This window comes from Kitasatospora sp. SolWspMP-SS2h (assembly GCF_003259315.1).
Lineage (GTDB): Bacteria > Actinomycetota > Actinomycetes > Streptomycetales > Streptomycetaceae > Kitasatospora > Kitasatospora fiedleri.
Map to the genome: position 1 here is coordinate 1 of NZ_QLLT01000036.1, position 57,671 is coordinate 57,671.

A 57,671-nucleotide genomic window follows, 5' to 3' on the forward strand; every position below is an offset into this window, starting at 1 on the left:
TGCACCAGGCCGAGCACGGCCGCGTGGAACCAGTCGATCACCGGACACCCGCCGCGGATATCCCTCGGAGGCTCAGCATGGGCGGTTTCCTGTTCGCTCGTGGGGTGGTCCGGCGGCTGGGGGCTGTCCGGTGTGGCCAGATGATAAGGGGTCCGGGTGTCCCGAAGATCGCAAAGGGACGGTCCGGACGATTCCGGACCATTGCGGCGGATCGGGCGGCCGGCGGGTCCCCGGCCGCTGGTCGGCGGGTGCTCAGCGGGTGTCGGCCGCTGGTCGCCGGGTGCCGCCCGCCCACTCGGCGCGGGTCAGGGCGTACACCACGTCGCCGTGCTCGCTGCCCGGGATCGGGTCCGGCCAGTCGACGGAGAACGTCCGGACGTGGCGCAGCCCGGCCCGCTCCAGCACCCGGCGGGAGGCCGTGTTCACCGTCATCGTGGTGGCCACCACCCGTTCCGTCCCCGGCCGTTCCCCGAACGCGGCCCCGACCAGGGCCGTCGCCGCCTCGGTGGCGTACCCGAGGCCCCGGGCGGCGGGTCGCAGGCGGTAGCCCAGCTCCAGGTGGTCCGGCCGCCGCTCCGGCTCCAGCCCGACGGAGGACGGCGGGTGCAGCGCCGCCCAGCCGAGGAAGCGGCCGCCGGCCTCCAGCGCCCAGCAGCCCAGCCCGTCCGGCAGGTCGGCGTAGGCGCGCAGCAGGCTGGGCAGCAGCTCGTCCGCGACCCGGTCCGGCGGGACGGGGCGGCCGTCGTCGATGTACCGCATCACCTCCGGGTCGCCGCACAGGGCGGTGACGGCGGGCAGGTCGGCGGGGGTGAAGCGGCGCAGGACCAGCCGGTCGGTGCGCAGGCGGACGTGTCGCGGCGGGAGGGGTTCGCTCACGGGCCGAGCAGAGCACCGGGGGCGGGGGCGCGGCAAGCGGGTTTCGGCGGCCGTGGCGGGTCAGGGGGTGTGGGGTGGGGGTGGGGGGGTGTGGGGATCGGCGGGGAATGCCCCGGGCGGTCACTCTGTTGGCCTGTGGCGTGCACTCTGCTGTACCGTTCCGGTCGTTCCGTCCCACCGATGGGGAAGTGCCATGATCGCCCTGCTGCTCGCCCTCGGCAGTTCCCTCGCCTACGGCTGCGCCGACTTCCTCGGCGGCCTCGGCGCCCGCCGCGCGCACGTGCTGCGCACCGTGCTGGTCGCCGCGCCCGCCAGCCTGGCCGTCGAGGTGCTGCTCTGGCCGCTGCTCGGCGCCCGGTTCGACGCCGGGGCGGTCGGCTGGGGCGCGGCCTCCGGGGCGGCCTCGGCGGCGGCGTTCGCGCTGCTGTACCGGACGCTGGCGATCGGTCCGATGAACGTGCTGTCGCCCGTGACGGCGCTGATCTCCGCGATGCTGCCGGTCGCCGTCGGCCTGTCGCAGGGCGAACACCTGGGCGCCGCCGGGCTGCTGGGCCTGCCGCTGGCGCTGGTCGCGGTGGTGCTGGTGAGCGCGGGGACGGCCGACGGCCGGGCCCGGGTGACCCGCCCCGCGCTGCTGCTGGCGTTCGGCGCGGGCACCGCGATCGCCGTCCAGCTGGTCTGCCTGCACCAGGCCCCGTCCGGCAGCGGCATCGCCCCGCTGATCGTCGGCCGGGCCGTCACCTCCGTCCTCACCCTCGCGGCCGCTGCCCTGTGGCGTCGCCGCCTCGGCCCCGAACGCCCCGCGTACGGCCTGGCGGCCACGGCCGGAGTGCTCGACTCGGCCGCCGGGGTGCTCTTCCTGCTGGCCGCCCGCAGCGGTGACCTCGCGGTGGTCGCCGTGATCACCGCGCTCTACCCCGCCGGCACGGTGCTGCTGGCCCGCGCCGTCCTCGCCGAACGCATCCACCGCGGCCAACTCGCCGGTCTCGGCACCGCCGCCCTCGCGGTCGGCCTGCTCGCCCTGGCCTGACGTCCGCGCTCCGAGGAGTCACCCGAAGGCGCGGGGGTGCTCGACCAGGCGGGCGGAGAGGGCGTTGACCACGAGGACGCCGACGGCGAGGTGGGGGAGGCCGGTCCCGTCCTCGCTCCGGCCCCGGGGCGGCCGCCATGGTCGCGGGGTGGGGGCGCAGGCGTGCGGGGGGCGGTGCGGAGGGCCGGGGAGGGGCCTTTTCGGGGAGGGCGGGGGAGGGGGATCCGAGGAATTTTCCCGGGGTGCCGGTCAGGTGATGGCTCAGGTGAAGGCTTCGACGCGGACGCCCGCGGAGGCGAGTGCGCCGCGGATGCGCCAGGCGAGTTGGGCCGCGCCGGGGGTGTCGCCGTGGACGCAGAGCGAGCGGGCCCGGACGGTGATGGGCTCGCCGCCGACGGCGGTGGCGGTGCCGTCCCGGGCCATGCCGACGGCGCGCGCGATGACGGCCTCGGGGTCGTGCACGACGGCGTCCGGTTCGCGGCGCGGGACGAGGGTGCCGGCCCAGGTGTAGGCGCGGTCGGCGAACGCCTCGGTGACCACGGGCAGTCCGACGCCCTCGGCCACCGCCAGCAGCCGGGAGCCGGGCAGGCCGAGCAGCGGCAGCGGCCCGTCGCAGACCGCGCCGGCCCGCAGGACGCCGGAGACCACCGCCTCCGCCTGCTCGTTGTCCTGCACCACCCGGTTGTAGAGCGCGCCGTGCGGTTTGACGTAGGAGACCCGGGAGCCGGCCGCGCGGGCGAACACCTGGAGCGCGCCGATCTGGTAGGCGATCTCGTCGGCGAGTTCGTCCGGCGGGACGTCCATGGCGCGGCGGCCGAACCCGGCCAGGTCGCGGTAGGAGACCTGGGCGCCGATCCGCACCCCGCGCTCGGCGGCCAGCGAGCAGACCCGGCGCATCGTGGACGGGTCGCCGGCGTGGAAGCCGCAGGCGACGTTGGCGCTGGTGACCACCGAGAGCAGGGCGTCGTCGTCGGTCAGGCTCCAGCGTCCGAAGCCCTCGCCGAGGTCCGCATTGAGGTCGATCACCGCGTCGGCCACTCTCTCCCCGTCCGCCCTTCCGCGCGGGCCGATCCGGGCCCGGGCTCCGCTCCTGGGCCTGATCGTAGGGCCTGATCGTTTCGGCCGGGGCGGCGGTCGCGACCCGGGTGACAGGTTTTACCCGCCGGGTCGCGGCCGGGCGTCGCGACGGCCACCCGCTCGGCGCAACACCCGTCGGGGGGAGCGGCCGTCGCTCCGGGTTGACGCGGCGTCGGGAGCGGGCGAGGGGGAGGGTCAGTGGCGCGGCGTCGGGGAGCGGGCGAGGGGGGAGGGCGAGGGGGGAGGGTCAGTGGCGCGGCCAGGGGCGGCCCTGGAGCTGTTCGATGTCGCGGTTGAAGCGCTCCAGCACCTCGGCGAAGCCGGCCAGCTCCTCGGCCGTCCAGCCGGTGACCACCCGGGACAGCCCCTCGATCGACCAGTCGCGGTCCTGACGCAGGCGGCGCAGGCCCTCCTCGGTGATCCGCAGCTTGCGGGCCACCCCGCCGTCCGGGTCGGGGATGCGGTCGACCAGCCCGGCCCGCAGCATCGCGGCGCTCTGCCGGTTGACGGTGGAGGTGTCCAGCCCGAACGCCTCGGCGAGCTGACCGATGGTCAGCGGGCCCTCGGTCTCGATCCGGCTGAGCAGGGTGTAGGCGCTGCGCTCCAGGGCGTCGGGGCCGCCGCCGGTCCGGGCGGTGGCGAGCACCTGGTGGCGGGCGAGCAGCATCATCTCCCGTTCGATCAGGGCGAGTTCCTTGTCGCGCCGCATGCTCCTCCGTCCCGTGCGTCACTTTTCGGCAGCATATCCCGCGAGCAGGCAATATGTATGGTACACATTGCGTGCATCATGCATATTCAGTCGAAGAGATGGAAGTACCCCATGAGTCAGGCACGCACCGGCCCCGTCGTCGGAGTGCTCGCCGGCGCGGGCATCGTGGTCTCGCTGATGCAGACCCTGGTCGTCCCGCTGATCCCGGACCTGCCGAACCTGCTCCACACCACGGCCGCCAACGCGTCCTGGGCGATCACCGCCACCCTGCTGGCCGGTGCCGTGGCCACCCCGGTGCTCGGCCGACTCGGCGACATGTACGGCAAGCGCCGCATCCTGCTCGCCAGCCTCACCATGCTCGTCATCGGCTCGCTGGTCTGCGGCTCCAGCAACTCGCTCGCCCCGATGGTGGTCGGCCGCGCGCTCCAGGGCATCGGCGCCGGCGTCATCCCGCTCGGCATCAGCATCATGCGCGACGAACTGCCGCCGCAGAAGCTCGGCTCCTCGATGGCGCTGATGAGCTCCTCGCTCGGCATCGGCGGCGCGTTCGGCCTGCCGCTGTCCGCCGTCATCGCCCAGAACACCAGCTGGCACGCGCTGTTCTGGATCTCCGCCGCGCTCGGCGCGGTGGTCGCCGCCGCCGTGTTCCTCCTCGTCCCCGAGTCCCCGGTGCGCTCCGGCGGACGCTTCGACGTCGTCGGCGCGATCGGGCTCACCATCGGACTCGTCGCCCTGCTCCTCGCCATCTCCAAGGGCAGCGACTGGGGCTGGGGCTCCGGCGCCACCCTGGGCATGCTCGCCGCCACCGTCGTGGTGCTCCCGGTCTGGGGCTGGTGGGAGCTGCGCACCGAACAGCCGCTGGTCGACCTGCGCACCAGCGCCCGCCGCCAGGTGCTGATGACCAACCTCGCCTCCGTGGTGATCGGCTTCGCGATGTACGCGATGAGCCTGGTCTCCCCGCAGCTGCTCCAGCTGCCCACCGCCACCGGCTACGGCCTGGGCCGGTCGATGGTCCAGGCGGGTCTGTGGATGGCCCCCGCCGGCCTGGTCATGATGCTGCTCTCGCCGGTCTCCGCCAAGCTCTCCAAGGCCAAGGGCCCCAAGGTCTCGCTGCTGGTCGGTGCCGTCGTGATCACCTGCGGCTACCTCTCCGCCCTGGCCCTGATGGGCCACGCCTGGGGCGTGCTGGTCTTCTCCTGCCTGATCAGCGGCGGCATCGCGTTCGCCTACGCGGCCATGCCCGCCCTGATCATGGGCGCCGTCCCGGTCTCCGAGACCGCCGCCGCCAACGGCCTCAACACCCTGATGCGCTCCATCGGCACCTCCAGCTCCTCCGCCGTCATCGGCGTGGTGCTGGCCCACCTGACCACCGACTTCCACGGCCACGTGCTGCCGTCGGAGAGCGGCTTCCGCACCGCCTTCCTGATCGGCGCGGGCGCGGCCGTGGCGGCGGCCCTGGTCACCCTCGCCATCCCCGGCGTCCGCCGCGCGGTGGCGGGCGGCGGCCCGGCCGGGCCGGCGGACGGCGCGCCGCTGTCCGCCGTCCCCGACGTCCCCGAGGGTGCGCGCACCAAGTAGCACGCTCGACGCCGTGGCGGTGGGCCGTTCGTCCCCGGCGGAGGGACGGCCCGCGCGCGTCCGTCCGTGGCTCTGGCGCGGGCCGCGGCAGTAGGGTGCGCGGATGGCGACCCACGAGCGAGAGATCACCGCCCCCGTCGACCTGTGCCGCCCCGACGGGCGGCTCGACCGCAGGGCCGTCGGCTGGTCGCGCACCCCGCTGCACCGCGCCAACCTGCGCGGCTGGGGGCGCACCAAGCGCTGGGAGTACTGGTGCGTCACCACGCCCACCCACCTGCTCGCGCTCACCGTCGGCGACCTGGACTTCCTCACCCTCGACACCGTGTACTTCCTCGCCTGGGACGGGCACGGCGTCCTGGAGGAGCACGAGCGCACCGCGATCGCCCCCGGCCTGCCGACCCGCCGCACCGCCCTCCCCGAGGGCGTCGCCGGCTCCGGCGGCCCGCACGGCACGGACCTCACCGTCGGCCCGGAGCGGCCCGGCCGCCGCCGGGTCCGGATCTCGATCACCCGCGAACCCGGCGGCACCCGGCTGCGCGCCCGCGCCCTCACCGCCGACCTGCGCCCGCTGGAGGCCGACCTGCTGGTCGCGCTGCCCGCCGGCCACGAGACCCTGTCGGTGGTCGTCCCCTGGGACGACAGGCGCTTCCAGTACACCTCCAAGCACACCGCCCGCCCCGCCACCGGCACCGTCCGGCTCGGCGACCGCAGGTACGACTTCGGGGACGACTCCTGGGGCGTGCTCGACCACGGCCGGGGGCGCTGGCCGCGCTCGCTCGGCTGGAACTGGGGCGCGGCGTCCGGCCGCACCGACGGGCACACCGTCGGCCTCCAGTTCGGCGGGCAGTGGACGGCCGGCACCGGCAGCACCGAGAACGCGCTCTGCGTGGACGGCCGCCTCAGCAAGATCGGCACCGAGCTGGCCTGGCACCACGACCCCGCCGACCCGCTCGCCCCCTGGCGGATCACCACCCCCGACGACGACCGGGTCGACCTCACCTTCACCCCCTTCCACGACCGCCGCACCCGCACCGAGGCCGGCCTGATCGCCAACCGCACCGACCAGTGCTTCGGCCACTACGCGGGCACCGTCCGCACCGACGACGGCCTGCGGGTCGCGGTGGACGGGCTGCTGGGCTGGGCCGAGGACGTCCGGATGCGCTGGTGACCGCGCCCGCCATGTGCCCCGCGCACGGCCCCGGCCCCGACCTCGCCGCCCTGGTCGGCCGCCGGCTGACCGGCGTGGTCGCGTCCTGGTACTCCCACCGGGGCGAGCGCGCGGCCGAGCCCGTGGTGGTCTGGCTGCGCGACGACCGCGGCGGCTGCACCTTCGTCGCCACCGGCAGCGACTGGTGCCTGATCGTCGCCGACGAACGGCCGCACGCCGACCTCGACCTGGGCGAGTGGGGCCGCCTCGACGTCCGCGACGCCCCCACCGGCACCCCCTTCACCCCGCACCTCGGCCACCCCGTCCTCGCCGTCCGCCAGGAGTTCACCCCGCGCACCGGCCGCACCGCCCTCGAACTCGACTTCCCCACCGGCACCGTCCGCTGCGAGTCCCGGGACGGCGACCTGCGGCTGACGGCGGTGCCGCCCCGGCCGCGGGCGCGGGCTGTCGGCGGCCGGAGCTGACGTCCCCGGACGGACCGCACCGGGCCGGACGCGTCGACCGCCGCCTGCGCCGACGTGCTGCCCCACCCCCGGGCGTCGCGGCGGGCGCCGTGCCGGGAGGCCGCCGAGCAGGCCGAGCGGTACGGGGCGGGCGGGGCGGGCGTGACGGCGGCGGAGGCGGCGGAGCCACTGGCGGCGGCGGCGGACGCGAACGCGTACCGGTGCATCGCCGCCGAGGAGCCGGGGTGCGGCACGGGGTGCCGGGCCTCCCCCCCGGAGGCCCGGCACCCCGTGCCCGGTGGAGCGGGGGCGCTCAGGGGCTGGGGACGGCCCGGGCGAAGTCGTGGTGGGCGCTGACGGCCTGCTGCCACTCCAGGGCGCGGATCAGGCGGTGGACGACCAGCAGGGGGACGAGGCCGACGAGGCCGAATGACATGTCGACGCACTGCCAGAACAGCGGGACGCCGCGCAGCGGGCCGCAGATCAGGGCGAGCGGGACGACGCCGCCGCAGGCGAGCATCGCCCAGCGGACCACCCAGACGTTGCGGACCGGGTCGCGCAGCGGGCCCCGGAAGGCGGCGGCGATCACCAGGTGGGCGAAGGCCAGCCAGTCGGTGCCGTAGGCGAGGAAGGGGTGGCGGCCGTAGCCGTCGGCGACGCCCTCGCTGACCCGGTGGACCCAGGTGCCGAGGTCGGGGAGGGCGGAGCCCAGGCCGGTGGCGTCGACCAGGCGGGCCAGCAGCGAGGTCTCGGTCTGGAGCGGGAAGGCGGTCAGGCCGCTGAGCACCAGGCAGGCGATGAACAGCCAGAGCCAGCGCCGGATGCGGCGGCGGACGAGTGCGGTGTCGGTGGCGGACGCGGAATCCGGTCCCGCCGTGGTGGAACCGGCGGGGACGGTGGCGATGTCGGACATGGGGACCCCCCTCATGGCGCGGGTGCCGGAGACGGCACACGGTGTCGCGCCTTGGACTCTAGACCTGAATTTGAACGCGTTCAACACGCCGGGACAGCCCGCCCGAAAGGGACTTTTCGGACCTGTCCGCGGAAAGCCCTAATCTTGTCCACCGTGACCGCCATCGCCGACCAACCCACCCGGCCCGCCCCCGGCCCGGCCGCCGACGAGGGGCTCGCCCGCCGCCTCAAGGCGCTGGCCTGCACCGCCCCGCTGCACGACCTGGACAGCCGGAAGGTCAACCTGGCCGGCGAGTACGCCTCGTACGCGATGGCCGAGGTCGGCCTCGCCGCGATCGACCTGGTCACGCTCAACATGGACTTCGACACCGGCGCCGACCGGGACATAGTGCTCAGCCGCCTGCTCCCCCGGATCGCCGCCCAGAAGCCGCAGCGGGCCGCCGCCGAGCACGAGCGGGTCGCCCGCTGGGTGCTGGAGTCGCTGATCAACGTCGGCAGCGTGGACCGCGGCTTCCGCGCCGTCTACGGCACCTTCGGCCCGGACGGCGAGTACACCCGGCGCGACTACGACTTCAAGCTGATCGAGGAAGTCCCCGGCCAGGACGGCGGGGTGTACCTGCGCACCACCGACGAGGCCGTCAACGTGCTGGTCGGCGCGCTCGACACCGACGTGACCTCGGCCCAGATCGCTGCCGAGGTCAAACTGGAGGTGCTGATCCGCCGCGGCCGCCTCGCCGACGCCCAGCTCGCCGCCGAACAGGCCCGCTACCGCACCGTCCAGTACGCCGAGACGCTGCGCCGCGCCCTGGAGGCCACCCGGCGCAACGTCCGCGCGGTCGACTGGATGGAGGCCGTCCCCGACCTGATCGACGAGGCGCTCGACCACATCGCCGACCGCTACCGGCACGAGAACGCGATCCTCACCAACATCCGCAAGGCCCGCGACGAGAGCGTCGACGGCGAGCACAAGCGCCGCGCCGCCGAGCTGGTCGACATCGTCAAGGACTGCATCCGCCGCCACACCCAGCTCCAGACCCGGCTGCTGGAGGCCGGCCCGCTGTTCCGCGCCGAGCAGGACCGGCAGGCGTTCGCCGCGCCCACCGCCCGCAGCGGCATCGACCTGTACGGCCAACTGCTGGCCCCCGTCCTCACCCTGCCGCTCGCCGACGCCACCCGCCCCACCGACGCGTTCTTCGCCCGCGCCGTCGGCCTGCGCACCCCCGTCGCGGTCCGGGTCACCGACCTGGTCGACCTGCTGCTCACCCCGCCCGTCGAGCGCGAGCACCTCGGCGCCGAACTCCCCGAGCCCGACCTGGTCGCCACCCCCGACGACAGCCGCTTCTCCGAGGCCCAGCTGGAAGCCGCCCTCGACCTGCTCGACCTGCCCGCCGACGCCCCGCGCCGGCTCTCCGGCCTGCTCGCCGACGCCCGCCGCCGCGGCGCCGGACTCGACGGCGACGGCATCGGCGACGAACTCGCCTACCTGGTCGCCCTGCTGGCCGTGCACGCGGCCAGCCCGCCGGTCGGCACCGCCTACCGGCAGGGCGAGGAGCGGCTGCTGTTCGCCGTCGACGACGGCACCCGGCTGGACGACCCCGGCTTCGGCGGCGCCGACCTGATCGTCGGCAGCGCGCTGCTGGACGCGGTGGGCATGGCCGCCGACCGCAAGGACGCGAAGGCCGCCAAGGCCGCCCGGGACGCCCGGGACGCCGGGTGACCGGCGACGCCCGCACCGCCCGTACCGCCCGCACTGTCCGCACCACCCGCACCGCCCGGATCGAAGGAGCCCTCGGATGACCACCACCAGCGAGGCGTGGACACCGCCCGAGGCCGAACCGGCCGCCGCCGCCGCGCCGATCAGCCCGGCGGACGTCACCGAGGCCGCCCGGCTGGTCTCCTTCGGCCTCCAGGCCAAGCTGCTGCCCGCCCGGGACGCCGAGTACGGCGAACTGGTGCGCCGCTACCGGGAGGACCCGCCGTTCGGGCGGCTCGCCGATGCCGTCGCCACCGGCATGGGCCTGGTGGTGCTGGAGGTCTCGGCCCGGGCCGGGATGGCGGTGGCCGCCGCCGAGGACTCGGTGTTCGCCGTCCGGATGGGCGACTACGCGCGGCGGGCCGCCACCGAGTCCACCGACCGCTTCCTGCACGGCCTCGCGCACCTCGCGGTGGCCGCGCTGGCCTTCCCCCGCCCCGAGGACCTCGCCGACGACGGCTACCTCGGCCGGGTCACCGTCAACGGCGTGGACGCCTTCGTCCGGCAGGCGTGCCGCCGGCTGGAGGAGCGCGCCGAGGCCGAGGGCGCCAACACCGACCCGGCCAGCGACGCCCCCGGCCTGGAGGCCGCCTGGCGGGTCTGGGCCCGCCGCTCCGCGACCGGCGCCACCAAGGACGCCCGCCGGCTGTCCGGCTCCACCACCGGCATCGTCTCCAAGGCGGTGTCCTTCCTGGTCGACTCCGGCTTCCTGCAGAAGACCTCCGACGACTCCGGCGGCACCTACCGCACCACCGCCCGCTACCAGTTGCAGGTCCGCGACCTGGCCGGCAGCGCCGCGATGGCCGAACTCCTCGACCTGGGCGTCGTCCCGGTCGGCGACGGCACCCCCACCCTGGCCCCGCCCGACGAGGGCGACGAGCTGGTCGCCGACGCCGGCCTGCCCTTCCACGCCCTCTGACCCCCCCTCCCGCCGTCCGCCCTCGCCCCCGCCGCCACCGCTGAAACCGCTGCCACCGCTCCAGGAGAACCACCGCACATGTACGAGCTGAACCGGGTCCGCCTGTACTCGATCGGACCGGCGGGCGCCCGCTACGCCGACACGGTGCTCGACCTGCGCGGAGTCGGCGAGCCGGTGCCCGAGCCGCAGCCGCGGCAGATCGGCCTGTTCGGCGAGGAGCCCGAGGGCCCGCAGCGCCGCCCCGCACCGGCCGGCGTGCTGTTCCTGGAGAACGGCGGCGGCAAGTCCGTGCTGCTCAAGCTGATCTTCTCGGTGATGCTGCCCGGCCACCGCAACACCCTGGGCGGCGCCTCCTCCGGCGTGCTGCGCAAGTTCCTGCTCGCCGACGACTGCGGCCACGTCGCCCTGGAGTGGCAGCACACCGTCACCGGCGAACTCATCGTGGTCGGCAAGGTCAGCGAGTGGCGCGGCCGCCAGGTCTCCTCCGACCCGCGGAAGTTCGCCGAACTCTGGTACTCCTTCCGGCCCGGCCCCGGCCTCACCCTGGACGGCCTGCCGGTCGCCGAACGCCCCGCCCTGACCGGCGACCAGCAGGCCCGCGGCCGCCGCCGCACCATGAAGGGCTTCCGGGACGCGCTCACCGAGGCCGCCAAGGCCCACCCCCACCTCGACGTCACCTTCGAGGAGATCCACGACCGCTGGATCGAGCACCTCGGCGCCCTCGGCCTCGACCCCGAACTCTTCCGCTACCAGCGCGAGATGAACGCCGACGAGGGCGAGGCGGCCGGCCTGTTCGCGGTCCGCGACGACGCCGACTTCACCGACCTGCTGCTGCGCGCCGTCACCGACACCCGCGACACCGACGGCCTCGCCGACCTCGTCCACGGCTTCGCCGCCAAGCTCGGCCGCCGCGCCGAACTCACCGCCGAACGCGACTTCACGGCCGGCTCGGTCGACCTGCTCCAGCGCATCGTCGACGCCACCGCCGCCCGGGAGACCGTCCGCGAGGGCCACCGGGCCGCCGAGCGCCGCACCCGCAAGCTGGCACTGTCGCTCGCCGCCCGCTCCGCCGTCGAACGCGACCGGGCGCACGACCTGGCCGTCGAGGTCGCCGCCGCCGCGGGCGCCGTCACCGCCGCCGAGACCGACCGCACCCGGCACTCCCTGATCGTCTCCGAACTCACCTACCGGCACGCCACGCTGGGCCTGGAGGCGGCCACCGCCGGAGCCGCCCGGCTGCGCCGCGAACTCACCGACGCCCGCTCCCAGTCCGCCGCCTGGCAGGCCGCCGAGGCCGTCCTGCGCCACCGCGCCGCCGCCGACCGGGCGGGCCGGGTCGCCGCCGCCATCCGGGAGGCCGAACTCGACGCCGCCCCCGCCCTCGCCGCCCGCGACCGCGCCGCCGCCGCCCTCGCCCGCGCCCTGGAAGCCGCCGCCGCCTCCGCCGAGACCCGCGCCGACCAGGAGGAACTGCGCGCCGAGGAACTCCAGCAGGACGGCGCCACCGCCCAGTCAGAGGCCACCGCCGCCGCCACCGCCGCCCAGAAGGCCCGCTCCGAGGCCGACCACCTGCGCCAGCGCCTCGCCGAGGTCGAGCAGGAGACCGCCGCCGCCGTCGAGGCCGGCTGGATCGACGGCTCCGGCGCCGAACCCGACCCGGCCCGCGCCGCCCTCCAGGCCGCCGACGCCGGGGCCGCCGCCGCCGAGGCGCTCGACCGGGCCCGCACCGCCGCCGAGCACGGCGCCGCCCGGGCCCGCGAGGCCGCCGCCGCCGAGGCCCGCGCCGACCTCGCCGCCGCCCGCGCCAACGACGCCCGCGCCGCCGCCGAGCGCGCGCTGGCCGCCGAACAGCGCACCGCCGCCCTGCTCGCCGCCGAACCCCGGCTCGCCGAACTGCTCTCCCTGACGCCCTACCAGGACGGCGCCGAGGCGGCCGAGGGCTTCCTGACTCCCCGCCTGCTCGACGCCTCCGCCGAGGACCTGCGCGAACTGCTCGACCAGTCGGTGGCCACCGCCGAACGCACCCTGTTCGACCTGCGCACCGCCGCCGCCGACGACTCCCGCATCCTCGCCGCGCTCGGCGACGGCGGACTGCTGCCGCCCGGCCCCGACGTCCTCGCCACCGTCGAACACCTCGGCGAGCAGGGCATCCCCGCCCTGCCCGGCTGGCGCTACCTCGCCCAGTCCGTCGACCCCGCCGACCACGACGCCATCCTGGCCGCCCGCCCCGAACTCGTCGACGGCGTCGTCGTCACCGACCCCGCCTCGCTCGACCGGGCCCGCGAGGTGCTGGCCGCCGCCGCCCTGCTGCCGCGCTCCACCGTCGCCGTCGGCACCGCCGCCGCGCTGATCGCCCCGATCCAGGGCGAGCCCGCGTTCTTCCTGGTGCCGCCCAACCCGGCCATGCACAACGAGACCGCCGCCGACGACGAGCGCCGCGCACTGCGCGCCCGCGCCACCGCCCGCGAGGAGCACATCCGCGAACTCGCCGCCCGGCTGGGCGGCGACCGCGCCCTCGCCGCCCGGCTCGCCTCCTGGCACGCCAGCTGCCCGCCCGGCACCCTCGCCGAACTCGCCGAGACCGCCGCCGCGGCCGCCCACCGCGCCGAGACCACCGCCGCCGAACTCGCCACCCTGCGCGCCGACCGCGCCGACGCCGACACCGAGCACCAGGCCGCCGCCGCCCGCCACGAGGAGTGCCGGGAGGCCGCCCAGCGCGCCCGCCGCCGCGCCGACGTCCTCGAAGGACTCGCCTTCCGGCTGCGCGAACGCCCCAACTGGACCCGCCGGCTGCGCGAACTCGCCGAGGACGTCGCCGAGTGCGAACGCCGCCAGGCCCAGTGCGCCGAACGCGCCCGCACCTGCGACGAGGACCGCCGCGCCGCCCAGCGCGCCGCCGACGACGCCCGCCGCACCGCCCGCACCCTGCGCGGCGAACGCGCCGAGATCGCCGCCGTCGGCGCCGACGCCGAACCCGACCCCGCCGCCACCCCCGCCTCGCTGCCCGCCCTGCGCGAGGCGTACCGGGCCGCCGCCCAGCTCTACGAGAAGGTCGGCGTCGGCGCCGACCTGCGCGCCGAACAGGCCCGCGCCGAGAGCGACGAGACCGCCGCCGCCACCGAACTCCAGCGCCTCAGCAACAAGGTCAAGGCCCGCGCCGAGGAACTGCTCGCCAGCCCCGACGGCGCCGACGGCCCCGCCCGGCAGGCCGCCGCCGCCCGCGCCGAGGAACTCGTCGCCCTCATCGAGGCCCGCTCCGACGCCGCCTCCGAGGAGGTCGGCCGACTGCGCGGCGACGCCGAACGCTCCGCCCCGGCGAACGGCGAAGCCCACACCGAACTGCCCGAGGACCTGCTCCCCGCCGACCCCGAGCACGCCCAGGCCCTGCTGCGCACCGCCACCGCGCTGCTCGCCGACCGCCGCGAGCGGGTCGACTCCGCCCGCACCGACCACGCCGACCTGCAACGGACGCTGGACCAGGCGCAGGCCGCCGCGAGCGACTTCGAGGAACTCGCCGGACAGCTCCGCGACGCGCTGCGCGACAACGGCGAGGAGCCCGACGCCGAGGCCGACGGCTACCTCGGCTCGCTGGCCGCCGCCCGCGCCGCCGTCACCGACACCCGGCGCGCCATGCGCACCGCCGCCACCGAGCTCACCGGCGCCGAACTCGCCGTCCGCGACGCCGCCGACGCCCTGGTCCGGCACGCCAACGCCGCCCGCTACGAGGCCGTCCGCACCCCGGCGCGCCAGCAGATCCGCGAGCTGCCCGCCGCCGCCCTGCCCGACCACGCCGCCGCCTGGGCCGCCGCGTTCGCGCCCCGGCTGCGGGTGCTCACCGACGAACTCGCCCAACTGGAACGCAACCGCTCCTCCATCGTCGACCGCCTGCGCGGCCTGGTCGAGACCTCGCTCGGCACCCTGCGCGCCGCCCAGCGGCTCTCCCGGCTCCCCGAGGGCCTGGGCGAGTGGTCGGGCCAGGAGTTCCTGCGCATCCGCTTCGAGGACCCGGACCACGCCGTCCTGGTCGAACGGCTCGGCGAGGTCATCGACGAGGCCACCCGCGCCGCCGTCAAGAAGAACTCCGACCTGCGGCGCGACGGCATGTCCCTGCTGCTGCGCGGCGTCGCCGCCGCGATCGGCCCCAGGGGCGTCTCGGTCGAGATCCTCAAGCCGGACGCGGTGCTGCGCGCCGAACGCGTCTCGGTCGGCCAGATGTCGGACGTCTTCTCCGGCGGCCAGCTGCTCACCGCCGCCATCGCCCTGTACTGCACGATGGCCGCGCTGCGCGCCAACGACCGCGGCCAGTCCCAGCTGCGGCACGCCGGCACGCTGTTCCTGGACAACCCGATCGGCCGCGCCAACGCGACCTACCTGCTGGAGCTCCAGCGCGCCGTCGCCGACGCGCTCGGCGTCCAGCTCATCTACACCACCGGCCTGTTCGACACCACCGCGCTGGCCGAGTTCCCGCTGGTCATCCGGCTGCGCAACGACGCCGACCTGCGGGCCGGCCTCAAGTACATCTCGGTGGAGGAGCACCTGCGCCCCGGCCTCCCGGCCCCGCAGGACCCGGACGGGCCGGCCGTCCACGGCGAGATCACCGCGACCCGGGTCTTCCGCAAGCCGGAGTAGCCGCAGGCGCGGACGGGGGCGCGGGGAACGGCGCGGCCGACCACGCACCCACCGCGGGACCGCGGCGCGGGCCGATGGCCCGCACTGTTCCGCGACCCTGCGGCGGGTTCCGGGTCGCCCGCGCGGTTCCCCGCGCCCCCGCCGGTCCTACTGCCGGGTGGAGACGGTGACCGAGGCGACCTTCATCGGGTGGCCCGGTTCGGTCGCCTCCGCGGGCGGACTGCCGTACGCGGCGGGGAGGTCGCCGCCGACGGCGACGTCCAGGACCAGGAAGATCCCGTGGTGGACGGCCCGGTCCCAGGCGGCCGGGTCGACCCGGTCGGCGGTGACCCGGAAGCACTCCCGGCCGTCGCGCAGCCAGCGGACCAGCTCGGGGCTGGTGGAGCGGTCGACCTCGACGGTGTAGGTGTGGAAGGCGCCCCAGCAGTCGGCGCAGGGCTGTTCGCCGGAGCCCAGGCCGCTCGGCTCCCGGCAGGGGCCGCCCGGCGTGGTGCCGCAGTGCAGGGTGCCGAACACGCCGCGCCCGCCGACGGATTCGAGCACGTCCAGCTCGCCGACGCCGGGCCAGCCGGTGGACCCGTCGCGGAGCCCGCCGCCGAGCGCCCAGAACGCGGGCCAGTACCCGGCGGCGGCCGGGCCGTGCACGTCGGGCAGCGCCAACTCGGCCTCCACCCGCAGGCCTCCGCCCGCCGGGGCGGCCAGGTCGGCCCGCCGGGACTCGATCCGCCCGGAGGACCAGCGGCCGGCCGGGTCCCGGGTCGGGGTGATCTCCAGCGCGCCCGCGCCGTCCAGGCGGACGTTCTCGGCCGCGTCGGTCATGGTCTCGACCTCGCCGGTGCCCCACTGGGCGGCCGGGCAGCCGGGGTAGCAGGTGCCCAGGTCGTACTGCCAGGTGGCGGGGTCCGGCCGGCTCCCGGCCGGGCCGTCGAACCCGTCGTGCAGCAGGGTGGTCCACCCGGTGCCGAACACGCCCGCGTCGGTGAGGAGCCGGTCCAGCCGCGGGGTGAGCACCACGGCCGCGGCGTTGGTCAGGTGGGAGTCGTCGCGGTACAGCAGCACGTGCTCCAGGACGGCCGGGCAGCTGCGCCCGTCGGCCGGGCAGAGCACCGAGTCGACCTCGACCGTCCGGACGCCGGGAAACGCCCCGGCGGCGATCCGCTCGGCCAGCGGGTCGGCGTACAGGCCCTCGGCGCGCGGGAAGTCGCAGGCGGAGGTGGTGCCGGGGTGGCCGGAGACGCAGGCCGGGACGTCCCGGCCGGGGACCGGGGTGTCCTGGAGGTAGACGACCGGCACGCCCAGTTCCCGCAGCGGGGCGAGGGTCCGCTCCCAGCCGCGCAGCAGTGCGGCCCGGTCGGCGGTGTAGCGGTTGAGCGCGGAGACCACGACCAGCTTCGGCTTCGGGCCGTCCTTCAGCCGGGCGAGCACGTTCGCCCGCCAGGTGTCGCACTCGTGGTAGGTGCGGCCCAACTGCGGGTTGGTGACGGTGATCTCGGCCAACGGGCAGCCCTGCTTGACGAGTTCCTCGACGGACAGCCGGTGCTGGGCGGCGATGCCGAGCAGCGCGGAGAACCACTGGCCGGCGTGCGAGTCGCCGAGCAGCACGATCCGGTCCTCGCCGGTGCCGAAGCGGCAGGGCGGGCTGGTGGTGTCGGCCGGGCCGACCTCGCAGCCGCCGTCCGGCGGGAAGTCCTGCCGGGCCTGGACGGGGTTGGGCACGGTCGGCGCGTGCGGGGGCGGCGCGGCGGCCAGCAGGCTGCTGCCGGTGCGGGCGCCGGGCGGCAGGCCGGACGGGTCCGGGGGAGTGGCCGGGCCCAGGTCGCGGATGGTGCCGGAGCCGACGACCAGCGCCAGCAGCACCGGGAGGACCACCGCGGCCAGGCCCAGTGACAGCCCGCGGCGCGGGATCTCGCCCAGCACCGGGCTGCGGCGCAGCGGCTGCTCCAGCCAGCGCAGCGCGGCGTACGCGGGCAGCGCGGCGGCGGCGGTGAGCGCGGCCCCGGCGCCCCAGGGCAGGGCGCCCCAGTGCGCCTCGGCGAGCACCAGCACCGGCCAGTGCCACAGGTACAGGTGGTAGGAGAGCCGGCCGACCGCCCGGGGCGCGCCGAGCGAGAGCGCCCGTCCCACCAGGTGGGGTCCGGCCGGGCCGGCCAGGACGATCGCGGCGGTGGCGGCGGTCGGCAGCAGCGCGGCGTACCCGGGGTAGCGCGTGTGCCCGTCGAACAGCAGCACCGCGACGAGCACCCCGGCCAGGCCGCCCAGACCGAGCAACTCCCTTACCAGCCTGGGAAATTCGCGGACCGGTAGCAGGGCGATGGCGGCCCCGGCGGCGAACTGCCAGGCCCGGGTCGGGGTGGAGAGGTAGGCGCCGGCGCTCCAGTGCAGGGAGAGCCAGAACGAGCCGGCGCCGAGCAGCAGGGTCAGGCCGAGCAGGGTGCGCCGCCGCCAGGCCCAGCGGGCGGCGAGCGCCAGCAGCGGGGCCCACAGCAGGTAGAACTGCTCCTCGACGGCGAGCGACCAGAAGTGCAGCAGCGCGCTCGGGTCGCGGCCGGCGGCCAGGTAGTCGGTCTGTTCGGCGATGAAGCGCCAGTTGGCGACGGACAGCGCGGAGGCGAGGACGTCGCGCTCCAGGTCGGCCCGGCGCAGCGGCGCGGTGAGCAGGGCGCCGAGGACGGCGGTGGCGGCCAGCACGACGGCGGCGGAGGGCAGCAGGCGGCGGGCCCGGCGGGAGTAGAACTCGGCCAGCCGGACGCGTCCGTGCCGCCCGGTCTCGGTGCGCAGCAGGCCGGTGATCAGGTAGCCGGAGACGACGAAGAAGACGTCGACGCCGACGAAGCCGCCGGCGAGACCGGGTACGGCGGCGTGGAAGGCGAGCACGGCGAGGACGGCGACGGCCCGCAGGCCCTCGATGTCGGGTCGGAACGCCGGCCGCTCGACCGGCGGGCGGTGCAGCACGACGGTGAGCGGGGCGGTCCTCGGAGCGGTACTCGGGGCGATGCTGGTGGACACGGGAGCGTGGACCTTTCAGCCCAGCCAGGGCAGCATCGGAGCCGCCCAGCCGGAGGCGAGCAGGGCGACCAGGGCGAGCGTGCTCGTGACGGCGAGGGCCTCGGGCCAGCGCCGCGGACGCATCGCCGGGCGGGCCCCGGATTCGGTCGGGTCGGCGGACGCGGCGGGTGCGGCGGAGCCTGCGGACCCGGCGGCGCGCGGCCGGAGTTCGGCGTACAGGTCGCGGACCAGCGGCACCCCGAGGTGCAGCTGCACGGCCAGGTACAGGGCCAGCCCCCAGGTGGTGTGCCAGCCGTGCAGGGCGGTGGCGACGGCCACGCCGGCGGCGGTGGCGGCCAGCGTGCCGGCCGTCCACAGCAGCGAGACCAGCAGCACCCTGCGGGCCATCCCGCCGGAACGGCCGGGACCGGCGGCGCCGGTGGGCACCCAGGCGGCGCTGCGGCCGCGCAGGGTGTGCCAGTACGCGGTGGCGGCGGCGAAGCCCATCAGCACGTTGGCGCGCAGCACTTCGGAGCGCCAGCGGGTGCGGCTGACCCGGGGCAGCAGCACGTGCCACAGCCACAGCAGCGAGATCAGCGGCAGCACGTACCGGGCCCGGACCTCGCCGGGGAAGGCGAACAGCATCACCAGCGGCGGCAGCGGCGCGGTGAGCACGTTCACGGCGGCGGCCAGGTAGCCGACGATGCCCTCGTCGAAGCAGCGGCGCATCCGCCAGGTCATCGCCCGGCGGGTGGCCCGGTCGCCGATCAGGTGCAGGTTGCCCATCGTCCAGCGGTACTGCTGGTTGACGAAGCTGGTGGTGGAGTCGGGCGAGGTGCCCTTGGCGACCAGCACCGGCACGTAGCGGGTGGTGTAGCCCCGCTGGTGCAGGGCCAGGCCGGTGTACATGTCCTCGCTGTGGTCGAGCCGGGCGAAGCCGCCGGCGGCGTCGATCGCGGCGCGCCGGTAGACGGCGTTGGAGCCGCAGCAGATGGCGGCGTCGGAGGCGTCCCGGCTGGGCTGCACCCAGCGGAAGAACCACTCCTGGGCGGACCCGGCGGCGCGCTGCACCCAGCCCATCGAGGCGTCGGTGTCGAAGCACTGCGGGCTCTGCACGATGCCGACCGCCGGGTCGCCGAAGTACGGCAGGAGGTGCTGGAGCAGGTCGGCGCGCGGCGCGAAGTCGGCGTCCAGGATGGCGACGAACTCGCCGCCGCTCAGGGTCAGCGCGTGGTTGAGGTTGCCGGCCTTCTTGAACTCGCCGCGGTTCGGGCGGACCACGTAGTGGTAGCCGAACTCCCCGGCCAGCCGGGCGACTTCGGGCCGATCTGCATCGTCGAGCACCCACACGTCGAGCCGCCCCGGGTAGGAGCTGCGGGCGACGGCGCGGTAGGCGTTGGCCAGGATGTCGAGCGGTTCGCCGCAGGTCGGCAGGTACAGGTCGACGGACGGCGGCGCGGCCGGCTGCCAGGCGGCGACCAGCAGTTCGTGGCCGCCCCGGGTGAAGCGGCGGCGGCGCAGGCCGTTCAGGCAGGTCAGGGCGAGTGCGACGGCGTTGACGCCCAGTACGGCGAGGAACGGCCACAGGGCCGGGGTGCGCAGCGAGAAGCTGAACATGGTGCCCGCGCTGACCGTGAAGGCGAGCGCGGAGAGCAGCGGGACCCAGCGGCGCTGCGGCCCGAAGTACCAATAGAGCTCCTGGTCGGAAGGTGGCGACGGAAGGTGATTGACAGTCATTGGGCCCCCCACGGCCGGACATTGACACCTGTCGCCGGTCAGATTACCCGATTGGTATAGACCAAATGGCCACGCGGGATGAACAGTGGAGCAACTCGGGTGAAGGGCGCGTGACCAGGCATGACCGGGCCGGGGAAGATCGCTGCGGTGGTGCGCGCGGGACCGCCGGGGCGGACGGCGTGCACGGTGGCGCGACGGGCGACGGGCGACGGGCGGCGCGCTGCGTGCGGCGGGTGGGGGCGGTCAGCGCGCGGCGGGCGCGGCGGCCAGGACCGCGTCCAGCAGGCCGGGGAAGCGGGCGGCCAGGTCGGTCTCGCGCAGGCTGTTCATCTTCGAGGTGCCGCGCCGGTGCTGGCGGATCAGCCCGGCCTCCCGCAGCACCCGGAAGTGGTGCGTCATCGTCGACTTGGTGACCGGGAGTTCGAACGCCAGGCAGTTCAGCTCGCTGCCGCCCGTGCCCGCGAGCTCGGAGACGATCCGCAGCCGGATCGGGTCCGCCAGCGCGTGCAGCACGCAGGCCAGCTGGAGCTCCGCGGTGGCGGGCTCGGGCAGCAGGCCGGGGCAGTCCCGGTCGTGGTCGACGGTCACGGGCTCATAGTACGACAACTCTCGTAGTTTGACAGCCGTCGTAGTACGGCGAGTATCGTACGAAGCGAAAGCACCCCCGTGTCCGACCCACAGGAAGGACAGGCAGCCGTGAGCGCCCTGTTCGAACCCCTCACCCTCCGCTCGCTGACCATCCCCAACCGGATCTGGCTCAGCCCGATGTGCATGTACTCCGCCGCCTCCGAGGGGCCTGACACCGGTGCCGCCACCGACTTCCACCTCGCCCACCTCGGCTCCCGCGCCGCCGGCGGCGCCGGGCTCGTGATGGTCGAGGCCACCGGCGTCCGTCCCGACGGCCGGATCTCCCCGTGGGACCTCGGCCTGTGGAACGACCGCCAGCAGGAGCGGCTGGCCCGGATCGCCGCGCTGATCACCCAGCACGGCGCGGTGCCGGCGATCCAGCTGGCCCACGCCGGCCGCAAGGCGTCCACCGGCAGGCCGCAGGACGGCGGCGGACCGCTCCCCGTCGAGCGGGGCGGCTGGCAGGTCGTCGGCCCCTCCCCGGTGCCCTTCGACGCGCCCTACCCGGTGCCCGTCGAGCTGACGGAGGACCAGATCACCGAGCTGGTCGAGGACTTCGCCGCCTCCGCCCGCCGCGCCCTGGCCGCCGGCTTCCAGGTGGTCGAGGTGCACGGCGCGCACGGCTACCTGGTGCACCAGTTCCTCTCCCCGGTCTCCAACCACCGCACCGACGGCTACGGCGGCGACTTCGCCGGACGCAGCCGGCTGGCCCGCGAGATCGCCACCGCGGTCCGGGCCGTCTGGCCCGCCGAGCTCCCGGTGCTGTTCCGGGTCTCCGCCACCGACTGGCTCCCGGAGGAGCCCAGTTGGACGCTGGAGGAGTCGGTGCTGCTCGCCAAGGAGCTCCAGGCCGTCGGCGTCGACCTGATCGACGTCTCCAGCGGCGGCAACGTGCCGCGCGCCGAGATCCCCGTCGAGCCCGGCTACCAGGTCCCGTTCGCCGAGACCGTCCGCCGCGAGTCCGGCCTCCCGGTCAACGCCATCGGCCTGATCACCGACGCCGCCCAGGCCGAGGCGATCGTCGCCGAGGGCCGCGCCGACGCCGTCATGCTCGGCCGCGAACTGCTCCGCGACCCCTACTGGCCGCTGCACGCCGCCCGCACCCTCGACGTCCCCCGCGACTGGCCCGTCCAGTACGGCTACGCGGTCGGCCCGCGCGGCTGACACCCGCCGGGCGGGACGCGGCAGGCGGAACGCGGGACGCGGGACGCGGGAGGCGGGCGCACCCACGGGGGAGTGCGCCCGCCGCCCGGCCACCCGCCGCGCTAGGGGACCAGTTCGGCCGCCGGGGCCGGCCCCGCGCCGTCCGCGCCGGCCGCGCCGCCGGGAGCGTCCCCGCCGTCCCCGGCGTCCTCGTCCTTCCAGCGGCCCGGTTCGACCATGAACGCGCCGAGCGCGACGCCCAGCAGCGGGACGGCGGGCAGCAGGGTCAGCACGCCCTGGGGGCCGTGGTGCTGGGCGAGCAGGCCGAAGAGCGGGGCGATCAGGCCGCCGACGCTGACGGCCAGGCCCAGGGTGACCCCGGCGGCGGTGCCGGGGCGGGTGGGCAGGTAATCCTGGCCGAGCTTGACCAGGACGGCGAACGGCAGGTTCAGCGTCGCGCCCGCCAGGACGGCGAACAGCAGCGGGGCCCACGGGCCGGGCGTCACCCGCAGCAGGACCAGCGCGGGGACGGTGAGCGCGGTGCCCCACTGCGCGGTGCGGACCATGCCGATCCGGTCCGCGAGCCGCCCGCCGCCCAGGGTGCCCGCGACGCCGCCCAGCAGGAAGCAGGTCAGCGCCGCGCCGGCCAGCAGGTGCGAGGCGCCCAACTGCCGCAGCCAGTACAGCTCGATGAAGGTGCTGACGCCGAAGAACACCACCGAGCGGACCACCTCGACCCCGGTGAGCACCAGGAACGGCCGCCAGCGGTCCTTCCCGGCGCGCGCCGCCCCGCCCCCGGCGTGCGGGTACGTCCGGTGCCGGGCCCGGAACAGCACCGCCGCCATCAGCAGCGCCGGCAGCACGAACACCGCCGTCGCCCGCAGCCCCCACGCGGAGAGCAGCGGCGTGGCCAGCACCGGCGCCAGGAAGAACCCGACGCTGCCGCCCGCCGCGAAGACGCTCATCGCCCCGGTCGAGTCGCCCGCCGCCTCCCGGGCCGCCCGCCCCGCCGCCGGGTGGAACGCCGCCACCCCCAGGCCGGAGAGCAGCACCAGCAGCCACACCAGCGCGTATCCGTCGGCCAGCCCGCTCAGCCCCGCGCCCAGCCCGGCCAGCGCCAGCCCCGCCGCCGACAGCCAGGGCAGCGGACGCCGGTCCACCAGCAGGCCGACCAGCGGCTGCGGGACCGCGCTGCCCAGCGTCGCCGCCAGCGTCAACCCGCCCGCCGCCACGTACCCGTAGCCGCGCTCCAGGACGAAGTACGGCACCACCGCGGGCACCAGGCCCTGGTACAGGTCGTCCACGGCGTGCGCCGCGCCCCACATCCGCATCCGGCGCCACACGCCGGGCAGTTCGCTCGTCATGCGTCCAGCCTGGCCGCCGCGCCACCGTGCGGGCTTCCGGTACTCTGCCAATTCGTGTCGCCAACCCGCCAACCCGCCGAGGACGGCCCGCCGAGCGCCGCGCAGCACCAGCGGGAGACCGGCCCCAGCCGCCACCCGCTGGCCCACCGGGAGCGGATCGACTGGCACTGGCACGACGTCGACCAGCTGATCACCCCCGGCCGCGGGGTGCTGGAGGTGCGCACCCCGTACGGGCGGTGGGTCGTCCCGCCGCACCGCGCGGTGTGGCTGCCCGCCGGGGTGCCGCACGCCCACCGGGCGCACGGGCCCAGCGAGTTGCGCTGCCTGGTCTACCCGGCCGGCACCGACCTGCTGCGGCTCACCGCGCCCGCCGTGCTCGCCGTCACCCCGCTGCTGCGCGAGATCATCGCCCACCTGACCGGCCCCGATGCCCCCGCCGGACGCCCGGCCCGCACCCTCGAACAGGCCGCCCTGGACCAGCTCGCCCGCGCCCCCGAACTCCCGGCCGGCCTGCCCCGCCCCACCGACCCCCGGCTGCGCGACCTGGCCGCGCTGCTCACCGCCGACCCCGCCGACGGCCGCTCGCTCGCCGAACTCGGCCGCGCCGTCGGCGCCGCCGAACGCACCCTCAGCCGGCTGTTCCGCCGCGAACTCGGCCTGGGCTTCCCGCAGTGGCGCACCCAACTGCGCCTCCAGCACGCCCTGGTGCTGCTCGCCGAGGGCCGCTCGGTCACCGCCACCGCCGCCGCCTGCGGCTTCCGCTCGCCGAGCGCGTTCATCGAGGCGTTCCGGCACGCCTTCGGCACCACCCCGGGCCGCCACCAGCAGACCTGACCGGCCGCCGGCAGGCCCGACCGGCCGTCAGCGGTGCCGTCCGCCGTTCCGGTACTCGCGCGAACCCTCCAGCGGGGCAGCCGAGTTGGGGGCGCGACGCCGGGTGGCGGCGACCTGCCGGGAGACCGCCACGTCGATCAGGCACCAGGCGAGCAGGAAGACCCCCAGCGCCATCAGCGCCAACGCCGGTGTCAGCAGGCCGGTGTGCGCCCAGGAGGCGAACAGCGCCACCACGAAGGTGAACACCGTGAAGGCGAAGGCCATGCCCGCCCGGACGGCGGCCGCCCGGACCTCGTCCGGCAGCCGCCCGCGCCGACGAACGGCCATCGCCAACCCCCTGTCGGTCGTGCACCCCGGCGGGCGCACCAGGACCAGCCCTGCCCCGTCCGGGGGCGGCTATTCCGTCGGGAGGGCCGATCCAGCCGACCGTGGGCGTGTCGCACCCCCGGCCCCTCCCGACTCCCCGTCAGGATCGTAACCGGGGCCGCAAGAGCGCCCCCTCGTCCGACGGGGCGGCGGTCGGCGGGCGGTCAGTCCGGCAGGGCGGCGGGCGGTCAGTCCGGCAGGGCGGCGTCCAGCTCCTCCAGCGCGCCGACCACGATGGTCCGCATCGCCCGTTCCGCCAGCTCCGGGTCGCCCGCGCAGATCGCCTGCGCGACGTCCCGGTGCAGCTGCACCGCGTACTCGCGCGGCCGGTGCGGCATCAGCCGGTGCTCGGTGCGGCCGGTGAGGACCGCGCCCACGGTGTCCTTCAGGTGCGCGAACATCTCGTTGCCGGAGGCCCGCAGCACCGCCGCGTGGAAGGCGATGTCGTGCGCGAGGAAGGCGTCCAGGTCGGCCGCCCGGGCGGTGACGGTCAGTTCGACGGCCAGCGCGCTCAGCTCGCGCCGGTCGTCGTCGTCCGCGCACCGGGCTGCCAGCGCCGCCGCGGCCGGCTCCACCGCGACCCGCAGCGAGCCCAGCGAGCGCAGCTGCGCGGAGCGGTCCGCGCCGGCCAGCCGCCAGCGGATCACCAGCGGGTCGAACACGTCCCAGTCGGCCTTCGGCCGGACGGTGATCCCGACCCGCCGGCGCGGCTCGACCAGCCGCATCGACTCCAGGACGCGCACCGCCTCCCGCACCACCGTCCGGGACACCCCGTGCCGCTGCTCCAGCTCCTCCGCGCGCAGCACCGTCCCCGCCGGCAGCTCCCCGGAGGCGATCGCCGGGCCGAGGGCAGCGAGCAGGCGGCCGGGCAGGCCCTGGATCTCCATCCGGCCAGCTTATCGGCGCGGCCGGGGGGAAGGCGGCCCCCGGCCCACCAGCGCGGAAACCGAAAAGTATGACGATTAGGTTTCGGTCGCTTGAATAAGTCATACCTTTGCGCCAAGGTTGCCCACGCAAGCAGGCAAGGACAGGAGCACCACCATGGCTCTCAGCGCCGAGAACCAGCAGCCGCCCGTCATCGTGGTGATGGGCGTCTCCGGAGTCGGGAAGACCACCGTCGCCCGACTGCTCGCCGACCGCCTCGACCTCCCGTACGCGGAGGCCGACGACTTCCACCCCGCCGCCAACATCGCCAAGATGAGCGCCGGCACCCCGCTGGACGACCGCGACCGGCAGCCCTGGCTGCGCGCGCTCGGCGGCTGGCTGGGCGAGCGGGCCGCGGCCGGCAGCGGGGGAGTGGTCACCTGCTCCGCGCTCAAGCGCGACTACCGCGACCTGCTGCGGGCCGCCTGCCCGGACGCGTTCTTCCTGCACCTGAGCGGCAGCCACGACCTGGTCGGCGACCGGCTGGCGCACCGTACCGGCCACTTCATGCCGCCCGCGCTGCTGGACTCCCAGTACGCCGACCTCGAACCGCTCCAGCCGGACGAGCACGGCACCGTGCTGGACGTCGACGCCGACCCCGACACGCTCGTCGACCGCGCCGTCGCCGCCCTGGCCCGCTGACCCCCGCGCCCCCGCCCCCACACCCGCACCACCACCACGTCACACCCCCGCCACCGGCCGCCCGAGAACCGGACGGCGGCGGCCCGTCAATGGAGACCCCCGTGACCCCCACCCTGCTGGCGGCCGGCGCACCGGCGCTGCCGCACACGGCGAGCGACGGCCGGCTGCTGCTCGCGGTGCTGCTCAGCATCGGCGCGATCGTGCTGCTGATCACCCGGTTCAAGCTGCACCCGTTCCTGGCCCTCACGCTCGGTTCCGGGCTGCTCGCCGCCGTCGCCGGGGCGCCCTTCGACAAGCTGCTGACCAGCTTCTCCACCGGCTTCGGCGCGACCGTCGCCTCGGTCGGCCTGCTGATCGGCCTGGGCGCGATGCTCGGCAAGCTGCTCGCCGACTCCGGCGGCGCCAACACCATCGCCGACACCGTGCTGGCCCGCACCGGCCCCAAGCTGCTGCCCTGGGCGATGGCGCTGATCGCCGCGGTGCTCGGCCTGCCGCTGTTCTTCGAGGTCGGCGTGGTGCTGCTGGTGCCGATCGTGCTGCTGGTGGCCCGGCGCGGCAACGCCCCGCTGATCGGCATCGGCATCCCCGCGCTGGCCGGCCTCTCGGTGCTGCACGGCCTCGTCCCGCCGCACCCCGGTCCGCTGGTCGCCGTCGACGCCCTGCACGCCGACCTCGGCGTCACCCTGGCGCTCGGCCTGCTGGTCGCGGTCCCGACCCTGATCGTGGCCGGGCCGCTGTTCGGGCGCCTCGCCCAGCGCTGGGTCGGCCCGCTGGAACTGCCCGCCGACACCGCCGCCGAGCACGCGAAGACTGCGGACGCGAGGACCGCGGACGCGAAGACCGCGGACGGCGCGAGGGCCGCGGACGCCGCGGAGGGCGTCGAGCGGGTGCGGACGCCCCGGTTCGGCGCCGTGCTGGCCACCATCCTGCTGCCGGTCGTGCTGATGCTCGGCAAGGCGCTGGCCGACGTGGTGATCGACGACCCGAAGGCCACCGGCCAGCGGATCTTCGACTTCATCGGCTCCCCGCTGATCGCGCTGCTCGCCGCGACCCTGCTCGCCATGCTGACCCTCGGCCGGGCGGCCGGCTTCGACAAGGGCCGGATCTCCGACACGGTCGGCTCGGCGCTCGGCCCGATCGCCGGGATCGTGTTCATCGTCGGCGCGGGCGGCGGCTTCAAGCAGACCCTGATCGACATCGGCGTCGGCGACGCGGTCAGCGCGTGGTCCGGCAAGTGGCACGTCTCCGCGCTGCTGCTGGGCTGGCTGATCGCCGTGCTGATCCGGCTGGCCACCGGCTCCGCGACGGTCGCCACCATCACCGCCGCCGGCATCGTCGGCCCGCTGGCCGCCGACATGTCCACCAGCCACGCCGCGCTGCTGGTACTGGCGATCGGCGCCGGGTCGCTGTTCCTGTCGCACGTCAACGACGCCGGGTTCTGGCTGGTGAAGGAGTACTTCGGGATGAGCGTCGGCCAGACGCTGAAGTCCTGGTCGGTGATGGAGACGATCATCTCGGTGGTCGCGATCGCCCTGATCCTGCCGCTCAGTCTGATCGTCTGACGAGCGCGGGTCCCCCTGCCGCGGCGCCCTCCGGAACTCCCGCTTCTCCCGGAGGGCGTCGCCCTTGTCGCGCTTCCGCGCGCCGCTCCCCGCGCCCGCCCTACCGCTCCAGCAGCTCCGCCGTGCGCTTGCGCACCTCCGCGCCGTCCAGCCCGCGCACCGTCAGCGTGGTGCGCCGCCGCAGCACGTCGTCCACCGTGTACGCCCACTCCTGCTCGGCCGCGTACACCACCTGCGCCCACACGTCCGGCCCGTCGGGGTGCACGCGCTCGCCCAGCTCCGGGCGCTCGGCGATCAGGCGGGCGATCTCGAAGGAGAGTGTGCCGTAGTGGGTGGCCAGGTTCCGGGCCACCAGCGGGTCCATCCGGCTGCCCGGCTCGCGGTCGGTCAGCAGGCGGCGGGCGACGGCCTGCGGGGCGCCGATGCCCGGCAGCGGGACGGTCGGCGGGATCGCCGAGACGTCCTCGGCCAGGCCCACGCCCGGGGCGTGCTTGAGCTTCTCCAGGATCACCCGGCCGATGTGCCGGTACGTGGTCCACTTGCCGCCCGCCACCGACAGCATCCCGGCCCGGCCCTCGGTCACCACCGTCTCCCGCTTCGCCGCCGCCGTGTCCCCCGGCCCGCCCGGCAGCACCCGCAGGCCCGCGAAGGAGTACGTGATGTCCTCCCGCCGCAGGTGCTCGCCGCGCACCGCGTGCCCGGCCTCGGAGAGGATCTGGTCGACGTCCGCGTCGGTGGCCCGGACGTCCAGCGGGTCGCCGGTGTACTCCTCGTCCGTGGTGCCGAGCAGGACGTGGTCCTCCCACGGGATGGCGAACGACACCCGGTAGTGGTCGATCGGGATGGTCAGCGCGGCCCGCCACGGCGCCTGCCGGCGCAGCACCACGTGCGCGCCCTTGGACAGCCGGATCGACGGCGCCGCGCCCGCGTGCTCCATCCGCCGCAGGTGGTCCACCCACGGGCCGGTGGCGTTCAGCACCAGCCGGGCGTCCACGCCGAACTCGGTGCCGTCCAGGGCGTCGCGCACCTCGGCGCCGGTGACCCGGCCGCGGGTGAAGCGCAGCCCGGTCACCTCGGCGTGGTTGAGCACCACCGCGCCCGCGTCCACCGCCGCCCGCACCGTCATCACGGCCATCCGGGCGTCGTTCATCTGGTGGTCGCCGTACACCGCGACCCGCCGCAGCCCCTCGGTGCGCAGCCCGGGCACGGCGCGGGCCGCCGCCGCCGGGGAGGCCACCCGGCCCAGGCCGTCGCGGAACGCGGACAGCGCCGAGTACAGGAACACGCCCGCGCCGAGCTTGGGCGCCGAGTGCGGGCCGCCCTCGTAGACCGGCACGAAGAAGGTCAGCGGGCTGACCAGGTGCGGGGCCACGTGGGTGGCCAGCGCCCGGCGCTCCTTGTGGTTCTCGGCGACCAGCCGCACCGCGCCGGTCTGCAGGTAGCGCAGCCCGCCGTGGACCAGCTTGGACGAGGCGGAGGAGGTGGCGTTGGCGAAGTCCCCGGCGTCCACCATGGCCACCTTCAGCCCGGCCTGGGCGGCGGTCCACGCGGTGGCGGTGCCGAGGATGCCGCCGCCGATCACCAGCAGGTCGTAGCGGGCCCGGCCGAGCAGTTCGCGGGTGGCGGCCCGGGGGACGACGCGGCCGGCGGCGCGCTCGGCGCCCAGGGTCGGGATGGTTGCCATGGTGGGTGGTGGGCGGCCCGGTGTGCGGCCGGTCCGCGTCTCCTTCCGGTCGGTGGGGTCCTGCGGCGGGTGGGGTCCTGCGGCGGGCGGGGTCAGAGCCGCGCCGGGCCGTCCGGCTCGTCCTGGTCGATCCAGCCCATGGTGCGCTCCACGGCCTTCAACCAGTTGCGGTGCTCGCGCTCGCGCGTGTCGGCGGCCATCCGGGGCGTCCACTCGGCGGCCCGGTGCCAGTTGGCCCGCAGGGTCTCCAGGCCGTCCCAGAAGCCGACCGCCAGGCCCGCCGCGTAGGCCGCGCCCAGCGCCGTGGTCTCGGCCACGTAGGGGCGCTCCACCGGGACGTCCAGCACGTCGGCGATGTACTGCATCAGCAGGTTGTTGGAGGTCATGCCGCCGTCGACCTTCAACGCGCTCAGCGTGACCCCGGAGTCCTTCTGCATCGCGTCCACCACCTCGCGGGTCTGCCAGGCCGTCGCCTCCAGCACCGCCCGGGCCAGGTGCCCCTTGGTGACGTACCTGGTCAGCCCGGTGATCACGCCGCGCGCGTCGGCCCGCCAGTACGGGGCGAACAGGCCGGAGAACGCGGGCACCACGTACGCGCCGCCGTTGTCCTCGACGGTGCCCGCCAGGGTCTCGACCTCGGCGGCGGTGGAGATGATGCCGAGCTGGTCGCGCAGCCACTGCACCAGCGAGCCGGTCACCGCGATCGAGCCCTCCAGGGCGTACACCGGGGGCCGGTCGCCGATCCGGAAGCCGACCGTGGTGAGCAGGCCGTGGTACGAGTTGACGATCCGTCCGCCGGTGTTCAGCAGCAGGAAGGTGCCGGTGCCGTAGGTCGACTTGGCCTCGCCCTCGGCGAAGCAGGTCTGGCCGAACAGCGCCGCCTGCTGGTCGCCGAGCGCCGCCGCGACCGGCACGCCCGCCAGGTCGCCGACCGCCTCGCCGTACACCTCGGCGGAGGAGCGGATCTCCGGCAGCATCGCCAGCGGGACGCCCATCGACTCGGCGATCCGCTCGTCCCACTCCAGGGTGTGCAGGTTCATCAGCAGGGTGCGGGAGGCGTTGGTGACGTCGGTGACGTGCCGGCCGCCGTCCACGCCGCCGGTCAGGTTCCAGATCAGCCAGCTGTCCACCGTCCCGAACAGCACGTCCCCGGCCTCGGCGCGCTCGCGCAGCCCCTCGACGTGGTCCAGCAGCCAGCGGATCTTCGGCCCGGCGAAGTAGCTGGCCAGCGGCAGGCCGGTCTCCCGGCGGAACCGGTCCTGCCCGACGTTGCGCCCCAGCTCGCGGCAGAGCGCCTCGGTGCGGGTGTCCTGCCAGACGATCGCGTTGTGCACCGGCTCGCCGGTGTGCCGGTCCCACAGCACCGTGGTCTCGCGCTGGTTGGTGATGCCCACCGCCCGGACGTCCGCCGCGGTCAGCCCCGCCTTCCCCAGCGCGCCGCGCACCACCGAGCGCACCCTGGTCCAGATCTCGGCCGGGTCGTGCTCCACCCAGCCGGGCTGCGGGAAGATCTGCGAGTGCTCCTGCTGCTCGACGGCGACGATCCGGCCGTCCGCGTCGAACAGGATGCACCGGCTGGACGTGGTGCCCTGGTCGATCGCGGCGATGTGGCTGGCAGTCATGCGGTTCCTCGGCTCACGGACGTCAACGGGGCGGGGGTGACCATTCGTCAGTCCCCGTGCGCGCGGGTCCGGCAAACCAGGCGGGCGGGCGGACCGCCGGAGCCCTCCGGACGCCGTTCGACAATGTCGAACGGCCTTCGGAAGCCAACCGCAGCCGGACGCCCCCCGTCAAGGCGGTGTGACGCACGCCCCCGGGATCAGAGGACGCACGCCTCCGGATTCAGAACCGGTGCGCGCCCAGGTCCCGGGAGATCGCCCGGGCCGCCGTCCGCACCGAGGCCACCAGCGCCGGGCGCACCGCGCCGTCCGGGCCGCACACCGTCTCCACCGCGCCCGACACGCACACCGCGCCCACCGGGTTGCGCCGCCGGTCCTGGATCAGCGCCGCCACCGAGGCCACGCCCTCCCAGGTCTCCTCCACCGCGTCCGCCCAGCCGCGCTCGCGCACCAGCGCGCACCGCGCGTCCAGCTCCGCCGGCTCCGTCACCGTCCGGGCCGTGAACGCCTCCCACGGGCCGTCGCCCAACTCGCCGCGCGCCACCGGGTCGTACGCCAGCAGCACCTTGCCCAGCGCGGTCGCGTGCAGCGGCTGCATCGAACCGACCTCCAGCACCTGCCGCGAGTCGTCCGGCCGGAACACGTGGTGCACCACCAGCACCCCGCGCTGGTGCAGCACCCCCAGGTACACCGTCTCCCCGGCCGCCCGGGCCAGGTCGTCCGCCCACACCAGCGCCCGGGCCCGCAGCTCGTGCACGTCCAGGTAGCTCTGGCCCAGCCGCAGCAGCTCCGCCCCCAACTGGTACTTGCCGCTCTCCGGGTCCTGCTCGACGAAGCCCTCCTGCTGGAGCGTGCGCAGGATGCCGTGCGCGGTCCCCTTCGCCAGCCCCAGCCCCGTCGCCACCTCCGACAGGCCGAGCCGCCGCTCCCCGCCCGCCAGCAGCCGCAGGATCGCGGCCGCCCGCGACAGCGACTGGATCGCACCGGGCACCCGCCCACCTCCACTGACCACCGGTCGACGATGCCGACCACCACCCGAGAACGGGACGGACCGCCCCCGAAGACCGTACTACCCGGCACCTCCACCGCGCCGTACCGTCCCGCCCGGTTCTCCCGGCGCGGGCCCCCCGCCCCGGCCGGGATTCCCGCGCCCCGGCAGGGGCGGGGAACCGTCCGGGCCGGCACGACGGATCACGTGTCGCCGACGCTCGGTTCCGTCGCACGGCCCAGTCACGGTGCGGTGTCGTCGCACTGCCTTGCCTCTGTGCCGTCTGCGCCGCCACCACTTCCGCCGCCAGGATTCGCGCATCCCGGCAGGCGCGCGGGGAACCGCGCGGGCAAGCCCGACGAGCCGCGCGCCGTCGACGCACGACTCCGCCGCACTACCCGCCCGGCCACCCGGCCGCCGGTCGCTGCTTCCCGCCCGGGGGCCGCTCAGCCGGCCGCCCCGGTGGGCTCCGCCACCCAGCCCGCGACCAGGACCAGGCCGCTCGGGCGGTGCACGGCCAGGAAGGCGAACGGGCGGTCGTAGCGGGCGGTGGCCCGGCGGACGCGGAGGCCGGGCGGGGCGCCGATCCCGCTCCGGGTCATCGCCACCGCCGTGACCGCGCCCGCCTCGAAGCCCTCCGCGCCGAACTCCGCCACCGCCGCCTGCCGGGCCTGCCCGACCCGCAGCGGGACGCTCCGGCTGATGCCCGGGAAGTGGCTGCCGTCCCCGGCGGCGGTGCGCAGGCCGAACAGCCCGGCGTGCGCCAGCAGGTCCTGCTCCGCCCGGACCTCGAAGGCCACCGTCTCCAGCGCGCCGACGTCGCCCGGCACCGACGCCCGCACCGACTCCAGCGCCAGCCCGGGCCACGGCTCCCCGTCGGCCAGCCCCGCCACCGGCGTCCGCCCCACCGCCCCCGCCACCAGCTCGAACCCGGCGGACACCACCGCGCCCGGCACGGCCCGCGGTGCGCCGAGCACCAGGTGGACGTCGACCTCGCCGCCGCCCGCGACCCGGACCTCCGTCACCCGCCCCGCCGCCGCGCTCTCCGCCACCGCGATCCGCCCGTACAGCCCGGGGCTCGACACCGAGAGCCGCCGGAACGGCCGCCCGGCCCACGGCCCTTCGGCGGCCCGGCCGCGATCCTCCCGGAACGGCTCCGCCCACCCGGTGCGCACCGTCAGCGCCGAGGCCAGCACCAGCGGCGCGTCCGCCGGCTCCACCGGCATCCGGCGGACCAGACCGCCGGTCCGGTCCGCGGCCCAGGCGTCCAGCGCGGCCCGGTCCGCGGCGGGGTCACCGGTCAACCGCCGCCACAGCCCGGCACCCGGCCCCGCCGCCCACTCCGGCTCCACCTCGACCCCGGGGGCCGTCCACAGCCCGAGCGCCGCCGCACAGCCCGGCACCTCCGCCACCCGCGCCAGCAACTCCCGCGCGGCGGCCGGGGCCTGCCCGGCCGGAACGCCCAGCGCCCGCTCCAGCTCGGCCCGGGCCGGACCGTCCGCCCCCGGGGCCAGCACCGCCAGCAGCGGCCACACCCCGAGCGCCGTCCACACCTGCCCGGCCCCGGACCCCGGCTCCAACTCCCGTCCCCAGCAGGCCCCCAGGGCGTTCACCCGCTCGACCGCACCCGCCACGACCAACCCCGTTCCCTCCTCGGCCGTCCCCGCCGACGGTGCTCCCGCCGCAGGGGCGGCGGCGCCACCCGGCCCGCCCCCACCACCAGCAGTACCAGACCGGGCGGCCGGGCACCGCCGGACACCCGGCCGGGCCGACCCGGGTCAGCACCCGGGGCGTCGCAGCACGGCCGCGAGTTCCGCGATCGCGTCCGGGCCCACCCGGCAGCAGCCTCCGACCAGCCGGGCCCCGGCGGCCACCCAGTCCGCCGCCGCCCCGGGGGCGAAGGCCGCCGCGCCCGTCCAGTCCCGGGCCGCCGGGTCCCAGCCCTCGCCGCTGTTGGGGTACGCCACGGCGGGCCGGCCCGTCACCTCCACCGCCAGCGCCACCGCCGCCGGCACCTCCTCCGGGGCGCAGCAGTTGACGCCCACCGCCACCACCTCCGGCACCTCCGCCACCAGCGCGAACGCCTCCGCGAGCGGCTCCCCGCCCCGGGTCAGCCCGCCCGCCGCGCCGAGCGAGAACCACACCGGCAGGCCCAACCCCCGTACGCAGTCCGCGAGTACGGCCGCCTCCAGCAGGTCGGGCACGGTCTCCACCGCCAGCACGTCCGGCCCCGCGGCGGCCAGCACCTCCAGCCGGGGGCGGTGGAACGCCGCCAACTCCCCGGCCGACAGGCCGTAGTGGCCCCGGTACTCGGAGCCGTCCGCCAGGACCGCCCCGTACGGGCCCACCGAGGCCGCCACCCAGCGCGGGCGGCCGTCGCCCAGCTCCGCCGACGCCTCCTCGGCCGCCAGCCGGGCCACCTCCACGCTCAGCGCCAGCAGCCGGTCCGCCTTCCCCGCGTCCACCCCCCGGGAGGCGAAACCCGGCCGGCTCGCCTGGTAGCTCGCCGTGGTCGCCACCTGCGCGCCCGCCTCGAAGTACGCCCGGTGCGCCGCCACCAGCTGCCGCGGCTGGTCCAGCAGCAGCCGGGCCGACCACAGCGCGTCCGACAAGTCGCAGCCCTGGTCGGCCAGTCGGTTCGACAGCCCGCCGTCGAGCAGCACCGGCCCGGCCGCCAGTGCCGAGACCAGGTCCCGACCGGCCGGGGAGCCGTCGAAGTCGGAGGGGGAGCCGTCGAAGTCCGTCGCCATCCCTCCAGCCTGCACCTGCCGCCGGTCTCCGGCGAACCGGCCCGGCCCGGCCCGGATCGGCTCTAGCTCTGGCTCCGGCCGGGGTTGGGGTCGGGGTCGGGGTCTGCGGGGCCTCCCGCGCTGCGGGCCCGGTGGTGGTCAGGGCGTCCCGGCCGCCACCGGGCGGGAGGTGACCGCGATCCGGTTGTAGGTGTTCACCACGGCCGCCGCCCAGGCCACGAACGCCGCCTCCGGCTCCGACAGCACCGCCGACGCGGCCCGCCGGGCCCGGACGCCCTCCGCCCGGTCGGTCAGCCGGGTGACCGCCTCGGCCAGGGCGAGCGCGGCCCGCTCCCGGGGCGTGAACAGCTCGGACTCCCGCCACACCACCAGCTGCGCCAGCCGCTCGTCCCGCTCGCCCGCCTTCCGGGCGGCCGTGGTGTGCAGGTCGACGCAGTACACGCAGCCGTTCAGCTGCGAGCAGCGCAGCCGCACCAGTTCCAGCAGCGGCGGCTCCAGCCCGGCCGCCGCCGCGGCCTCCTCCACCGCCCCGTGCAGGGCGTGCACGGCGGCGAACGCCTGCGGGCCCAGCTCGATCATCGGGAGCGGCGGGACGGCGGGGAGCTGCGGGAGCGTTTCGGTCATCCTTCGAGCGTAGGGGCGGGCCGGCACCCGGACCGGGCGGAGAACGGCCGGATCACCCACGCGGGAGGCGACTGTCGAAACAGTTGACGGCATCCCCAAATCGTGGCGGGGGAGCGCCCGTTCAAGGGCCGCAGAGGTGATGCGACGTCAACGAAGCGATGAAGTCACCCGGTTGGCCGCACGTATGCGATCCATCGCTCAGCGTGCCGGTAGGGTGACGTTCCGTTGCCGCCCCGATCATGTGACGGCTCATCCGAAAGCACTGCCGGGCGCCCGCCGGTCCTGTCCCTGGGTCGGCCGGCGCCCGCACCGGACCCACACTGGAGAACTCCGCGATGACCACTTCCGTGCAGCTCGACCGCACCCAGAAGCGCTTCGACCTCTGGGACGTGAACGGCGACGGCCAGATCGACCGCGCCGACTGGGACGCCGAGGCCCAGCGCATCCTGCAGGCCTTCGGCGAGGTCCCGACCTCCCCGGCCGGCCGTCAGCTGACCGAGGCGTACCTCGGCATGTGGAGCTTCTTCGCCGACAAGGCGGGCATCGACGAGCAGACCGGCGCGCTCACCCCCGAGCAGTTCAACCACATCGCCGAGGAGCACGTCCTGGAGAACGGCGGCGCCGGCTTCGGCCGCGTCGTCAAGCCGACCATCCAGGCCATCGTCGAGCTGGTCGACGTGGACGGCGACGGCCAGGTCAACCCGGCCGAGTTCAAGACCTGGCTGGACGCGATCGGCGTCGATGGCGTGCAGCCCGCCGAGGCCTTCCGCCAGATCGACGCCAACGGCGACGGCCAGCTCTCCGTGGACGAGCTGGTCCAGGCCGTGCGCGCCTACCACCTCGGCGACCTCGACGTCCCGCTGCTGGGCCGCTGAACAGCCGGTACGACAGCGCCGGTCGGCCTGATCGGCCCGGCCGACGGCCCCTGACGGCCGACGGTCGCCGCTGACGCCCGAAGGGCCCGGAACGGGGAGGGCGCCCCCCGTTCCGGGCCCTGCCGTCGTCCCGCCGCCGTCCTCTCTGCCGTTCTCTTGGTCGTCCCGCCGTCACCGGTCAGGGGCCGTCGGCCGGGCCCGGTCAGCTCCCGGCCGGGACGAACCGCACCGGGAGTTCCGGCAACAGGTCCAGCGACTCCCCGGTCAGCAGGCGGTCGGCCGCGATCAGCACGTTGTAGTGGTTGGGGAAGTGGCAGGCGTCGAAGCCCAGCACCGTGCCCACCCGGTGCTCGCCGACGAACACCTCGTCACCCCGGTCCAGCACCCCGGCCACCGCGATCTCCGCGAACCCCAGGAAACCCACCCGGTCGATCCGGGCCCCCGGCGCGGTGTCCCGCTGGTCGGTGGTCACCAACTCGTGCACCTCGCCCGCCCGTACGCACCGGCTGGCGAACGGCTCCAGGCTCATCCCGCGCTCCGTCCGGCTGTGCAGCAGCACCTTCACCAGCGTGCCGGTCACCGTCCGCTTCGGCCCGTTCTCGCGCACCGGCGGCCGCTGCGGGAAGAGCGCCGCCCGATCCCGGATCATCCGCGCACCTCCGCCCGCGCCGCCGTCCCGGCCCCGGCCCCGGCCCGGTACGCCGCCTCGACCACCCGCAGCGCGTCCACCCCGTCCGGGCCCCGGTCCGCCGCGCCACCCGTCGAACCGTCCGTCCCGCCGCGCAGCAGCCCGGCGAACGCGCCGACGACGCCCTCGTACTCGTGCCACAGCGACTGCTTGAAGCCCGCGTGCCCGGCCAGCAGGTCCGCCCGCAGCACCGAGCCGTCCGCCGACTCCACCGTGACGTCCTTGAGTTCGCCCGGGTACGACCAGTCCAGCTCGATCCGGCCGCGCACCCCGTCCGCCCCGGCCAGCTCCAGCTCCGCGTACCGGTCCACCCCGCCGCCGTCGCGCACCACCCGCGCGCCGGACAGCTCCATCCGGCCCGCCAGCAGCCGCAGCAGGTCGTACGCGTTCGGGCCGTTGTCGGCGACGCAGCCGCCGCCGCACCGCTCCGGGTCCAGGTACCAGCGGTCCCGGCCGACGTGCTCCTCGATCCGCTCGAAGTAGCGCACCGTCACCGAGCGCACCGGCGCCGGCCGTTCGGCGAGCGCCGCGCACAGCTCCCGCACCGCCGCGTTGTACCGCCGGTGGAACGCGGTGAACAGCGGCACCCGCCGTTCGGCCGCCAGCACCGCCAACTCCTCGCCCTCCGCGGCCCGCAGCGCCAGCGGCTTCTCCACGCACACCGGCAGGCCCGCCCGCAGCGCGTCCCGGCAGATCGCCAGGTGCAGGTCGTTCGGGACGGTCACCACGACGGCGTCCAGCCCGCCCGCCGCCAGCAGCTCCCGGTGGTCCGTGAAGCAGGCCGCCCGGCCGCCGAACGGCTCCAGCACGGCGGCGTCCCGGTCGCACACCGCCACCGCCTCCACTCCCGGCACCCGCTCCAGCGCGGCCAGGTAGAACCGTGAGATCACCCCGAGCCCGACCACCCCGAACCGCAGCCCGCTCACCGCCCGCCCTCCGTCCCGGCGACCGTTCCCGCGTCCGTTCCGGCGACTGTCCCCGCGACCGTTCCGGCCACCGTTCCGGCCACCGGACGGACGCCGAACTCCGCCGCGATGGTGGCGAGTTCGGCCAGCAGGGGCGCGGCCAGCGGCACCCCGTCGCGGTGCGACTCGGCGGTGCGCCGGGCCTCGTGCCAGCCCGGGTACACCACCGGGCCGCAACTCCCTTCCACCGGAGGGCAGTCCAGCACCGTCCCGAACAGGGTCCGGGCGTCCAGGGCCACCTGGCCGGCGTCCCGGAGCGTCGCCGGGGCGATCGCCAGCGCGAAGACGCCGATGTCGTCGTCCCGCCCGGACGGCCGCCCGTCCCCGGCCAGCGCGGCCGGCTCCGGGCCCAGCCCCGCCCCCGGCAGCAGCGCCGCCAGCACCTCCACCATCAGCCCCAGCCCGAAGCCCTTGAACTCGCCGCCCGCACCGGACCCCAGCCACAGCAGGTGCGCCTCGCCCCGGTCGAACGCGCCCGGGTCGGTCACCGGCCGCCCGTCCGGCCCCGCCAGCCACCCCTCCGGGATCGGCCGGCCCGCCCGCTCCGCCGCCCGGACCCGGCCGGTCGGCACCGCCGTGGTGCTCATGTCCAGCACGTACGGCGGCAGTTCACCCGCCGGCGCGGCCACGCTCCACGGGTTCGTGCCCAGCAGCGCCACCGCACCGCCCGGCGGCCGGGCGATCCGCTGCCGCCCGCAGTTCGACGCCAGCAGCCCGATCATCCCGCGCCCGGTGACCCGCGCCGCGTGGTGGCCCGCACAGCCGAAGTGGGTGGCCCGGCGCACCGACACCAGCCCGATCCCGTGCCGCTCGGCCCGCTCCGCCGCCAGCTCCATCGCCGCCCCGGCCTGCCACAGCCCGAGCGCCCCCGCCGCGTCCACCAGCACCGCCGCGCCCCGGTCCGCCACCACCTCCGGCTCCGCCAGCGGATCGGCCCGGCCCTCCGCCAGCAGCGGCAGGTAGAGCCGCCCCAGATTGGCCAGCCCGTGCGAGTCCATCCCGGCGGCGTCGCCGTAGCACAGCGCCTCCGCCGCCGCCCGGGCCCGCTCGGGCGGCAGCCGGTGCGCGGTGAACACCTCGGTGGTGAAACGGATCAGATCGGCGTACGGGACGCGGACGGTACCGGCGGCACTGGGCGCGGACGCCACGGTGGTCACGGGGAACAGCCTCCAGACAGGGCTTCGGGTGGGACGTAGCGCGGGACTACGGGCGGGACTACGGATGGGACTTCGGGTCGGCGCCGGAGCGGGCGGACGGCTCAGGGGCGGTGGCGGGCGAAGGCCACCAGCAGCCGGGCCACCGCCGAGGCGAAGGCGTCGAGCTGCGCCGCCTCGGCGAACTCGCCCGCCGCGTGCGCCCGGTTGCCACCGAGGTCGCCGGGGCCGAGCACCACGGTGAACGAGTCGTCCGGCAGGTCGGCCGCCCAGATCGCGTCGCAGGTGAAGGCCGGTTCCCCGTCCGGCACCCGGGGGATGCCGGCCCGCCGGGTCAGCAGGTCCTCGAACCCCGGGTGCCGACCGTCCAGGACCGGCAGGCCGCGCTTGGGCCAGTCCAGCCGGGTGATCCGGGCGCAGTCGGCGGCCGTCCGGGCGAACTCCGGCAACCCGGCGAACCCGCGGCGGAACGCGTCCAGCCCGGAGCGGACCGCCGCCTCGACCGCGGCCTCCGCCCGGCGGCCCGCACCCGCGTCCCGGTAGGGGAGGTTGAGCAGCAGTTCGCCGCTCCCGTAGACCCGGTTGTGCAGCGGACCGGTGCCCAGACCCGCCACGCACACCGGGTCGCGCGGGCCGGGCAGGCGGCCCAACTCCCGTGCCAGGTGCTGGGCGAGGAAGCCGAGCAGCACCGTCGCGTTGTGGCCCGCGCCCGGGCAGTCGTCGATCGCGTCCTCGCCGCGCACCCGCAGCCGGGCGGTGGCGGCGGCGGTGGCGCGCGGCAGGTAGCGCAGGCCGGTCGGCTCGCAGAACACGTTCAGCGCGCCCACGTACCCGGCCCCGACCAGCGGACGGGTGCCGAACACGCCCATCGCGCCGCCCTCCTCGCCGGACACCGCCTGCACCAGCACCCCGACCTCGCGCCCGACCCGGGGCTCCGCCGCCAGCGCCGCCCGGAGGCCGGCCAGCAGCGCCACCGCCGGGCCCTTGGCGTCGATCGCGCCCCGCCCGGTGAACCGCCGCCCGTCGAACCCCACCGGCTCCGACCCGGCCACCGTGTCCAGGTGCACGTTGAACATCACCGTCGCCGCCCGGGGCAGCTCCGGTCCGAGGCGCAGCACCAGACTCGGCTGGCAGGCCAGGAACCCGGGCACCTCGGCGACCGCCTGCCCGACCGTCAACGGCACGCCGGGACGGTCGAGTTCGTCCGGGCCGGGCGCACCGCGGTACAGCTCCACCAGCCCGAGGCCCGCCGCCGCCCGCGCGTACACCCCCAGCGCCTCGGGCAGCCGCGGCAGCGGCGCGCCCGGGCCGGTCTCCAGCGGCCCGGCGGTGGGCAGTCGCAGCAGCTCCAGCAGCAACTCCCGCTCGTCCGGCGAGAGTTCCGCCACGACCTGGTCGGCCGCCGGGGCGCGCTCCACCACCCCCGCCCCGGACGGCACCGGCTCAGTGGGCATCGGACACCGCGCCTTCCCGGGCCGCCGACGCACCCGCGACCGGCCCGCCCGCGACCGGCCCGCCCGCGACCGACGCACCCGCGACCGGCCCGCCCGCGACCCATTCGTCCGTGACCTGTTCATCCGTGGACCGCCCGTCCGTGGCCCGGGGCACCGACGCGTCCCGGACCAGGCCGCCCGGGACGAGCCGCCAGCCGGGGGAGTGCGGCAGCACCTCGCGTTCGATCAGGTCGGTCAACGCCCGTCCGGCGGCGACGAATCCGCTGTCGGTGCCGCCGTCCGCCGCCAGGCCCTGGTGCGGCCGGGTGGCCAGGTGCGGCTCCAGCGACCACACCCCGCGCCAGCCGCGCGCGGTCAACAGCCGCAGCGACTCGGCGAGTCGGGCGTCCCCCGCGCCGGGCAGCACGTACCGGGTGTCCGCGCCGTGGCCGACGGCGTCCTTGAGGTGCACGTGGTCGACGTGCCCGACGGTCCGGCGCAGCAGCTCGAACCCGTCGTAGCCGTACGCCGCGCCGTTGCCGGTGTCGTGCAGCAGCCGCAGCCCGGGGCTGTCCACCGAGGCGAGCAGGTCGAGCGCGTTCTCGGCCGAGGCCCCGCCCCAGCCCGCGCAGTTCTCGTGCAGCGCGACCAGGCCGCCGCGGCCCGCGCCGGCCGCGACGCGGCGCATCCGCTCCAGCACCCGCCGACGCCACTCGGCCGCCGGCAGGCCGGTGCCGTTGGGGTAGGACATCACCCGGACCCGGTCGGTCCCGAGCAGGGCGGCGCGCTCGGCGAGGGCGGCGAGCTCCCGCTCCTCGGGCCCGTGGCCGTCGGTGACGTCGGAGGCCCAGTTGCCGATCCGGGAGGCGAGGCCGCAGACCCGGACGCCCCGCCGCCGCAGGGTGCGGGCGAGGGCGGTGACCCGCCCGAGCGGCAGGTCGGCGATCCAGATCCCGTCCACCGTACGCAACTCCAGCTCGCTCCAGCCGAGTTGCTCCAGGGCGTCGAGCTGCCCGGCCAGGTCGGGCGCGGCCTCGTCGCCGATGCCGCCGAACCGGACGGTCGGCCGCCGGTCCACCGCCCGCCGGTCCACCGCCCGCCGCCGCGTCGTCCGTCGCGCCGTCCGTCGCCGCTCGGTCCGGCCGCCCTCGCGGAAGGCGCTCACCGGACCGCCACCGCCCGGCCCCCGCCGCCCCGAGGCCCGTCCCCGCCGGACCCGCCGGACCCGCCGCCGCCCGCCGCGATCGCCTTGGCGCGGTCGAGCAGCCGCACCACCTCGGTGTTGACCGCCAGGTCGGGGTGGGCCCGCCGCCGCCCCGGGCCCGCCGCCCCGCCGGGGTCGGCCGCGTAGTGGGCGTACGTCCGGGCCAGGAAGCCGCCCAGCGCGTCGTCGTGCAGCAGCTCGGTGCGCTCGCCCTCGTGGTCGATGACGGTGAGCCGGGCGTACGCGTCGGCCTCGCTGCCGGGGAAGTGGCCGATCAGGGTGGAGCGGGCGAGCTCCAGGGTGACCCGGCGCTCGCGCACCGGCGAGGTGAGGTCGGAGCGGATCCGGGTCCACGCCCCGCCGTGGTGCTGGAGGTTGAGCCAGGCGGTGCCGAGCCGGGGCAGCACCCGGCCGTCGACCACCATGTCGGTGCCGCCCGCGCCGGTCACCTCGCCGGGCCCGGCGAGCGCGAGGCAGAGGCCGAGCGAGTGCGGCAGTTCGACGTCGAACGCGGTGGGGTGCCCGTCCCCGGCCAGCGAGCGGGAGAACCGCGGCTTGCGCTGGACGACGTGGATGGTGCGCAGCGGCCCGTACGCGTCCCGGGCGAGCAGCGCGCGCAGCCGATCGGTGAGGCGGCTGCCCAGCCACTGGGCGACCACCACCAGGTCCAGCCCGTACCGGTCGCGCAGCGCGAGCAACTCGTCCAGACCGCGGCTGTCGGCGGCCACCGGCTTCTCCAGCAGCACCCGGCGGTAGCCGAGCCGGCCGAGGGCGTCCAGCGCGGCGGCCCGCTCGGTGGGCGGGGTGCACAGGTGGACGACGGTGCGGTCCGGGTCGAGCAGCCGGGCCGCCTCGGCGAGGGTGGTCGGCCGCAGGTCGGCGGCGGCCCCGGGGTGCCGGTACGGGTCGACGGCGAGGACCGGGCCGGCCGCGAACAGCCGGGCGGTGCCGGGTTCGGCGCGCAGGCGGCGCAGCACCGGGAGGTGGAGTCCGTGTCCGGCCCGTCCCATTCCGACGAGCAAGGTCCCGAGTCCGTTCGGCATGGCGGGGCGTCATTCCTTCCGGGTCGTTTCGGCGCTGCTTCGCCCGGTATTCAACCAGCACTTCGACGGCGATCCGTTCCGCCGTCAAATCGCTTACCGGAAAGGACATTCGAAGGAGTGAACCGGCTCTCCACACCGGGTGGACGGGGTCCGGGCGGCATAGATTCGGATGCCCGGCAGATTCGGGCACGGACCTTTCCCCCCGCTCGATCCCCACCATCCGATGAGAGCTTCATGGGCGCCACTACTTCCCCGGGTGTCTCCTTCTTCACCCAGGTCGAGACCTTCGAATCCCTCTGGCCCACCACCCGGCGCCACCTCGACGAACTGATGGACCGCGGCAAGTACTCGCACGGCCCGAAGGTCGAGGAGTTCGAGGCCGCCCTCGCCGCCTGGACCGGTGCCCGGCACGTGGTCGGCGTCAACAGCGGCACCGACGCCCTGGTCCTGCTGCTGCGCGCGGCCGGACTGCGCCCCGGCGACGAGGTGATCGTCCCCGCCTACAGCTTCGTCGCCTCGGCGAGCTCGGTGGTGCTGGCCGGCGGGCGCCCGGTCTTCGCCGACATCGACCCGCTGGGCTACTGCCTCGACCCGGCGAGCGTCGAGGCCGTCCGCACCGACCGCACCCGGATGGTCATGCCGGTCCACCTGTTCCACCAACTCGCCGACCTGCGCGCCCTGCTGGACCTCGCCGACCGGCACGGCCTGACCGTCGTCGAGGACAGCGCCGAGGCGTTCGGCATGCGCTGGGACGGCGTGCACGCCGGACTGCACGGCGCCGGCGGCGTGCTCTCCTTCTTCCCCACCAAGACGCTCGGCGCGATCGGCGACGCCGGCGCCGTCCTCACCGACGACCCCGCCCTCGCCGAAGCCGTCTCCGCGATGCGCCACCACGGCCGCACCGGCCGCACCCTGGACGACTTCCGCACCATCAACCGCCCCACCGAACTGCTCGGCACCAACAGCAAGATGGACGACGTCCAGGCCGCCGTCCTGCTCGCCAAACTCGGCCGCGCCGACCAGGACATCGCCCGCCGCGCCGCCCTCGCCGCCGGCTACACCGAACGCCTGACCGGCACCCCCGGCCTCACCCTGCCCACCGTCCTGGCCCGGGACGCCGCCACCGACCCGGTCTGGTACGTCTACCTGATCGAGTCCGACCGGCGCGACGCACTCGCCGCCCACCTCGCCCGGCACGGCGTCCAGACCGAGACGTACTACCCGACGCCGCTGCACCTCCAGCCCTGCTTCGCCGGACTCGGCCACCGCCCGGGCGAGTTCCCGTACGCCGAAGCCGCCTGCGACCGCGCCCTCGCGCTGCCGCTCTACCCCGACCTCGCCGACCACGAACTGGACCTGGTCAGCGACCTGGTCCGCGACTTCCAGCACGGAAAGCAGCGCTGACCCGCCGATGACCACCAGCACCGCCGCCACCGGCACCGGAACCGTTGGCACCGGCACCGGAACCGCCGCCACCGCCCGGGCCGGTACCCCCGAGGCCGCCGCCACCATTCCGTTCTTCCCGCCCGACCTGTTCGAGGACGACCGCCGCCTGCTGCTCGACACCGTCCGCGAGGTCGCCACCGACCCGGCCCAGCGCTTCATCCTCGGCGAGCGCACCGCCCGCTTCGAGGACCTGCTCCGCACCGACCTCGGCACCGAGGACGTCATCGCCTGCGGCAGCGGCACCACCGCACTCACCCTGATCCTGCGCGCCCTGGGCATCGGCCCCGGCGACGAGGTGGTCGTCCCCGCCTTCGGCTGCGCCCCGCTCGCCAACACCGTCCTCGGCGTCGGCGCCACCCCGGTGTTCGCTGACATCGACCCGCACACCCTGGTCATGGACCCGGACGCGGCCGAGGCGCTGATCACTCCCCGCACCAGGGCGCTGATGCCCGCCCACATGTTCTCCGTGATGGCCGACATGCCGCGCCTGCGCGCCCTGGCCACCCGCCACGGCCTGCGCCTGATCGAGGACTCCGCGGTCGCCCAGGGCGCCGTCCTGGACGGCCGCCCGGCCGGCACCTGGGGCGACGCGGGCGTCTTCTCCTTCGTCCAGGTGAAGTCCTTCGGCGGCCCCGGCGAAGGCGGCGTCGTGGTCACCGGGGACCGCGAACTCGCCCGCACCGTACGGATGCTGCGCAACCACGGCCAGGACGGCGTGCACCGCTTCCGGCACCACCTGATCGGCCTGAACAGCCGCTTCGACGAGGTCCTCGCCGCCTTCCAACTGCGCCGCCACCCCGGCCTGGCCGCCCGGCTGGCCCGCCGCGCCGAGATCGCCGCCCACTACACCGCGCACTTCACCCCGCTCGCCGCCCGCGGCGTCCTCCCGCCCCCGTCCGGCACCGACGGCCGCTGCTACTACGTCTACACGCTGCTCGCCGAACGCCGCGACGACCTCCGGCGGCACCTGGCCGCGCACGGCGTCGACAGCCACGTCTACTACCCGCAGCCGCTGCCCCACCAGCCCGCCTTCGCCCACGCCGCCCCCGCCGACGGCCACTGGCCGAACGCCGAACGCGCCACCCGGCAGTGCCTGTCCCTCCCGGTCTACCCGCACCTGACGGACGCCCAGGTCGAACGGATCACCACCGCCGTCCTCACCTTCCCGGCCTGACCGGCGCCACCGCCACCGCCACCGCCACCGCACCCCGCGCCCCGCACCCCGCGGCCCTGGTGGGCGCCGCCGCCCCGACAGCGCGGCGGCGGCGCCCACCGACTGGCGCGTCCCTCAGCCCGCCGCCGCCCCCACGGCCCCGCCCTCCGCGGCCCCGTCCGTCGCGGCCCCGGCGTCGCGTACGGCCGCCGCGGCGAGCTCCGCGATCACCCGCCGGTCCGGCTTCCCGGACGCGCCCACCGGCAGCCGCTCCAGCACCACCAGCCGCTCCGGCAGCTTGTACCGCTCAAGGCCGCACAACTCGGCCAGGAACAGCGTCAGTTCGGCGAGCTCCAGCCCCGCGCCGCGCGGCACCGCGCAGACGCACATCCGCTCCCCGAGGTCCGGGTCCGGCACCGGCACGCACACCGCCTCCGCGACCTCCGGGTGCCCCTCCAGCAGCTGTTCGACCTCGGCGGTGGAGATCGACACCCCGCCCCGGTTCACCGTCTGCCTGATCCGGGCCAGCACCCGCAGCGAGCCGTCCGCCTCCAGCACCCCCAGGTCGCCGGAGCGCACCCAGCCCCCGTCCACCCGCAGCCGGGCGTCCGACTCCGGCTCCCCGACGTGGCACAGCGGCGACATCGGCCCGCGCGCCTGCAACTCGCCCGGCACCCCGGCCGGCACCGGCCGCCCGTCCGGCCCGCACACCCGGAACTCCGCGACCCGCGGGTCCGGCCGCCCCACCCGCAGCACGTCGCCGTCCGGATCGTCCCAGCGCGCGTGGCAGTTCAGGCCGTCGCTGGCGCCGTACACGTTCACCACCGGGCAGCCGAACCGCCGCAGCGCCGCACCCAGCACCGCGGGGGAGAGCGCCGCCGCGCTCGACACCACCGCCTGCAAGGAGGACAGGTCCTCACCCGGCGCGGGGGGCAGCTCCGCCATCCGGCGCAGCATGGTCGGCACCGCCGCCAGGTGGGTGGGCCGCCACCGCCCCACCGCCGCCAGCGCCCCCTCCGGATCGAACCGCTCCCCGCCCGGCGGCAGCAGCACCGTCGCCCCGCACCGCACCAGCGCCACCACCGCCAGCGAGCCGTACGCCGTCGCCGGGCTCACCAGCAGCAGCACCCGCGGCGGCGCGCCGTCCGCCGTCTCCAACACCCGCTCCACGTACCGCCCGCGCCCGCCGGCCAGGGCGTTGTGCGAGTATGCGACCAGCTTCGGTGCGGCCTCCGAACCCGAGGAGAGCAGGATCCGGGCCGGTGCCTCCGGGTCCACCGCCGCCGGCCGCCAGCCGTCCCGCTCCGGCCACGGGTCCTCGTCCAGCACCACCACCTCGTGCAGGTCCGGGAGTTCCGGCCGCAGCCCGTCCACCAGCGCCTTCCACTCCGGCGCCGTCACCACCGCGTCCACCCGCGCCGTCCCCCACACCGCCAGCAGGTCCCGCCGCCCGTGCCCGGGCGTGCACGGCAGCACCACCGCGCCCAGCGCCGCCACCGCCAGATCCACCACCGGGGCCCGCCGGTCCGCGGGCACCTTCACCCCCACCACCGACCCCGGCCGCACCCCCCGCGCGGCCAGCCCCGCCGCCAACCCCCGCACCCGGCGGCCGAGTTCCGCGTACGACAGCTCACCGCCCCGGTCCACCACCGCCACCCGCGCCCCGTCCGCCGCCACCCGCTCCGCGAACAGCTCATACAGCCCCCGCCCCGGACACCAGCCCCGCTCCACCCAGCGCTCCCGCAACTCCCGGTCCACCCGGTCGGGGAACTCCACGCCAGCCACCGAAACCCACGCCACAGCCACCACTCCCGTTCACCGATCCGCCGACCAACAACCGAACCCCCCGGTCCACGCCCGCCACTGCCTCACGTCCCGAACTCCCAGGGCGCGCGGACGAACGCGCACCCGTCCGCGCCGAACTCGAACGCCGCCGCCACCCGGGGGTCGCGCGCCAGGACGCCCAGGTCCGTGCACACCTCCGCCCCGCCGTCCGGCGCGCCCGGGTCGCCCGCCGCGCCGCACAGCAGCCGGGCCGCCGACAGCAGCGAGGACTCGACGTGCTGGGCCCGCCCGGTCCGTTCGCGGGCCTCCAGTGCCGCCACCGCCCCCGCCGCGCAGACCAGGCCGCCCAGCACGTCGCAGACGGTCAGCAGGGTGGGGCGCGGCGGCAGCCCGTCCGGCGCCAGCAGTGCGGCCAGGCCGGAGTGCGCCTGGACGGGGTAGTCGGTGCTCAGCCCGGGCCCGCCGCCGCTGGCCTGGGCGTACACCAGCCCGGGGCGCAGCGCGGCGACCGTCCCGGCGTCCAGCCCCAGCCCGGCGACCTTCGCGGGCGCCAGGCTGTGCAGCAGCACGTCAGCGCCCCGCACCAACTCCCGTACCGCCGAACGCCCTTCGGCGTCGCGCAGGTCCGCCTCCAGCACCCCCTTGCCACGGTTGAGCGCCGCGAACCGCGCCGACACCGCCGCCGCGCCGTGCACCACGCCGCCGGACGCCCCGCCGCCCGCCGCCCCGCCGTCGGCCGTCATCGGCGGCACCCCGCGCAGCGGGTCCCCGCCCGGCGGTTCGACCCGCACCACGGTGGCCCCGAGCAGCGCCAACACCCGTCCGGCCAGCGGCCCCTGGACCCGCCGGGCGATCTCCACCACCGTCACGCCGTCCAGCGGCCCACGGGTCGGCGGCGCGGACGGCGACGAGGCGGCCCCCGCCGCCCCGCCCGACCCCGCCGCCCCGCCCGCCCGCAGCCGCCACGGCATCCCGCCCAGGACGCCCGGCCGGGCCGCCGCCACCGTCAGCTCCACCCCGCACTCGGCGGCGATCCGCGCCAGCCGCCGGTGGCCGACCGCCCGTGCCGCCGCGAACAGCTCCTCCGGCAGCGGGCAGGCCGCCGTCCCGTACCGGGCCTGGAACGGCAGCCAGGCGCGGCCCACCACCCGCCGATCGACGCCCAGTTCGGACCAGAACCGCAGCCAGCCGTCGGCCGCCAGCGCCTCCAGCTCGAACCACACCCCGTCCGCCGCGCGGAACGGCGGCCCGCCCGTCCCGGCCGGCTCCGCGCCCTCCCGGTCCGGGGCGGTGGCCGCCGCCAGGTACTGCGCCAGCCCGAGCAGCGCGGCCTGCGCCACCGAGACGCCCACCTCGCGGTACGCCGTGCCCGCCCGCCGCGCGCGCAGCGCCGCCAGCGCGCCGGTCGCGGCCAGCACCCCGGCGGCCACCGACGCGAAGTCCACCCGCAGCGGCGTGGGCGCCCCGTACCGCCGGCCGTGCACGTGCATCACCCCGCAGGCCGCCTGGACGTCCGCCTCGCTGCCGACCGCCAGCCCCAGCGGGCCCGCCCAGGAGATCCGGCAGGCCAACTCGCCTCCGACCTCCAGCAGTTCGCCGTCCGGCAGGTCGCCCTCCGCGACCCGCACCCCGGAGGCGCGCAGCAGCCCCGCCGCCACCTCCCGGGCCAGCCGCGGCCGGGTGCCGAGCACCGGCCCGCTCACGGCCGCCGCCCGTGCACCGCGTACACCACGTTCGAGCAGGCCAGGAACCGCGGGTCGCCGAACATCCCGCGCAGCCGGGCGAGTTCGTCCTCCGTCAGCCCCTGCCGCAGCAGCGCCCCGCGCAGGTGCCAGGTGTTGTGCAGCTGCATCTCCAACTGCGGCGTCCCGGGTGCGAGCATGCCGATCCGGGCCTCCGCCTCCACCCCGGTGAACCCGGCCCGCACCAGCGCGCCGGCGCACTCCCGGCCCCAGCCCTGGTGCGAACCGCGCGCCCGGAAGGCCCGCAACTTCGCCCGCTGGTACCGCTCGTACAGCTCCCGGTCCCGCTCGTCGGCGACGGTGAGCACCGGCGCGTACTCGGCGTCGAACTCCAGCAGGTGCAGCACCCCGCCGGGCCGCAGCGCGGCGAACAGCTTCGCCAGCACCGCCTCCCGCTCCGGCAGGTGGGAGAGCACCAGCCGGACGTGCACCAGGTCGAACGCACCCTCCGGCAGCGGGTCCCGCACCACGTCGTGCCGCCGCACCGTCAGCCCGGGCCGGGCGGGCACCGGCAGCGGCACCAGGTCCGTCGCCAACACCGAGCCCCCGGGCGCCACCTGCCCGGCCAGCCAGACCGCGACGCTCCCCGCCCCCGTGCCCACGTCCAGGCAGCGCATCCCCGGCCCGACCCCGCCCGCCCGCAGCGCGCCGACACTGATCGGATCGAGCCACGCCGCCAGGCACCGGTGCTGCCCGGCCGCGTGCACGCTCCCGTTGTCGAACAGGTACGACCCCCCGACCGCATCCCCGTCCCCGTCCCCGAGTCCGGCTCCGACCTCCGCCACCGACCCGGCCGCCGCCACCGCCCCGCCCATCACGCCCGCCCCACCGCGGCGACACCCGCGCCCGCACCGGAACCCGCGCCCGCCGTGCCACCCGCACCCACCACGACGCCCGCACCGGAACCCGCGCCCGCGTGCGCCAGCACCCGCCGCGCCGCCAGCCGCCCCGACCGCACCGCGCCCTCACTGCTCGGCCGCAGCATCACCCAGTCCCCGGCGTACTCGACCGCCCGGGTCGGCCGGTCCAGGAACGCGGCCCGCTCCCGGACCGCCGCCGGCGCGCCCTGCGGCAGCCCGAGCGGGAAGCGGTGCACCAGCGTCCGGACGGTGGCCGCCCGCAGGCCGGGCAGGAAGCGCTCGGCCTCCGCGCAGAGCGTCTCCACCACCCGCTCGTCCGGCTCGTCCAGCAGCGCGGGGGAGAGCCACGGCGAGGCGAACACGCTGACCAGCCCCTTGCCCGCGGGCGCCCGCCCGTCCGCCTTCAGGTGGTCGAGGATCAGCCCGGTGCAGACCCGGCTCTCCGTCTCCGGCACCGACAGCGCGTAGCTCGGCGCCCCGGTCGGGCTCGGCAGCGGCCGGTCCAGCAGGCAGGCCACCTTGAGCATCGGCGTGTACGTGCTCGCCGCCAGGTAGGCCCGCTCCCGGTCCGGGAGGTCCGCCCCGCGCAGTTCCAGGGCCAGCGGCGCGGGCACCGCCAGCACCGCCTGCCGGGCCCGGACCCGGGCCCCGTCCGCGAACTCCAGCAGCACACCGCCGGGTTCGCCCTCCGCCCGCTCCCGGACGGCGACCACCCGGCGCCCCAGCTCCACCGGCAGCCGCTCGGCCAGGCGGCGGGCCAGCGTGTCCATCCCGTCCCGGTAGGTCATCCAGCGGGCCCCGGCGCCGCCCACCGAGAGCAGGGTGGCCACCATCGGGGCGACGGCCGAGCTCTCCGGCCGCCAGCCGAAGCAGTGGCCGGAGAGCGGTTGCAGCATCGCCGCCAGCAGTTCCTCCCGCCCGGGCGAACCGGCGCAGAACTCGCTGAGCGTCGCGTCCCGGCTGGGCGCGGTCTCCGGCCGGTCGGGGTCGAACCCGCGCCAGGCGGTGGCGAGTTCGGCGGTGAAGCGCAGCCACGCCCAGCGTCCCCGCCAGGACAGCCCGGCGCCGGTCAGCAGCCCCTTCGGGTGCCCGAGGTGGGCGTGCGCCCGGCCATGCCGCCACAGCGCGAACCCGGGTTCGACCACCGGCACTTCGGACTCCGGCAGGCCGACCGCCCGGATCAGCTCCCAGGTCGCCTCGTACCCGGCCCCCGCGATGGTCTCCGCGCCCTCGTCCAGCAGCCACCCGTCCACCCGGTCGGAGGCCATCCGCCCGCCCACCCGGTCCGCCCCCTCGAAGACCCGCACCGACCGTCCGGCCGCCACCAGGTGGTGCGCCGCGGCCAGCCCGGCGATCCCCGCCCCGACCACCGCGACGTCGACCTCCACCTCGGCCCCGCCCTCGTCCCCGTCCACTGCGCTCCGCTCCCTCACCGTCTCAACTCCCGCTATCGCCAGCACGGTTTACGTCCACTGCCCGGTCCCGATCCCGGCGCTGCCGGCCAGCACCCGGGCCCGCAGCTCGTGCCGCCGCACCTTCCCGGTGGCCGTCCGCGGCACCGCGTCCCAGCCGACCACCAGCGGTTCGGCCAGCGGCGGCAGGTCGCGCACCGCGTCCCGCCAGCGCGCCGGGTCGAGCCCGCCGTCCGCGGTGACCAGCACCGGCTGCGGGCGGCCGTCGGCCACCGACAGCAGGACGGCCTCCTCGACGTCCGGCAGCCGCTCGTGCAGCACGTCCTCGATCTCGACGCAGCTCAGCCCGGGCACCATGTCGACCTCCCGGTCGAGCACGAAGACCCGGCCGTCGCGGGTCCGGGTGCCGAGGTCCCCGGTGTTGAACCAGCGGCCGTCGAGCTTGCGCCCCCAGCGCTCCGGCTCGCCCAGGTAGCCCAGGCAGAGCGCCCCGGTGCGGGCGTACAGCATCCCGGTCTCGCCGGGCCGCACCGCCCGCCCGGGCCGCGCGGGGTCGACGACCTTCACCCGCACCCAGCCGGGCACCGGCCGCCCCAGGTCGCGGGTGGTCGGGTGCCGTCCGACGGGCCCGGCCAGCGCCCCCCGGGTCAGGAACCGGAAGCTCAGCGGCCCGGTCTCGCTCTGCCCCCACCCCTGCATCCACACCGGGCGCCGCCGCCGGCTGGCGTCCAGGAACGCCCGCACCGTCGGCGGGTGCATCGCGTCGAAGGTCGAGATGAACAGCCGCACGTCCCGGAACGGGTTGCCCGCCCCGGCCGTCAGCGGCTGCCAGCGCACGTAGCTCGACGGCAGCGCCTCCAGGACGGTCGGCGGGTGGCTGCGCAGCAGCGCGGCAGCTGCCGACGGGTCCGCGTCCGGCAGCAGCGCGACGGTCCTCGGCGCCCGCCAGAACGCGCTGACCGTCCAGGTCAGCGCCCGCCCGTGGGCGAACGAGACGGCGCTGGCCACGGTGTCCGTGCGGCGCACCGACAGCACCGGCCAGGGCCGCGCCTCGAACGCCGACAGCCGCCGGATCAGCGTCCGGGTCGAGTGCACCACCAGCTTGGGGACGCCGGTGGTGCCCGAGGTGTGGATCACCGCCAGCGGCTCGTCCTCCCCGCGGGTGCGCACCCCCGGCACCGGCCCGCCGCGCAGCTCGTCCACCGCCAGCGTGCCCGGCGACGGCCCGTCCAGGCAGACCGTCCGCCCGGCCAGGCCGGTCGGCTCCACCCCGGCCGCCCGCGCCCCGCCCAGCACGTCCCGCTGGGTGACCAGCACGTCCGGCCGCAGCCGCCGCAGCAGCGCGCCCAGGGCGTCCGGCGGCACCCGGTCCGACAGCAGCGCGGGCACCGCCCCGATCCGGGCCGCCGCGCAGGCCAGCAGCACGTAGTCCCAGTGGTTGCGCTTGACGACCGCCACCGACGACCCGGGCCCGGCCCCGGCCGCCACCAGCCAGGCCGCGGTCTCCCGCACCAGCTCGGCCACCTGGGCGGTGTCGTAGACGGTGCCCCGCTCCGGTGCCAGGTCCAGCGGACGGCCCAACCGGACGTCCACCGAAGGCCGTTGGTCGGCCAGCGTGTCGAACAGCGGCCCCAGGTCGAGCGGCAGCCGCCCGAACGGCGCCCCCGCCCCGCCGTGCCGCGTCCCGCCGTGCCGCGTCCCGCCGGGTCCCGCCGCGCCGCTCGCCGTTCCGCCGCTCACAGCCCACCGCCGAACACCGCGAGGGCCAGGTCGGTGCCGATCAGCAGCGCGCAGCACACCCGGTGCAGGTGGATGCCCAGCCGGCGGGCGAGCAGGATCTCGCCCCGGACGAACCCGAGCACCCACTGCCGGGCCCGCAGCGCGATCACCGGCGCCATCACCAGCGGGAACCACCACGGCGCGAACCCGGCCGCCGCCGAGCCCACCACCAGCACCGCCTCCAGCGCCGAACACCCGGCCACGAACGCCGCGTTGCCGCGCGGCGGGAGCAGCACGGCGGCGGTCCGGCGCCCCACCGCCCGGTCGCCGGGGATGTCGTTGGTGTTGGAGTACACGCCGAACAGCAGCGGCCCCAGCCCGAACACCAGCGCCTGCACCACCGCGAAGCCGTCGGACCGCCCGGTCAGCAGCCCGTACAGCGGCAGCACGAAGAACCAGCCCAGCGCCGCCAGGAAGAACTCCTGGAAGCCGTTGTAGCTGATCCGCAGCCACCAGGTGTACTGGAAGCCGAACACCGCCGGCACCGCCGTTCCCGCCACCGCCCACCAGGGCCGGGCGGGCGCCGCCGCGACGGCCGCCGCCCAGCACAGCACGCAGAGCGCGACCGCCGCCCACCCGAAGCGGATCGCCTGGCGCTCCGTCAAGGTGCCCGCCACCAGCGGCTTGCGGGCCAGCCGCCGGGCGGGCGCGTCCGGCCCGTAGTTCACCGCGTCGCTGCCGTCCCGGTACCCGGTGACGTCGTCGAAGGTGCACATGGCCGCGCTCATCGCGACCTCGCCCGCCAGGAACAGCGCCAGCACCGGCACGGTCGTCCCGGCCCCCGCCCCGGACCCGGCGGCCAGCACCAGCGCGGCCACCAGCGGGACGCTCAGGTAGTAGTCCCAGATGTCGAGCTTGGCCAGCCGGGCGTACGCCCGCCAGGGGACCGGGGCCGCCTCGGGGGCAGCGGGAAGTGCGACGTGCTCCACGGGAAACGCAGTCCTCTCGACGGCGGCCGCGACCCGGGACGCGAACTGCCGCGGGGGGCCGGAGACAACGGGCCGACCGCACCGACGGTGCGCGCGCCGACGGCGCGCCAATTCGCCGCGACGGGCCAGGAGTCGGCGGTCGCCATCATGACATAGTGCGACCGTTCGGACGCATTTCTGTGATCAGAGAAAAAGCGGGCGATCGGCTATTTCCCCGACCGCCCGTGCGATCGTCCGACCGCATTTCCGCCCCCGCCCGAACGGCCCGGACCGCCCGCCGCTCCCGGGCCGCCCGCGCCCTCCGCTCAGGCGGAGAAGCTCCCCGCCCCACCCGGCACGTGCGTCCCGTAGCCCGGCTGCACCGCCACCGACGGGCCCAGGCAGAACGGGTTGCCGTACACCTTCACCGGGCGGTCGGTCAGGTTCGTCAACACGTGCGCCACCGTCGGGAGTTGCCGGCAGCCGGCCGGGTCGTGGTAGACGTCCAGCGGCTGCGCCTCGGTCGAGAACACCACCACGTCACCGCTCGCCGCGCGCACCGCCGCCGGGGCCGGTGCCGCCAGCCCGACCACCGAGCCCGCCGCCAGCAGGGAGATCAGAATCGCTCGCACCATCATCCTTCGTGAACGGTCGACTTCCGTGCCCATCACGGAACACCCCATCGCTATCGTGCGCACACACTCCGAATCCAACCGCGCCCACCGGATTCACCCGCCCGGCCGGACCGCACCCCCGCCCGCCCCGCGCCGACCGCGCCTCCGCACGCCCCCGCCCCACGCCCTGCGCGCACCGCTCCGAGCCGTCCCCACCGACCGGCCGCCGACCGCCCACCGACCCGCCGCCGACCCGTGCGGACTCCGCCCCGCCCGGCACCCGGCCGGACTACCATCGCCCCCATGACGACCCAGCCGTCCGCCCGCCCCGCCGTCTTCGGCCCCAACACCCACTGCCACTGGTGCGGGACGCCCTACCCGGCCGGCACCACCGCCTGGCCGCGCACCTGCCCCGGCTGCGGCGAGATCAGCTACCGCAACCCGCTCCCGGTCACGGTCGCCCTGCTCCCGGTGCACCTCCCCGACGGCGAGACCCGGCTGACCGTCATCCGCCGCACCATCGAACCCGGCTACGGCCTGCTCGCCCTGCCCGGCGGTTACGTCGACTACGGCGAGAGCTGGCAGCAGGCCGCCGCCCGCGAACTGCGCGAGGAGACCGGCATCCTGGCCGACCCGGCCGAGGCCCTGCTGGTCGCCACCGACTCCGACGCCCGGGGCGGCTTCCTCTGCCTGTTCGCCCTCTTCCCGGCCCGCGACCTGGCCGACCTGCCGCCCTCCGTCCCCACCGACGAGACCGAGGGCTGGGAGCTCGCCACCGTCGAGACCCCGCTGGCCTTCCCGTTCCACACCCGGGTGGCCCGCTCCTGGTTCGACGGCGAGTACGCGCCCCGCTGAACCCGGCCGGTCCCGCCCCCGCCCCCGCCCCCGCCACCGGTCGCGGTCAGCGCCCCAGCACCGCCATCGCCGCGTTGTGCCCCGGAATCCCGCTCACCCCGCCGCCCCGCACCGCCCCGGCCCCGCACACCAGCACCCGCGGATGCCCGGTCCCCACCCCCCACCGGCCCACGTCCCCGCCGGAACCCCCGGAACCGTCATCCCCGCCCCCGTCCCCGTCCTCCGCCCGGAACGGGAACGCCAGGTCCCGGTGGAAGATGTTCCCGCCCGGCAGCCGCAGGTCCGCCGCCAGGTCCAGCGGCCCGCGCACCTCCAGGCACGGCCGCCCCTCCCCGTCCACCGCCAGGCAGTCCGCCAACGGCTCCGCCAGCACCCCGTCCAACGCCGCCAGCACCCCCGCCAGCGCCGCCTCCCGCACCCCCTCCGGGTCCGCGGCGAACAGCCGCGCCGGCACCTGCAGCCCGAACAGCGTCAGGGTCTGCGCCCCCGCCGGCACCCCCGGCCCCAGGATCGACCGGTCCGCCAGCGAGTGGCAGTAGATCTCCGACGGCGCGGGGGAGGGCAGCCGCCCCGCCGCCGCCTCCCGGTACGCCCCCTCCAGCTCCCGGTACGACTCCGCGACGTGGAACGTCCCCCCGAACGCGTCCCGCACGTCCACCGCCCCGTCCCGCAGCCGGGGCAGCCGGCTCAGCAGCATGTTCACCTTCAGCTGCGCCCCCTCCGGCGCCGCCTCCCCGGCCCGCTCGCCCACCAGCCGCGCCAACTCCGCCGGCGCCGCGTTGCACAGCACCCAGCGCGCCCCCACCCGCCGCTCCACCCCGTCCGCGTCCAGGTACCCGACCTCGGCCGGCCCCGCCGCGCCCCCCGGATCCACCGCCACCACCTCGCACCCCGTCCGCAGCTCCGCCCCGCCCGCCAGCGCCGCCCCCGCGAGCGCCCCGGTCACCGCCCCCATCCCGCCCACCGGCACGTCCCAGTCACCCGTCCCGCCCCCCACCACGTGGTACAGGAAGCACCGGTTCTGCCGCAGCGAGGGGTCGTGCGCGTGCGTGAACGTCCCGATCAGCGCGTCCGTCAGCACCACCCCCCGCACCACGTCGTCCGCGAACCGCCGCTCCAGCGCCTCGCCCAACGGCCGCTCGAACAACTCCGCCCACGCCACCGGATCGTCCACCCGCGCCCGCAGCTCCGCCCGCGACGGCAGCGGCTCCGTCAGCGACGGGAACACCCGCTCCGCCACCCGCCCGGTCATCCCGTAGAACTCCCGCCACGCAGCGAACTCCCGCTCCCCACCGGTCAGTTCACGGAAAGACTCGGCCGTCCGCCGCTCGTCCCCGCCGTCCACCAGCAACCCCCCGACCCGCCCGTCCCGCTCCCACGGCGTATACGAGGAGATCCGCCGCCGCCGCAACTCCACCCGCACCCCCAGGTCGGCCAGGATCCGCCGCGGCAGCAGGCTCACCAGGTACGAGTACCGCGACAGCCGCGCGTCCACCCCCGCGAACGCCCGCTCCGACACCGCCGCCCCGCCGACGTGCCCCAGCCGCTCCAGCACCAGCACCCGCAGCCCGGCCCGCCCCAGGTACCCGGCCGCCACCAGCCCGTTGTGCCCGCCGCCCACGATCACCACGTCGTACGCCACCGTCATCCCGCCGGTCTACCACCTCCCGCCCGCCCCCACCAGCACCCCGACCGCGCGACCCTGGACCACCGGACGATCACGTGGCAGGGTCGGCAGCGTCAGCACCGCACGGACGGCCGCCACCAGCCCCGCCGTCCCCGCCCCGGCCTGGAGACCACCACGTGAGCACCCCTCCGACCCCCCAGGACCAGCACCACCCCGAGCCGCTCTGGCGCCCCGACCCCGCCCGCGCCGCCGCCAGCCGCCTGGTCGCCTTCCAGCGCTGGGCCGCCGACCACCACGGCGCCCCCGCCGCCCCGCTCGCCCCGGTCACCACCGACGCCGAGGCCGCCACCCGCTACGCGGACCTCCACCGCTGGTCCACCGAGGACCTCACCCGCTTCTGGACGGCCGTCACGGAGTACTTCGACGTCCGCTTCCACACCCCGCCCGCCGCCGTCCTCGCCGAACCCGCCACCATGCCCGGCGCGACGTGGTTCCCCGGCGCCACCCTCAACTACGCCGAACACGCCCTGCGCGCCGCCGAGGACCCGGCCAACGCCGACCGCCCCGCGATCCTCCACCTGGACGAGCGCACCACCGAACCCGTCGCCACCACCTGGTCCGAACTCCGCCGCCAGGTCGGCTCGCTGGCCGCCGCCCTGCGCGCGCACGGCGTCCGCCCCGGCGACCGGGTCGGCGCCTACCTGCCCAACGTCCCGCAGGCCGCCGTCGCCCTCCTCGCCACCGCCGCCGTCGGCGCCACCTGGACCAGCTGCGCCCCCGACTTCGGCGCCCGCAGCGTCCTCGACCGCCTCCAGCAGATCGAACCCACCGTCCTGTTCGCCGTCGACGGCTACCACTACGGCGGCAAGGACCACGACCGCACCCAGGTCGTCGCCGAACTCCGCCGCGAACTCCCCACCCTGAACACCGTCATCCACGTCCCGCTCCTGGACACCCCCGCCCCCGAAGGCACCCTCCGCTACGACGACCTGGTCGCCGCCGACACCGAACCCGTCTTCGAACCCGTCCCCTTCGACCACCCGCTCTGGGTGCTCTACTCCTCCGGCACCACCGGCCTCCCCAAGGCCATCGTGCAGAGCCAGGGCGGCATCCTGGTCGAACACCTCAAGCAGGCCGCCCTCCACCTCGACCTCGGCCCCGACGACCGCTTCCTCTGGTACACCT

At 76.4% G+C, this 57,671-nt stretch carries 46 protein-coding genes (1 of these 46 running past the window's edge); 16 read left to right on the plus strand and 30 right to left on the minus strand.

Features of this window, described 5'->3' with window-relative positions; all coding sequences use genetic code 11:
* Positions 1-252 precede the first annotated feature (252 nt).
* The gene (locus K353_RS30320) at positions 253-876 is read right to left on the minus strand and encodes a GNAT family N-acetyltransferase (protein ID WP_111556711.1); all 624 of its coding nucleotides are present in this window, start codon (positions 874-876) and stop codon (positions 253-255) included.
* 193 nt (positions 877-1,069) lie between these two features.
* Between K353_RS30320 and K353_RS30325 the strand changes: the two genes are divergently transcribed.
* On the plus strand, positions 1,070-1,906 hold the full coding sequence (locus K353_RS30325) for an EamA family transporter (protein ID WP_111556712.1): 837 nt from the start codon (positions 1,070-1,072) through the stop codon (positions 1,904-1,906).
* A 261-nt stretch (positions 1,907-2,167) separates the two neighbouring features.
* Here the strand turns inward: K353_RS30325 and K353_RS30330 are convergent, their stop codons facing one another.
* Positions 2,168-2,932 carry a LamB/YcsF family protein gene (locus K353_RS30330; protein ID WP_111556746.1) on the minus strand — a complete coding sequence of 255 codons (765 nt, stop codon included), beginning with the start codon at positions 2,930-2,932 and terminating at the stop codon, positions 2,168-2,170.
* A 298-nt stretch (positions 2,933-3,230) separates the two neighbouring features.
* Positions 3,231-3,692, minus strand: coding sequence for a MarR family winged helix-turn-helix transcriptional regulator (locus K353_RS30335; protein WP_111556713.1), 462 nt, complete (start codon positions 3,690-3,692; stop codon positions 3,231-3,233).
* Between the two features lie 111 nt (positions 3,693-3,803).
* On the opposite strand from K353_RS30335, the gene K353_RS30340 reads away from it, so the two are divergent.
* From K353_RS30340 to K353_RS30350, 3 genes are all read left to right on the plus strand, one after another.
* Entirely contained in the window at positions 3,804-5,270 is a 1,467-nt protein-coding gene (locus tag K353_RS30340; protein WP_233533927.1) for an MFS transporter, read from the plus strand.
* Positions 5,271-5,373: 103 nt separating this feature from the next.
* Positions 5,374-6,438, plus strand: a complete 1,065-nt coding sequence (locus tag K353_RS30345) for a DUF2804 domain-containing protein (RefSeq protein ID WP_111556714.1) — start codon at positions 5,374-5,376, stop codon at positions 6,436-6,438.
* Positions 6,435-6,902, plus strand: coding sequence for a hypothetical protein (locus K353_RS30350; RefSeq protein ID WP_233533928.1), 468 nt, complete (start codon positions 6,435-6,437; stop codon positions 6,900-6,902). The genes K353_RS30345 and K353_RS30350 overlap by 4 nt, the downstream gene beginning before the upstream one ends.
* Before the next feature lie 292 nt (positions 6,903-7,194).
* Here the strand turns inward: K353_RS30350 and K353_RS30355 are convergent, their stop codons facing one another.
* Positions 7,195-7,794, minus strand: a complete 600-nt coding sequence (locus K353_RS30355; RefSeq protein WP_111556715.1) for a hypothetical protein — start codon at positions 7,792-7,794, stop codon at positions 7,195-7,197.
* A gap of 153 nt (positions 7,795-7,947) precedes the next feature.
* Here K353_RS30355 and K353_RS30360 point away from each other — a divergent pair, with 153 nt between their 5' ends.
* The 3 genes from K353_RS30360 (at position 7,948) to K353_RS30370 (ending at position 15,094) form a co-directional block, all read left to right on the plus strand.
* Positions 7,948-9,510 (plus strand): hypothetical protein, encoded by a 1,563-nt coding sequence (locus K353_RS30360; protein ID WP_199528293.1) that lies wholly within the window; start codon positions 7,948-7,950, stop codon positions 9,508-9,510.
* 76 nt (positions 9,511-9,586) lie between these two features.
* Entirely contained in the window at positions 9,587-10,465 is an 879-nt protein-coding gene (locus K353_RS30365) for a hypothetical protein (RefSeq protein WP_111556716.1), read from the plus strand.
* Positions 10,466-10,543: 78 nt separating this feature from the next.
* Complete coding sequence (locus K353_RS30370; RefSeq protein ID WP_111556717.1) at positions 10,544-15,094, plus strand: hypothetical protein; 4,551 nt, start codon at positions 10,544-10,546, stop codon at positions 15,092-15,094.
* A gap of 147 nt (positions 15,095-15,241) precedes the next feature.
* On the opposite strand, the gene K353_RS30375 is transcribed toward K353_RS30370, so the two are convergent.
* From K353_RS30375 to K353_RS30385, 3 genes are all read right to left on the minus strand, one after another.
* Positions 15,242-18,088: an SGNH hydrolase domain-containing protein gene (locus K353_RS30375; RefSeq protein WP_111556749.1), complete on the minus strand. Its 2,847-nt coding sequence runs from the start codon at positions 18,086-18,088 to the stop codon at positions 15,242-15,244.
* Positions 18,089-18,115: 27 nt separating this feature from the next.
* Complete coding sequence (locus K353_RS30380; RefSeq protein WP_111556718.1) at positions 18,116-19,816, minus strand: glycosyltransferase; 1,701 nt, start codon at positions 19,814-19,816, stop codon at positions 18,116-18,118.
* Positions 19,817-20,059: 243 nt separating this feature from the next.
* On the minus strand, positions 20,060-20,404 hold the full coding sequence (locus tag K353_RS30385) for a helix-turn-helix transcriptional regulator (protein WP_111556719.1): 345 nt from the start codon (positions 20,402-20,404) through the stop codon (positions 20,060-20,062).
* A gap of 108 nt (positions 20,405-20,512) precedes the next feature.
* On the opposite strand from K353_RS30385, the gene K353_RS30390 reads away from it, so the two are divergent.
* Complete coding sequence (locus K353_RS30390) at positions 20,513-21,607, plus strand: NADH:flavin oxidoreductase/NADH oxidase (RefSeq protein WP_111556720.1); 1,095 nt, start codon at positions 20,513-20,515, stop codon at positions 21,605-21,607.
* Between the two features lie 101 nt (positions 21,608-21,708).
* On the opposite strand, the gene K353_RS30395 is transcribed toward K353_RS30390, so the two are convergent.
* Positions 21,709-22,950 carry an MFS transporter gene (locus K353_RS30395; RefSeq protein ID WP_111556721.1) on the minus strand — a complete coding sequence of 414 codons (1,242 nt, stop codon included), beginning with the start codon at positions 22,948-22,950 and terminating at the stop codon, positions 21,709-21,711.
* A gap of 54 nt (positions 22,951-23,004) precedes the next feature.
* Between K353_RS30395 and K353_RS30400 the strand changes: the two genes are divergently transcribed.
* Positions 23,005-23,784: a helix-turn-helix domain-containing protein gene (locus K353_RS30400; protein WP_111556722.1), complete on the plus strand. Its 780-nt coding sequence runs from the start codon at positions 23,005-23,007 to the stop codon at positions 23,782-23,784.
* 27 nt (positions 23,785-23,811) lie between these two features.
* On the opposite strand, the gene K353_RS30405 is transcribed toward K353_RS30400, so the two are convergent.
* Positions 23,812-24,111 carry a hypothetical protein gene (locus tag K353_RS30405; protein WP_111556723.1) on the minus strand — a complete coding sequence of 100 codons (300 nt, stop codon included), beginning with the start codon at positions 24,109-24,111 and terminating at the stop codon, positions 23,812-23,814.
* Positions 24,112-24,338: 227 nt separating this feature from the next.
* Positions 24,339-25,037 carry a FadR/GntR family transcriptional regulator gene (locus K353_RS30410; protein WP_111556724.1) on the minus strand — a complete coding sequence of 233 codons (699 nt, stop codon included), beginning with the start codon at positions 25,035-25,037 and terminating at the stop codon, positions 24,339-24,341.
* A gap of 154 nt (positions 25,038-25,191) precedes the next feature.
* Between K353_RS30410 and K353_RS30415 the strand changes: the two genes are divergently transcribed.
* Positions 25,192-25,716, plus strand: a complete 525-nt coding sequence (locus K353_RS30415; protein ID WP_111556725.1) for a gluconokinase — start codon at positions 25,192-25,194, stop codon at positions 25,714-25,716.
* A gap of 89 nt (positions 25,717-25,805) precedes the next feature.
* Positions 25,806-27,278, plus strand: a complete 1,473-nt coding sequence (locus K353_RS30420; protein ID WP_111556726.1) for a gluconate:H+ symporter — start codon at positions 25,806-25,808, stop codon at positions 27,276-27,278.
* Between the two features lie 100 nt (positions 27,279-27,378).
* Here the strand turns inward: K353_RS30420 and K353_RS30425 are convergent, their stop codons facing one another.
* The 6 genes from K353_RS30425 to K353_RS30450 form a co-directional block, all read right to left on the minus strand.
* Complete coding sequence (locus K353_RS30425) at positions 27,379-28,962, minus strand: glycerol-3-phosphate dehydrogenase/oxidase (RefSeq protein WP_111556727.1); 1,584 nt, start codon at positions 28,960-28,962, stop codon at positions 27,379-27,381.
* A gap of 92 nt (positions 28,963-29,054) precedes the next feature.
* A complete protein-coding gene (gene glpK, locus K353_RS30430) occupies positions 29,055-30,584 on the minus strand; it encodes a glycerol kinase GlpK (RefSeq protein WP_111556728.1) in 1,530 nt (509 codons plus the stop codon).
* 220 nt (positions 30,585-30,804) lie between these two features.
* Entirely contained in the window at positions 30,805-31,572 is a 768-nt protein-coding gene (locus K353_RS30435) for an IclR family transcriptional regulator (protein ID WP_111556729.1), read from the minus strand.
* A 443-nt stretch (positions 31,573-32,015) separates the two neighbouring features.
* Positions 32,016-33,203 carry a serpin family protein gene (locus K353_RS30440; protein WP_370447683.1) on the minus strand — a complete coding sequence of 396 codons (1,188 nt, stop codon included), beginning with the start codon at positions 33,201-33,203 and terminating at the stop codon, positions 32,016-32,018.
* A 144-nt stretch (positions 33,204-33,347) separates the two neighbouring features.
* Positions 33,348-34,319: a homocysteine S-methyltransferase gene (mmuM, locus tag K353_RS30445; RefSeq protein ID WP_111556731.1), complete on the minus strand. Its 972-nt coding sequence runs from the start codon at positions 34,317-34,319 to the stop codon at positions 33,348-33,350.
* Positions 34,320-34,457: 138 nt separating this feature from the next.
* Complete coding sequence (locus K353_RS30450) at positions 34,458-34,943, minus strand: carboxymuconolactone decarboxylase family protein (protein WP_233533929.1); 486 nt, start codon at positions 34,941-34,943, stop codon at positions 34,458-34,460.
* A 335-nt stretch (positions 34,944-35,278) separates the two neighbouring features.
* On the opposite strand from K353_RS30450, the gene K353_RS30455 reads away from it, so the two are divergent.
* Complete coding sequence (locus tag K353_RS30455; protein WP_111556732.1) at positions 35,279-35,818, plus strand: EF-hand domain-containing protein; 540 nt, start codon at positions 35,279-35,281, stop codon at positions 35,816-35,818.
* Between the two features lie 202 nt (positions 35,819-36,020).
* Here the strand turns inward: K353_RS30455 and K353_RS30460 are convergent, their stop codons facing one another.
* From K353_RS30460 to K353_RS30485, 6 genes are all read right to left on the minus strand, one after another.
* Positions 36,021-36,467 (minus strand): hypothetical protein, encoded by a 447-nt coding sequence (locus K353_RS30460; protein ID WP_111556733.1) that lies wholly within the window; start codon positions 36,465-36,467, stop codon positions 36,021-36,023.
* Entirely contained in the window at positions 36,464-37,432 is a 969-nt protein-coding gene (locus K353_RS30465) for a Gfo/Idh/MocA family protein (RefSeq protein ID WP_111556734.1), read from the minus strand. The genes K353_RS30460 and K353_RS30465 overlap by 4 nt, the downstream gene beginning before the upstream one ends.
* The gene (locus tag K353_RS30470) at positions 37,429-38,628 is read right to left on the minus strand and encodes an Ldh family oxidoreductase (RefSeq protein WP_233533930.1); all 1,200 of its coding nucleotides are present in this window, start codon (positions 38,626-38,628) and stop codon (positions 37,429-37,431) included. The genes K353_RS30465 and K353_RS30470 overlap by 4 nt, the downstream gene beginning before the upstream one ends.
* Before the next feature lie 101 nt (positions 38,629-38,729).
* The gene (locus K353_RS30475; protein WP_111556735.1) at positions 38,730-40,079 is read right to left on the minus strand and encodes a M20/M25/M40 family metallo-hydrolase; all 1,350 of its coding nucleotides are present in this window, start codon (positions 40,077-40,079) and stop codon (positions 38,730-38,732) included.
* Positions 40,069-41,136: a sugar phosphate isomerase/epimerase gene (locus K353_RS30480; protein WP_199528294.1), complete on the minus strand. Its 1,068-nt coding sequence runs from the start codon at positions 41,134-41,136 to the stop codon at positions 40,069-40,071. Before K353_RS30480 ends, K353_RS30475 begins: the two co-directional genes overlap by 11 nt.
* 83 nt (positions 41,137-41,219) lie before the next feature.
* Complete coding sequence (locus K353_RS30485) at positions 41,220-42,305, minus strand: hypothetical protein (RefSeq protein WP_199528295.1); 1,086 nt, start codon at positions 42,303-42,305, stop codon at positions 41,220-41,222.
* 234 nt (positions 42,306-42,539) lie between these two features.
* On the opposite strand from K353_RS30485, the gene K353_RS30490 reads away from it, so the two are divergent.
* Together K353_RS30490 and K353_RS30495 are read left to right on the plus strand one after the other, a co-directional pair.
* Entirely contained in the window at positions 42,540-43,709 is a 1,170-nt protein-coding gene (locus tag K353_RS30490; RefSeq protein WP_111556736.1) for a DegT/DnrJ/EryC1/StrS aminotransferase family protein, read from the plus strand.
* 7 nt (positions 43,710-43,716) lie between these two features.
* On the plus strand, positions 43,717-44,925 hold the full coding sequence (locus K353_RS30495; RefSeq protein WP_111556737.1) for a DegT/DnrJ/EryC1/StrS aminotransferase family protein: 1,209 nt from the start codon (positions 43,717-43,719) through the stop codon (positions 44,923-44,925).
* A gap of 114 nt (positions 44,926-45,039) precedes the next feature.
* Here K353_RS30495 and K353_RS30500 read toward each other — a convergent pair whose 3' ends face one another.
* The 7 genes from K353_RS30500 to K353_RS30530 all read right to left on the minus strand — a co-directional run bounded on the left by K353_RS30500 (position 45,040) and on the right by K353_RS30530 (position 54,025).
* Positions 45,040-46,680 carry a class I adenylate-forming enzyme family protein gene (locus K353_RS30500; protein WP_233533931.1) on the minus strand — a complete coding sequence of 547 codons (1,641 nt, stop codon included), beginning with the start codon at positions 46,678-46,680 and terminating at the stop codon, positions 45,040-45,042.
* Positions 46,681-46,772: 92 nt separating this feature from the next.
* A complete protein-coding gene (locus K353_RS30505; RefSeq protein WP_111556738.1) occupies positions 46,773-48,392 on the minus strand; it encodes a CoA transferase in 1,620 nt (539 codons plus the stop codon).
* Positions 48,389-49,246, minus strand: a complete 858-nt coding sequence (locus tag K353_RS30510) for a methyltransferase domain-containing protein (protein ID WP_111556739.1) — start codon at positions 49,244-49,246, stop codon at positions 48,389-48,391. Before K353_RS30510 ends, K353_RS30505 begins: the two co-directional genes overlap by 4 nt.
* Entirely contained in the window at positions 49,246-50,706 is a 1,461-nt protein-coding gene (locus K353_RS30515; protein WP_199528296.1) for an NAD(P)/FAD-dependent oxidoreductase, read from the minus strand. The genes K353_RS30510 and K353_RS30515 overlap by 1 nt, the downstream gene beginning before the upstream one ends.
* 48 nt (positions 50,707-50,754) lie before the next feature.
* Positions 50,755-52,443: a class I adenylate-forming enzyme family protein gene (locus K353_RS30520; protein WP_233533932.1), complete on the minus strand. Its 1,689-nt coding sequence runs from the start codon at positions 52,441-52,443 to the stop codon at positions 50,755-50,757.
* Positions 52,440-53,411 (minus strand): UbiA family prenyltransferase, encoded by a 972-nt coding sequence (locus tag K353_RS30525; protein WP_111556740.1) that lies wholly within the window; start codon positions 53,409-53,411, stop codon positions 52,440-52,442. Before K353_RS30525 ends, K353_RS30520 begins: the two co-directional genes overlap by 4 nt.
* Positions 53,412-53,716: 305 nt before the next feature.
* On the minus strand, positions 53,717-54,025 hold the full coding sequence (locus K353_RS30530; RefSeq protein ID WP_233533933.1) for a hypothetical protein: 309 nt from the start codon (positions 54,023-54,025) through the stop codon (positions 53,717-53,719).
* 282 nt (positions 54,026-54,307) lie between these two features.
* Between K353_RS30530 and K353_RS30535 the strand changes: the two genes are divergently transcribed.
* Positions 54,308-54,859, plus strand: coding sequence for an NUDIX domain-containing protein (locus tag K353_RS30535; RefSeq protein ID WP_111556742.1), 552 nt, complete (start codon positions 54,308-54,310; stop codon positions 54,857-54,859).
* A gap of 46 nt (positions 54,860-54,905) precedes the next feature.
* Here K353_RS30535 and K353_RS30540 read toward each other — a convergent pair whose 3' ends face one another.
* Positions 54,906-56,507 carry an NAD(P)/FAD-dependent oxidoreductase gene (locus tag K353_RS30540; RefSeq protein WP_111556743.1) on the minus strand — a complete coding sequence of 534 codons (1,602 nt, stop codon included), beginning with the start codon at positions 56,505-56,507 and terminating at the stop codon, positions 54,906-54,908.
* Positions 56,508-56,662: 155 nt separating this feature from the next.
* Between K353_RS30540 and K353_RS30545 the strand changes: the two genes are divergently transcribed.
* Positions 56,663-57,671: the beginning of an acetoacetate--CoA ligase gene (locus K353_RS30545; protein ID WP_111556744.1), read on the plus strand. The gene runs 1,034 nt beyond the window's last position; only the first 1,009 of its 2,043 coding nucleotides appear in the window; its start codon is at positions 56,663-56,665; its stop codon lies off the right edge, out of view.

Coding starts and splice junctions, on each gene's coding strand:
- K353_RS30530 (WP_233533933.1), bottom strand. CDS start 54,025: ATGGTGCGAGCGATTCTGATCTCCCTGCTGGCGGCGGGCTCGGTGGTC.
- K353_RS30425 (WP_111556727.1), bottom strand. CDS start 28,962: ATGGCAACCATCCCGACCCTGGGCGCCGAGCGCGCCGCCGGCCGCGTC.
- K353_RS30535 (WP_111556742.1), top strand. CDS start 54,308: ATGACGACCCAGCCGTCCGCCCGCCCCGCCGTCTTCGGCCCCAACACC.
- K353_RS30510 (WP_111556739.1), bottom strand. CDS start 49,246: ATGGGCGGGGCGGTGGCGGCGGCCGGGTCGGTGGCGGAGGTCGGAGCC.
- K353_RS30420 (WP_111556726.1), top strand. CDS start 25,806: ATGGAGACCCCCGTGACCCCCACCCTGCTGGCGGCCGGCGCACCGGCG.
- K353_RS30490 (WP_111556736.1), top strand. CDS start 42,540: ATGGGCGCCACTACTTCCCCGGGTGTCTCCTTCTTCACCCAGGTCGAG.
- K353_RS30410 (WP_111556724.1), bottom strand. CDS start 25,037: ATGGAGATCCAGGGCCTGCCCGGCCGCCTGCTCGCTGCCCTCGGCCCG.
- K353_RS30540 (WP_111556743.1), bottom strand. CDS start 56,507: ATGACGGTGGCGTACGACGTGGTGATCGTGGGCGGCGGGCACAACGGG.
- K353_RS30450 (WP_233533929.1), bottom strand. CDS start 34,943: ATGACCGAAACGCTCCCGCAGCTCCCCGCCGTCCCGCCGCTCCCGATG.
- K353_RS30485 (WP_199528295.1), bottom strand. CDS start 42,305: ATGCCGAACGGACTCGGGACCTTGCTCGTCGGAATGGGACGGGCCGGA.
- K353_RS30335 (WP_111556713.1), bottom strand. CDS start 3,692: ATGCGGCGCGACAAGGAACTCGCCCTGATCGAACGGGAGATGATGCTG.
- K353_RS30415 (WP_111556725.1), top strand. CDS start 25,192: ATGGCTCTCAGCGCCGAGAACCAGCAGCCGCCCGTCATCGTGGTGATG.
- K353_RS30355 (WP_111556715.1), bottom strand. CDS start 7,794: ATGTCCGACATCGCCACCGTCCCCGCCGGTTCCACCACGGCGGGACCG.
- K353_RS30340 (WP_233533927.1), top strand. CDS start 3,804: ATGAGTCAGGCACGCACCGGCCCCGTCGTCGGAGTGCTCGCCGGCGCG.
- K353_RS30365 (WP_111556716.1), top strand. CDS start 9,587: ATGACCACCACCAGCGAGGCGTGGACACCGCCCGAGGCCGAACCGGCC.
- K353_RS30495 (WP_111556737.1), top strand. CDS start 43,717: ATGACCACCAGCACCGCCGCCACCGGCACCGGAACCGTTGGCACCGGC.
- K353_RS30370 (WP_111556717.1), top strand. CDS start 10,544: ATGTACGAGCTGAACCGGGTCCGCCTGTACTCGATCGGACCGGCGGGC.
- K353_RS30455 (WP_111556732.1), top strand. CDS start 35,279: ATGACCACTTCCGTGCAGCTCGACCGCACCCAGAAGCGCTTCGACCTC.
- K353_RS30325 (WP_111556712.1), top strand. CDS start 1,070: ATGATCGCCCTGCTGCTCGCCCTCGGCAGTTCCCTCGCCTACGGCTGC.
- glpK (WP_111556728.1), bottom strand. CDS start 30,584: ATGACTGCCAGCCACATCGCCGCGATCGACCAGGGCACCACGTCCAGC.
- K353_RS30460 (WP_111556733.1), bottom strand. CDS start 36,467: ATGATCCGGGATCGGGCGGCGCTCTTCCCGCAGCGGCCGCCGGTGCGC.
- K353_RS30395 (WP_111556721.1), bottom strand. CDS start 22,950: ATGACGAGCGAACTGCCCGGCGTGTGGCGCCGGATGCGGATGTGGGGC.
- K353_RS30380 (WP_111556718.1), bottom strand. CDS start 19,816: ATGACTGTCAATCACCTTCCGTCGCCACCTTCCGACCAGGAGCTCTAT.
- K353_RS30345 (WP_111556714.1), top strand. CDS start 5,374: ATGGCGACCCACGAGCGAGAGATCACCGCCCCCGTCGACCTGTGCCGC.
- mmuM (WP_111556731.1), bottom strand. CDS start 34,319: ATGGCGACGGACTTCGACGGCTCCCCCTCCGACTTCGACGGCTCCCCG.
- K353_RS30405 (WP_111556723.1), bottom strand. CDS start 24,111: ATGGCCGTTCGTCGGCGCGGGCGGCTGCCGGACGAGGTCCGGGCGGCC.
- K353_RS30475 (WP_111556735.1), bottom strand. CDS start 40,079: ATGCCCACTGAGCCGGTGCCGTCCGGGGCGGGGGTGGTGGAGCGCGCC.